This window comes from Candidatus Wallbacteria bacterium, assembly GCA_028687545.1.
Classification (GTDB): domain Bacteria; phylum Muiribacteriota; class JAQTZZ01; order JAQTZZ01; family JAQTZZ01; genus JAQTZZ01.
The window spans coordinates 1-45,821 of the sequence record JAQTZZ010000034.1 but is presented as its reverse complement, the minus strand read 5'-3'; the positions used below and the strand labels follow the sequence as shown (position 1 = coordinate 45,821).

36 protein-coding genes are annotated in these 45,821 nt (G+C 49.3%); 15 read left to right on the top strand and 21 right to left on the bottom strand.

From position 1 onward, the window contains the following. The 9 genes from PHW04_13265 to PHW04_13225 form a co-directional block, all read left to right on the top strand. The coding region (locus tag PHW04_13265) for an Ig-like domain-containing protein (protein MDD2716857.1) at positions 1-11,069 on the top strand (11,069 nt) is incomplete at its 5' end. A 392-nt stretch (positions 11,070-11,461) separates the two neighbouring features. Then, the gene (locus PHW04_13260; GenBank protein ID MDD2716856.1) at positions 11,462-12,997 is read left to right on the top strand and encodes an acyl-CoA carboxylase subunit beta; all 1,536 of its coding nucleotides are present in this window, start codon (positions 11,462-11,464) and stop codon (positions 12,995-12,997) included. After that, on the top strand, positions 12,994-13,323 hold the full coding sequence (locus PHW04_13255) for an OadG family protein (protein MDD2716855.1): 330 nt from the start codon (positions 12,994-12,996) through the stop codon (positions 13,321-13,323). Before PHW04_13260 ends, PHW04_13255 begins: the two co-directional genes overlap by 4 nt. Beyond that, positions 13,320-13,697 (top strand): acetyl-CoA carboxylase biotin carboxyl carrier protein subunit, encoded by a 378-nt coding sequence (locus PHW04_13250; protein ID MDD2716854.1) that lies wholly within the window; start codon positions 13,320-13,322, stop codon positions 13,695-13,697. Before PHW04_13255 ends, PHW04_13250 begins: the two co-directional genes overlap by 4 nt. A gap of 74 nt (positions 13,698-13,771) precedes the next feature. Beyond that, positions 13,772-15,178 (top strand): sodium ion-translocating decarboxylase subunit beta, encoded by a 1,407-nt coding sequence (locus tag PHW04_13245; protein MDD2716853.1) that lies wholly within the window; start codon positions 13,772-13,774, stop codon positions 15,176-15,178. Then, positions 15,175-16,536 carry an FAD-binding oxidoreductase gene (locus tag PHW04_13240; GenBank protein ID MDD2716852.1) on the top strand — a complete coding sequence of 454 codons (1,362 nt, stop codon included), beginning with the start codon at positions 15,175-15,177 and terminating at the stop codon, positions 16,534-16,536. Before PHW04_13245 ends, PHW04_13240 begins: the two co-directional genes overlap by 4 nt. A gap of 129 nt (positions 16,537-16,665) precedes the next feature. Beyond that, the gene (locus PHW04_13235) at positions 16,666-17,490 is read left to right on the top strand and encodes a (Fe-S)-binding protein (protein MDD2716851.1); all 825 of its coding nucleotides are present in this window, start codon (positions 16,666-16,668) and stop codon (positions 17,488-17,490) included. 60 nt (positions 17,491-17,550) lie between these two features. After that, complete coding sequence (locus PHW04_13230; protein ID MDD2716850.1) at positions 17,551-18,186, top strand: hypothetical protein; 636 nt, start codon at positions 17,551-17,553, stop codon at positions 18,184-18,186. Positions 18,187-18,374: 188 nt separating this feature from the next. Beyond that, positions 18,375-18,878: a hypothetical protein gene (locus tag PHW04_13225; GenBank protein MDD2716849.1), complete on the top strand. Its 504-nt coding sequence runs from the start codon at positions 18,375-18,377 to the stop codon at positions 18,876-18,878. Between the two features lie 109 nt (positions 18,879-18,987). On the opposite strand, the gene PHW04_13220 is transcribed toward PHW04_13225, so the two are convergent. The 10 genes from PHW04_13220 to PHW04_13175 form a co-directional block, all read right to left on the bottom strand. Then, positions 18,988-19,287: a hypothetical protein gene (locus PHW04_13220; GenBank protein MDD2716848.1), complete on the bottom strand. Its 300-nt coding sequence runs from the start codon at positions 19,285-19,287 to the stop codon at positions 18,988-18,990. Between the two features lie 35 nt (positions 19,288-19,322). Then, complete coding sequence (locus PHW04_13215) at positions 19,323-20,861, bottom strand: clostripain-related cysteine peptidase (protein ID MDD2716847.1); 1,539 nt, start codon at positions 20,859-20,861, stop codon at positions 19,323-19,325. 184 nt (positions 20,862-21,045) lie between these two features. Then, positions 21,046-21,582: a 2-oxoacid:acceptor oxidoreductase family protein gene (locus PHW04_13210; protein ID MDD2716846.1), complete on the bottom strand. Its 537-nt coding sequence runs from the start codon at positions 21,580-21,582 to the stop codon at positions 21,046-21,048. Further along, positions 21,579-22,334 (bottom strand): thiamine pyrophosphate-dependent enzyme, encoded by a 756-nt coding sequence (locus PHW04_13205; protein ID MDD2716845.1) that lies wholly within the window; start codon positions 22,332-22,334, stop codon positions 21,579-21,581. Before PHW04_13205 ends, PHW04_13210 begins: the two co-directional genes overlap by 4 nt. A gap of 8 nt (positions 22,335-22,342) precedes the next feature. Further along, positions 22,343-23,398 carry a 3-methyl-2-oxobutanoate dehydrogenase subunit VorB gene (locus PHW04_13200; GenBank protein ID MDD2716844.1) on the bottom strand — a complete coding sequence of 352 codons (1,056 nt, stop codon included), beginning with the start codon at positions 23,396-23,398 and terminating at the stop codon, positions 22,343-22,345. Between the two features lie 9 nt (positions 23,399-23,407). After that, the gene (locus tag PHW04_13195; GenBank protein ID MDD2716843.1) at positions 23,408-23,608 is read right to left on the bottom strand and encodes a ferredoxin family protein; all 201 of its coding nucleotides are present in this window, start codon (positions 23,606-23,608) and stop codon (positions 23,408-23,410) included. Next, the gene (locus PHW04_13190; GenBank protein ID MDD2716842.1) at positions 23,609-24,316 is read right to left on the bottom strand and encodes a hypothetical protein; all 708 of its coding nucleotides are present in this window, start codon (positions 24,314-24,316) and stop codon (positions 23,609-23,611) included. Next, positions 24,303-25,376 carry a butyrate kinase gene (gene buk / locus PHW04_13185; GenBank protein MDD2716841.1) on the bottom strand — a complete coding sequence of 358 codons (1,074 nt, stop codon included), beginning with the start codon at positions 25,374-25,376 and terminating at the stop codon, positions 24,303-24,305. The genes PHW04_13190 and buk (PHW04_13185) overlap by 14 nt, the downstream gene beginning before the upstream one ends. Positions 25,377-25,521: 145 nt before the next feature. Then, positions 25,522-26,409: a bifunctional enoyl-CoA hydratase/phosphate acetyltransferase gene (locus PHW04_13180; protein ID MDD2716840.1), complete on the bottom strand. Its 888-nt coding sequence runs from the start codon at positions 26,407-26,409 to the stop codon at positions 25,522-25,524. Between the two features lie 8 nt (positions 26,410-26,417). Then, positions 26,418-27,311, bottom strand: coding sequence for a bifunctional enoyl-CoA hydratase/phosphate acetyltransferase (locus tag PHW04_13175; protein MDD2716839.1), 894 nt, complete (start codon positions 27,309-27,311; stop codon positions 26,418-26,420). Between the two features lie 209 nt (positions 27,312-27,520). Between PHW04_13175 and PHW04_13170 the strand changes: the two genes are divergently transcribed. Beyond that, complete coding sequence (locus PHW04_13170; GenBank protein MDD2716838.1) at positions 27,521-28,750, top strand: CaiB/BaiF CoA-transferase family protein; 1,230 nt, start codon at positions 27,521-27,523, stop codon at positions 28,748-28,750. 57 nt (positions 28,751-28,807) lie between these two features. On the opposite strand, the gene buk (PHW04_13165) is transcribed toward PHW04_13170, so the two are convergent. After that, a complete protein-coding gene (gene buk / locus PHW04_13165) occupies positions 28,808-29,890 on the bottom strand; it encodes a butyrate kinase (GenBank protein ID MDD2716837.1) in 1,083 nt (360 codons plus the stop codon). Positions 29,891-30,253: 363 nt separating this feature from the next. Between buk (PHW04_13165) and PHW04_13160 the strand changes: the two genes are divergently transcribed. Then, positions 30,254-30,937 carry a hypothetical protein gene (locus PHW04_13160; protein MDD2716836.1) on the top strand — a complete coding sequence of 228 codons (684 nt, stop codon included), beginning with the start codon at positions 30,254-30,256 and terminating at the stop codon, positions 30,935-30,937. 87 nt (positions 30,938-31,024) lie between these two features. On the opposite strand, the gene PHW04_13155 is transcribed toward PHW04_13160, so the two are convergent. The 4 genes from PHW04_13155 to PHW04_13140 all read right to left on the bottom strand — a co-directional run bounded on the left by PHW04_13155 (position 31,025) and on the right by PHW04_13140 (position 33,799). Continuing rightward, positions 31,025-31,546, bottom strand: coding sequence for a histidine phosphatase family protein (locus PHW04_13155; protein ID MDD2716835.1), 522 nt, complete (start codon positions 31,544-31,546; stop codon positions 31,025-31,027). Between the two features lie 96 nt (positions 31,547-31,642). After that, the gene (locus PHW04_13150) at positions 31,643-32,836 is read right to left on the bottom strand and encodes an ATP-binding protein (protein MDD2716834.1); all 1,194 of its coding nucleotides are present in this window, start codon (positions 32,834-32,836) and stop codon (positions 31,643-31,645) included. 88 nt (positions 32,837-32,924) lie between these two features. Further along, positions 32,925-33,047 carry a hypothetical protein gene (locus tag PHW04_13145; GenBank protein ID MDD2716833.1) on the bottom strand — a complete coding sequence of 41 codons (123 nt, stop codon included), beginning with the start codon at positions 33,045-33,047 and terminating at the stop codon, positions 32,925-32,927. Next, positions 33,044-33,799: a hypothetical protein gene (locus PHW04_13140; protein MDD2716832.1), complete on the bottom strand. Its 756-nt coding sequence runs from the start codon at positions 33,797-33,799 to the stop codon at positions 33,044-33,046. Before PHW04_13140 ends, PHW04_13145 begins: the two co-directional genes overlap by 4 nt. Before the next feature lie 601 nt (positions 33,800-34,400). Here PHW04_13140 and PHW04_13135 point away from each other — a divergent pair. Then, positions 34,401-34,736 carry a hypothetical protein gene (locus tag PHW04_13135; GenBank protein MDD2716831.1) on the top strand — a complete coding sequence of 112 codons (336 nt, stop codon included), beginning with the start codon at positions 34,401-34,403 and terminating at the stop codon, positions 34,734-34,736. A gap of 38 nt (positions 34,737-34,774) precedes the next feature. Here PHW04_13135 and PHW04_13130 read toward each other — a convergent pair whose 3' ends face one another. Beyond that, positions 34,775-35,257: a hypothetical protein gene (locus tag PHW04_13130; protein MDD2716830.1), complete on the bottom strand. Its 483-nt coding sequence runs from the start codon at positions 35,255-35,257 to the stop codon at positions 34,775-34,777. Between the two features lie 16 nt (positions 35,258-35,273). Then, complete coding sequence (locus PHW04_13125; GenBank protein ID MDD2716829.1) at positions 35,274-35,459, bottom strand: hypothetical protein; 186 nt, start codon at positions 35,457-35,459, stop codon at positions 35,274-35,276. 105 nt (positions 35,460-35,564) lie between these two features. On the opposite strand from PHW04_13125, the gene PHW04_13120 reads away from it, so the two are divergent. Genes PHW04_13120 through PHW04_13110 form a run of 3 tightly spaced genes read left to right on the top strand, consistent with a single transcriptional unit; the run spans position 35,565 to position 40,602 of the window. Continuing rightward, positions 35,565-36,125 (top strand): hypothetical protein, encoded by a 561-nt coding sequence (locus PHW04_13120; protein ID MDD2716828.1) that lies wholly within the window; start codon positions 35,565-35,567, stop codon positions 36,123-36,125. Positions 36,126-36,178: 53 nt separating this feature from the next. Next, complete coding sequence (locus PHW04_13115) at positions 36,179-38,371, top strand: cation:dicarboxylase symporter family transporter (GenBank protein ID MDD2716827.1); 2,193 nt, start codon at positions 36,179-36,181, stop codon at positions 38,369-38,371. After that, on the top strand, positions 38,371-40,602 hold the full coding sequence (locus tag PHW04_13110; protein MDD2716826.1) for a cation:dicarboxylase symporter family transporter: 2,232 nt from the start codon (positions 38,371-38,373) through the stop codon (positions 40,600-40,602). The genes PHW04_13115 and PHW04_13110 overlap by 1 nt, the downstream gene beginning before the upstream one ends. 42 nt (positions 40,603-40,644) lie before the next feature. Here the strand turns inward: PHW04_13110 and PHW04_13105 are convergent, their stop codons facing one another. From PHW04_13105 to PHW04_13090, 4 genes are all read right to left on the bottom strand, one after another. Continuing rightward, on the bottom strand, positions 40,645-43,851 hold the full coding sequence (locus tag PHW04_13105) for an efflux RND transporter permease subunit (protein ID MDD2716825.1): 3,207 nt from the start codon (positions 43,849-43,851) through the stop codon (positions 40,645-40,647). Beyond that, entirely contained in the window at positions 43,848-45,008 is a 1,161-nt protein-coding gene (locus tag PHW04_13100) for an efflux RND transporter periplasmic adaptor subunit (protein MDD2716824.1), read from the bottom strand. The genes PHW04_13105 and PHW04_13100 overlap by 4 nt, the downstream gene beginning before the upstream one ends. A 16-nt stretch (positions 45,009-45,024) precedes the next feature. After that, complete coding sequence (locus PHW04_13095) at positions 45,025-45,327, bottom strand: DUF134 domain-containing protein (GenBank protein ID MDD2716823.1); 303 nt, start codon at positions 45,325-45,327, stop codon at positions 45,025-45,027. An 87-nt stretch (positions 45,328-45,414) separates the two neighbouring features. Then, positions 45,415-45,612, bottom strand: coding sequence for a hypothetical protein (locus PHW04_13090; protein MDD2716822.1), 198 nt, complete (start codon positions 45,610-45,612; stop codon positions 45,415-45,417). Positions 45,613-45,821 lie beyond the last annotated feature (209 nt).

The window sequence follows — 45,821 nt, the reverse complement described above, 5'->3', positions numbered from 1 at the left end:
CTGATCCGGCCCAGGACACCAGCGAACCCATGGTAGTCAATGTTTTTCCGGCAGCAGACACCACTGATGTGGCGGTCAATTCGAAAATCTCGGCTACATTCAGCGAGGCGATGGCAGCTTCCACGATCAATGGAACGACTTTTAGATTGGCCGGACCTGGCACAACTGCGGTCTCAGGTGAAGTGACCTATGACGGCACAACCGCGACTTTCACGCCTGCCGACCTTCTTGCGGTCAGCACGATTTATACGGCAACGATCGGCACTGGTGTCAAGGATCTGGCAGGAAACAGCCTCACCCATGAGGTCAGCTGGAGCTTCAACACCGTAGCCGCCATACCTGTAACCCACGGCCTGACCGTGAACCTGACTCCAGACGGAGCAGTGACAGCTGGCGCGAAATGGAGCGTGGATAACGGGACTACCTGGAAAGACAGCGGAACAAATGTGGCGCTCCAGGCAGGTACAGCTTATGACATCACATTCGAGGCAGTAGTCGGATACACAGTGCCTGAAGCATTCCATGGGACAATGGAAACAGGAGATACTACCGAGACTTTTGCTTATACAGTGTTGAATCACGGCCTGACAGTGAATCTGACGCCTGCGGAAGCGGTGACAGCTGGCGCGAAGTGGAGCGTAGATAATGGGACTACCTGGAAAGACAGCGGAACAAATGTGGCGATCCAGGCTGGTACAGCCTATGACATCACATTCGAGGCAGTGGTTGGTTACACAGTGCCTGAAGCATTCCACGGGACAATGGAAACAGGCGATACAACCGAGACTTTTGCTTATACAGTGTTGAATCATGGCCTGACAGTAAATCTGACTCCGGCAGGAGCAGTCACTGCAGGAGCAAAGTGGAGCATAGATGCAGGTACTACCTGGAGAAACAGCGGCACGAATATAGCGCTCCAGGCAGGTACAGCCTATGACATCACATTCGAGGCAGCAGTCGGATACACAGTGCCTGAAGCATTCCATGGGACAATGGAAACAGGTGATACAACCGAGACTTTTGCTTATACAGTATTGAATCATGGCCTGACTGTGAATCTGACACCAGCAGGTGCTGTCACTGCAGGAGCGAAATGGAGCGTGGATAACGGGACTACCTGGAAAGACAGCGGAACAAATGTGGCGATCCAGGCTGGTACAGCCTATGACATCACTTTCGAGGCAGTGGTTGGTTACACAGTGCCTGAAGCATTTCATGGGACAATGGAAACAGGCGATACAACAGAGACTTTTGCTTATACAATATTGAATCATGGCCTGACAGTGAATCTGATGCCTGCGGAAGCGGTGACAGCTGGCGCGAAGTGGAGCGTAGATAATGCGACTACCTGGAAAGACAGTGGCACGAGCGTGGAAATCCAGGCTGGTGCAGCCTATGACATCACATTCGAGGCAGTGGTTGGGTACACAGTGCCTGAAGCATTCCACGGGACAATGGAAACAGCGGACACGGTGGAGAGCTATGCTTATACAATCCTGAACCATGGCCTGACCGTGAACCTGACGCCTGCCGGAGCAGTGACAGCAGGCGCGAAATGGAGCATAGATAATGGCACAACCTGGAGAAACAGCGGCACGAATATAGCGCTCCAGGCAGGTACAGCTTATGATATCACATTCGAGGCAGTGGTTGGATACACAGTGCCTGAAGCATTCCACGGGACAATGGAAGCAGGCGATACTGCCGAGACCTTTGCTTATACAGTATTGAATCACGGCCTGACCGTAAATCTGACTCCAGCAGGAGCTGTCACTGCAGGAGCAAAATGGAGCGTTGATAATGGAACGACCTGGAAAGACAGCGGAACAAATGTAGCGCTCCAGGCAGGTGCAGCCTATGACATCACATTCGAGGCAGTGGTTGGATACACAGTGCCTGAAGCATTCCACGGGACAATGGAAGCGGCTGACACAGTGGAGAGCTATGCCTACACAATCCTGAATCACGGCCTGACAGTGAATCTGACTCCAGCAGGAGCGGTGACTGCTGGAGCGAAATGGAGCGTGGACAACGGTACTACCTGGAAGGACAGCGGGACAAGCGTGGAGATACAGGTGGGAACAGCCTATGACATCACCTTCGAGACAGCAACCGGATATACAGCGCCAGCGTTATTTCACGGGACAATGGAAGCAGGTGATACTACTGAAAGCTATGCTTATTCAGCAATCTATCACACACTTGCAGTGACGATTACACCTGCAGATGCGGTGTCGGCAGGAGCTAAATGGAGCCTGGACGGAGGCACAAATTGGAGAAACAGCGGGACAACTGCAGAGATTCAGGAAACCAGGACTTTTGAAATCACGTTCAATACTGTAAACGGACTCACTAAACCAGCCAATCTCGCTGGAACAATGGAAACAGCAGACACGGCGGAAACTGGCACATATACGGTAATTTCCGGGGCACTCTGGATCCAGTCCACAGCAAATGCAGCATTTTCGGCCCGATACTGCCATTCCAGCATAGTCTATGAAGGCAAACTGTGGGTGATCGGTGGTAATGACGATGTTAATAAAAAAGATGTCTGGTCTTCCACTGATGGAAAAACATGGACCTGCGTTACTGTAAATGCAGCATTTTCTGCACGGAGAGGACACACGAGTTTAGCCTATGACGGCAAGATGTGGGTGATCGGCGGCGAAGCTGGTGGTTATACAAACGATGTCTGGTCTTCCACTGATGGGGTCACCTGGATTCAAGCCACTGCCACAGCTGGTTTTTCCACTCGAGCGTATCATTCCAGCGTAGTTTTCGACAATAAAATGTGGGTGATTGGAGGCTATAACGGCACAATTAATAAAGATATCTGGAATTCCACTGATGGAATTACCTGGACAAAAGTCACTGACAGTACGGCTTTCTTGGAAAGAGAGTGCCATGCCAGCATAGTCTATGACAGCAAAATGTGGGTGATCGGGGGATATGATGGAAACAGTAAAAACGATGTCTGGTGTTCGGCGGATGGGATTACCTGGACTCAGGTTAAAGCCAACGATGCAAATGGATTTCCAGCCCGGCTTGGACATACAGGTATAGTTCATGACGGAAAGATCTGGGTGCTCAGCGGCAATGCCAGTACATATAGAGACGATGTCTGGTCTTCCACTGATGGGATCACCTGGACACAGGCCACTGCAGCAGCGGAGTTTTCTGCACGCTCATATCATACCAGCGTAGTCTATAACAGCAGGATATGGGTGCTCGGCGGAAATGGAACTGGTTATCTAAATGATGTCTGGCACTCAGCCAACACCGCTGCCTGCACTCCTGTAGACATCGGGTTGTCCACCACAGAAGTTACCATGGAAACCACTATCTACACTCTCCCTGCCACAGGCGAAATCCAATACAATGACGGGACCTTTACTGCCAGGACTCTCAGCTGGGTAAAAACTTCAGGTGACGGCAACCTGATCGGGAATGTCTATTCCAAGGGAACGGCAACAGGTACTGTTGAAATTACTGCGAGTTATACTGAAAACTCTGTGACAGTCAGCCGCAAACTTACGCTACATCTGACAGATTGGATCCAGGCTACAGTAACTGCTGCGTTTTCCGCTCGAACGTCGCATTCAAGCATAGTTTTTGCCGACAAAATGTGGATGATCGGGGGCATTGACGATACCAGCATGCATAACGATGTCTGGTCTTCTAATGACGGGGTCACCTGGAGCCAGATCAAGGGCAATGATGCAAACGGCTTTTCTGCCAGATTCGGACACACAAGTTTAGTTTTCAATAACAAAATGTGGGTGATCGGAGGAAATTCTTCTGCAGGAGGATGCAAAAGAGATGTCTGGTCATCCGTTGACGGTGTCACTTGGACCCAGGCCACTGCAGCAGCGGGTTTTTCCGCTCGATACGGACTGATGAGTGCAGTCTTTGACCACAAGATGTGGGTGATTGGTGGAACCGATTCCTCAACATTGAGAACAAATGATGTCTGGTTTTCCACTGATGGAGCTGTCTGGACCCGGGCTACAGCAGCAGCAGCTTTTTCTGCCCGCGCCTTGGAAACGGTAGTAGTATTTGCAGATAAAATGTGGGTGATCGGCGGGATTGACGACGATGATAATAAAAAAAATGATGTCTGGTTTTCCACTGATGGGAAAACCTGGACCAATGCCACCACGAATGCTGCTTTTACCGCTCGATACAGACACAGAAGTGAAGTGTTTGAGAATAAAATGTGGGTAATTGGAGGGAATCTTGGTTACTCAGACTATCAAAACGATGTCTGGTCATCAGCAGACGGAATCACCTGGGTCCAGGCTGCAGCAGCAGAATTTTCCCCTCGAAACGGACATACAAGCCTGGTTTTTGATAACAAAATATGGGTAATTGGAGGTAGTGACAGTTATTACAAAAACGATGTCTGGTATTCAGCTAAAACCGCAGCCAACACTCCGGTTGACATCGGGCTTTCCACCACTGAAGCCACAACTGAATCCACTACCTACACACTCCCTGCCACTGGGGAAATTGAATACAATGACGGGACTTTTGCCACTGAGAACCTTTCCTGGAACATCACTTCAGGCGGCGGCAGTCTGGATGGGAACACATACACCAAAGGAACGGCATCCGACACTGTGGAGATTACTGGGAGTTATACAGAGAACTCGGTGACAGCAAGCCGCAAGTTTGTGCTGCATCTTGCGGACTGGGTACAGGCCACTGCAACGGCTTTTTCCGCTCGACACGGACACACGAGCGTAGTTTATGGCGGCAAGACATGGGTGATCGGCGGGCAGGGAGTCAGTGGCGTAATGAACGACGTCTGGTCTTCCTTGGATGGGAACACTTGGACACAGGCAGCAGCTGATTTTACAGCTCGAGAGTTTCATACCAGCGTAGTCTTCAACAACAAAATGTGGATAATCGGCGGTGATGCTGGTGGTGATAATAACGATGTCTTGTATTCTACGAACGGAATCGCCTGGACTAATGCCAAATACAATGACGGCAGTGGTTTTTCTGCTCGCCACGGACATACGAGCGTAGTCTTTGACAACAAGATGTGGGTAATCGGTGGTATGCAAAGGTTTTCCTTTTTGAATGACGTCTGGTCTTCCGCGGATGGGATCACCTGGACCAAAGCCACTAGCGCAGCTGGTTTTTCCGGTCGCTGTAAACACACAAGCATAGTCTATGACAATAAAATGTGGGTGGTTGGCGGCACTGACGGGAGCTATATGAATGACGTCTGGTCTTCCACGGATGGAGTTACCTGGACTCAGGTTTCAACAGCAACGCCGATGTTTTCCGGTCGAAATGCTCATACCAGCATAGTCTTTGACAACAAGCTGTGGGTAATCGGAGGCTTTGACGGAGGCTTCAAAAATGACGTCTGGTCTTCCACGAATGGAGCTACCTGGACCCAGGCCACCGGTAATGCTGGTTTTGCGATTCGTGAGTCTCAGACCAGCGTAGTCTTCAACAACAAGATGTGGGTGATTGGAGGATCTGCCTCAGGTGTCAATAAAAATGACGTTTGGTACTCAGTTTCCACAGCAGTCAACACTCCTGTAGACATCGGGCTTTCCACCACTGAGGCCACTACAGAAGCTGCTGTTTACACTCTGCCATCCACGAGTGAAATCCAATACAATGACGGTAGTTGCACAGCCCATGATCTTACCTGGGTCAAGACTTCCGGCATCGGGAGCCTGGACGGGACAACTTATACCAGAGGCGGTGAATCCGGCACAGTGGTCTTGACTGCCAGTTACACGGATAATTCAATCACAGTAACCCGCAAACTCACCCTGCATGTGGCGGATTGGGAGCAAGCTGCTGCGACAGGTCTGACAAGCCGTTATTTGGCTTCCAGCCTTGTTTATAACAGTAAAATTTGGGTGATCGGCGGCCGCGATTCAGGCAACCGGGATGATGTCTTGTCTTCGGCTGATAACGGGAAAACCTGGAGCCAGGTCAAGGCGAATGACGGAAACGGTTTTTCCCGCCGCTTAGGGCACACGAGCCTGGTGTTTGCTGACAGAATGTGGGTGATAGGCGGTTATGACGAAACGGCAAACAATAAAAATGATATCTGGTGGTCCACCGACGGAGCTACCTGGAACGATGTTACTGTAACGCAGGCATTCCCGGCTCGTTACGGTCATACAAGCGTTGTTTTTGACGGCAAAATGTGGGTGATGGGAGGTACCGGAGGCGGGGGAGCGAAAAATGACATCTGGTATTCCAGCGATGGAGCGGTCTGGACTCAGGCCGCTGCTGCCGGGTTTTCCAAACGTTACTACCACACAAGCGTAATCTATGACAACAAGATGTGGGTGATCGGCGGCACTTCGGATGAGATGACAGGCGTTTTTAATGATGTCTGGTATTCCGGCGATGGAGCTGCCTGGACCCAGGTTACAGTGACACAGGCATTTCCGATCCGTTTCGGTCATACGAGTATAGTCTTTGGCAACAAATTGTGGGTGATCGGAGGTCAAGACAACATGTCCGCAACCAGAAATGACGTCTGGTCATCTGCAGATGGGGCAGTCTGGACCCAGGTCAAAGCCAATGATGCCAATTACTTTTCCAAGCGTTGGGGGCACACGAGTGTGGTATTCGACAATAAAATCTGGGTGATTGCAGCCTACAATATAACTGATCTGGTCTGGCATTCGGTTGCTACGGCAGCAAATACCCCGGTCAATCTAGCTCTTTCCACTACAGAAGCCACTATGGAAACAACGACATACACTCTCCCTACCACAGGTGAAATTGAATACAATGGCGGTATTTTTGCAGCGCAGAATCTTTACTGGAACATCATTTCAGGAGGTGGGAGCAGAAACGGGAATGTTTATTCAAGAGATGCAACTGCAGGTACTGTCGAACTGACTGCGAGCTATGCGATAAATTCCGTGACAGTAAGCCGCAAGTTGATCATTCATAAAGTTAACCCGATCCTTACGGTAAATTTGACCCCTGCTGAAGCAGTGGCTGCCGGAGCCAAGTGGAGCATCAATACAGGAGCAGATTGGAGGAACAATGGAACTACTGCCGAACTCCAGGCAGGTATGACTTTTGAGATCACTTTCAGCACAGTGGAAGGATATGCCAAGCCGGCCTCTATTGCCGGAACAATGGAAACCACGGATTTAACGAAAAATGCGGTTTATACTGTGATTGGGGCTGCCTGGACCCAGGCTGCATCAGATGCGGCGTTTGCCGGGAGACATTACCAAACCAGCGTAAACTTTGACAACAAGCTGTGGGTGATAGGCGGCATGATCGGTGCTGCAGCCAATGATGTCTATTCTTCCACAGATGGAAATACCTGGACCCAGGTTACTGCTGCAGCCGGTTTTTCCGCTCGATTTGGACACTCAAGCGTAGTCTTTAACAACAAGATGTGGGTGATAGGCGGCTATGACTTTACATATAGAAACGACGTCTGGTGGTCTGACGATGGCAACACCTGGCATTGTGCCAGAGCAAGCAGCCCATCAAATGGTTTTGACAGGCGAATTTATCATACCAGCGTAGTTTTTGACGACAAAATGTGGGTAATCGGCGGCTTTGACTATAATGGAAATAAAAGAAACGACGTCTGGTCTTCAGCTGATGGAATCACCTGGACCTGCGTTAAAGCAAACGCAGCGTTTACCGCTCGCTACGATCATACGAGTGTAGTCTATGACAACAGGATGTGGGTGATCGGCGGCAATGACGGTGGTTTTAAAAATGACGTCTGGTCATCCACTGATGGGATCACCTGGACCCAAGCTACTGTCGCAGCCGTTTTTTCCAATCGAGTCGAACATACGAGTGTAGTCTATGACAACAGGATGTGGGTGAGCGGCGGCAATGGCGGTGGTTTTAAAAATGACGTCTGGTCATCAACGGATGGGATCACCTGGACCCAAACTACTACTGCAGCCGTTTTTTCCGCTCGATGCTATCACAAGAGCATAGTCTTTGACGATAAAATGTGGGTGATCGGCGGCTATGACGGCTCCAAGTATCTGAACGACGTCTGGCATTCTGCAGCTACCGCAGTTAACACTCCAGTCGACATCGGGCTTTCCACTACGGAAGTCACCATGGAAACCACTATCTACACTCTCCCGGCCACAGGTGAAGTCCAATACAATGACGGGACATTTACTCCCAAGGACCTCGTTTGGAACGTCAATCCGGGTGACGGGAGCATAGCCGGGAATGTTTATACAAGGGGCACGGCAGCAGGAACTGTCGAACTTACGGCCAGTTATTCGGAAAATTCAGCGACAACAAGCCGCAAATTTGTGCTTCATCTTGTCAACCACAATCTCAAAGTGACTATAACTCCGGCTGAAGCAGTAACCGCCGGAGCCAAGTGGAGTATCGACGGTGGAAGCAATTGGATAACCAGTGAGATCAATACCTCTGTGCAGGTTGGCAGGACTTTTGAGATCACGTTCAGCACTATGGAAGGATATACCAAGCCGGCTGATATTGATGGAACGATGGAAACCACAGATTTAACGAAAAATGCGGTTTATACAGTGAGTGTGGCTACCTGGACGCAGGCGTCTGCCTCAGCATGGGGAGGAAGGGAAAATCACACCAGTCTGGTTTATAACGGCAAGCTGTGGGTAATCGGCGGCTATGCCGGCAGTGATAAAAACGATGTCTGGTCTTCAGCGAATGGTACTACTTGGACCCAGGCCACTGCAGCAGCCGGTTTTTCCGTACGACACGGACATACCAGTGTAGTCTTTGATAACAAGATCTGGGTAATCGGCGGCCTGAGCGGTGGCAGTGTCTATCTGAATGACATCTGGTCTTCAGGGGATGGGATAACCTGGTCTAAAGAAGTTGCTGCAGCTGGTTTTTCCGCTCGATACAGTCATACGAGCGTAGTCTTCAACAACAAGCTGTGGGTAATCGGCGGCAGTACCGGGGTACCTAAAAACGACGTCTGGTCTTCAGGGGATGGGATAACCTGGTCTAAGGAAGTTGCTGCAGCTGGTTTTAGCGCTCGATTCTGGCACACGAGTGTAGTCTATGACAACAAGCTGTGGGTAATCGGCGGCAGTATCGGGGTATCTAAAAACGACGTGTGGTCTTCAACTGATGGAATCAATTGGACCTGTGTTAAAGCAAACGCAGCGTTTTCCACTCGATACAGTCACACGAGTATAGTCTATGACAACAAGCTGTGGATAATCGGCGGCTATGACGGCAGTTGTAAAAATGACGTCTGGTCTTCCACTGATGGAATCACCTGGACTCAGGTTTCAACATCAACGCCGATGTTTACCACTCGATACAGTCACACGAGTGTAGTCTATGACAACAAGCTGTGGGTAATCGGCGGCTATGACGGAGGCTACAAAAACGACGTCTGGCATTCAGTTTCCACAGCCAATTCCTCAGCCAGCAACACTCCAGTTGACATCGGGCTTTCCACCGCAGAAGTCACCTCGGAAACAGCTACCTGCACCTTGCCTGTTACAGGTGAAGTCCAATACAATGACGGGACTTATGCAACGCAGAACCTTTCCTGGAGCGTTACTTCAGGTGGCGGCAGTATAAACGGGTATGTTTACACAAGAGGGGCAACTTCAGGCACTGTTGAACTGACTGCCGGTTATACTGAAAACTCAGTGACTGCCAGCCGCAAGCTGGTGCTTCATGTTGTATTTAAACCCACCCTGTCAGTGACTCTGACTCCTGCTGAGGCAGTGACTGCAGGAGCCCAGTGGAGACTCTCCGGCGGCAGCTGGAAAAACAGCGGAGCAACGCTGGAAGTCCAGGAAGGAACCAATTTTACGGTCGAATGCAAGGCGATCACGAACTGGAACACTCCAACAGCAGAAGCCCATCTGATGGGAACCGCAGATACCAGTGAAACAATGACTTATTCTCCTGTTTACGGGGCATTTTGCTCAGAAGCCACTGACAGTGCAGAGTGCTCCGGCAGATATGGGCAAACAAGCTTGATTTACAACAACAAGATGTGGGTGATCGGGGGATTTGGCGGCAGCTGGAATAATGATGTCTGGTCTTCCTCAGACGGTGTGCACTGGACTCAGGCTACAGCCAGTGCGGGCTGGACTGCAAGAATTCGCCACACCAGCCTGGTTTTTAACAACAAGATGTGGGTGATCGGGGGAGCCAGGATGAGTACCGGCAGCGATAAAAACGACGTCTGGTATTCCACCGACGGTGCTGACTGGACTTCTGCCACCTCCAATGCAGGCTGGAGTGCAAGATTTGGACATACCAGCCTGGTTTATGACAACAAGATGTGGGTGATCGGAGGAGGTGACAACAGCGGCAACTATAATAATGATGTCTGGTGCTCCTCGGATGAAGTGAACTGGACCCAGGTCAAAGCCAATGACGGGAATGGATTTTCCCCACGACGTAATCACACTAGTGTGGTATTTGACAATAAAATGTGGGTGATAGGCGGGCTTGATCAGACCCCGTCATATAAAAACGACGTCTGGTATTCAGTTGACGGTGTGAGCTGGACCCAGGCTCCAGGCAGTGCCGGCTGGTCTGCAAGATATTGGCACACCAGCCTGGTCTTTGATAATAAGCTATGGGTGAGGGGCGGATGCAATGGCAGTGGTTTAAACGATATCTGGTATTCATCAGACGGTGTGAGCTGGACCCAGGCTACAGCCAGTGACGGCTGGGCAGCAAGATACGGACACACCAACCTGGTTTACAACAACAGGATCTGGGTGATCGACGGATATGGAGCCAAGTATTACAACGACGCCTGGTATTCCTATGATACAGCCCTCAATACTCCAGTAGACATCGGGCTTTCCACCACTGAAGCTACCACTGAAGCCACTGTTTACCAACTGCCTTCCACAGGCGAAGTCCAGTACAATGACGGAAGTTTTGCGCCGGGTAACTTGACCTGGACGGTGGGAGGTATACCTGGGGTCTATTCTATCAACTCTCCATTTGGAAACGAGGGAGGTACAGTTGAGGGCACCGCAAGGTATACGGAAAACACTGTGACTGTGAGCAGAGTAGTGAAAGTGCATTTTCTTGCTCAACCTGAAAATCAATAAACTGGGACCTAATTTTGCGAATTAAATTGGATAAACGAAATAGGTTGACCACCTCTGTTTACAGCAGATCCGGCAGAATATTTATGGCATAAAGCGGAACATTGGTCAGCCAGTCTTCTTTCCTGTAATCCGACATGGATGTGCGGATCGCGTGCTTGGGTGAATATTTTTTAGAACTATTGCATCAAACATCACAATAGTCAAACGACTTTATGTTGTTCGACCACAGAATATCGAATAACTTCGTGTGATAGAGGTCGAATTGAAGAATAAATTGACAGGACCAAATTTCTCCAAATGCAAGTTGTGATTAGAATTGCATCTAATCTTGTTTTCCGCTAAAATTTTATTGATTCCGCTAATGCATAATCGCAGTTTTATGGGGTAACAACTTGGATAAAATCACTGAACTGAGAGAGAAAAAAGCGGCCATCCAGAAGCAGGAAGCTGCCAATGCGGGCAAGCAGCACGAAAAGGGCAAGCTCACTGCCAGGGAGCGGCTGGAGCTTCTCTTCGACAAGCAGACCTTTATCGAAAACTACCAGTTCGCTCATCACCGCTGCACTCAGTTCGACCTCGGCAACAAGGAGATCCCTGCAGACGGAGTGATTACAGGATCAGGGTCTGTTGGAGGCAAGCTGGTCTTCGCCTTTTCCCAGGATTTCACCTCATCCGGCGGCTCTGTGGGAGAAATGCATGCAGACAAGATCTGCAAGGCCATGGAAGCGTCCCTCAAGTATGGAGCCCCTTTCATCGGCATCAATGATTCGGGTGGCGCCAGGATTCAGGAAGGGGTGATGTCCTTATCAGGATACGGCAGGATTTTCTACCTGAACACACAGCTCTCGGGCGTAGTGCCACAGATTTCCATTATCGCAGGACCCTGCGCAGGCGGAGCAGTCTATTCGCCGGCTCTTTCTGATTTCATCATCATGGTTAAGAACAGTGCCAAGATGTTCATTACAGGCCCGAATGTAATCAAAGCTGTCACAGGGCAGGATGTCAGCCCTGAAGACCTCGGCGGATATGCAGCCCACATGGCTCATTCAGGAGTCGCTCACTTCGCGGCGGAAGACGACCAGGATGCGATGGAAACAGCTAAACGTCTGCTTACCTATTTTCCTTCCAATAATCTTGAGGAACCGCCGCTTTTGAAAGAGGATTTCGAGCTGGACGAACTGCCTGCTCTGGACGGGATAGTACCTGAAAACCCAAAAGAATCTTATGACATGTTGCAGCTGATCAGCCGCCTGACCGATCAGGACAGCTTCCTGGAAGTGCAGAGCGGTTTCGCCAAGAACATGCTGATCGGATTCGCGAGAATCGCGGGACGGTCGGTAGGCATTGTCGCCAATCAGCCCCTGTTCCTGGCTGGAGTGCTCGATATCAACGCGTCAGACAAAGCCGCCCGCTTCATCAATTTCTGCAATGCCTTCAACATTCCCTTGATAAATCTGGTGGATGTTCCGGGATTCCTGCCAGGGATCGAGCAGGAATATGGAGGCATCATCCGGCACGGCGCAAAAATGCTATACTCCTATTCCCATGCCACTGTGCCCAAGATCACACTGATTATCCGCAAGGCATATGGTGGAGCCTATCTCGCCATGTGCAGCCGCGACCTTGGAGCAGACGCAGTCTTCGCCTGGCCTACTGCCGAGATCGCAGTGATGGGTGCGGAAGGAGCCGCCAATATCGTGTTTTCCCGCGAGATCAGGGAAGCGAAAAAACCTGAGGAATGCCGCAACCAGAAGATCGAGGAATACCGCAAGGCTTTCGCCAATCCCTATATCGCGGCAGGCTACAATTTTGTGGATGACGTGATCTTTCCCCGCGATACCAGAAAGTTACTGGCTTTGACACTTGAAAACATTTCCAGTAAGCGCGTTTCACATCCCTACAAGAAAAACGGGGTGATGCCCGTATGATGACCAATCTGCTTTTCGGGCTGGAACTGACACTGCTGGGAATGGGTGTGGTTTTCGTGGCACTCTGTCTGCTCGCTTTCGTGATCCACCTTTTTTCCTATCTCCAGAAACCCGGACAGCTTTTTCCAGGCTCAGGACCATCGACAGAAGAAGAGAGGCGGTTGATCGCAGTGATCGCTGCAGCGGCTACTGCAGTTCTGGACGAGAGCTTTGAACTGAAAAAAATAGTGCTGGTCAAGGAGAGGAGACAGTTCAACACGTTGTGGTCATTCGAGGGAAAAGTGGAACTCATGAATCAGAATATTTCGAAAGGACGCGATAAATGAAGAGACTAAGGATCACTGTTGAAGGCAAGACATATGAAGTGGAAGTGGAAATCCTGGAGGATAAGGGGAAAAATGCCGTTGTGAAGAGAGTGGTTGAGGAATCCTCGCAGAATCTGGCCAGATCATTTGAAAAATCGCAGAAAATAGTGGCTGACGCATTGGAAACTTCCATCAAGAGCCCGCTCGCAGGCACTATCATCGAGGTCAAAGTCACGGAAGGGCAGAGCATCACTGAAAACCAGCTGGCTGTTGTGATCGAGGCCATGAAAATGAATACGAATCTCTATTCGCACAAAGCCGGGCGCGTGAAGAAGGTGCTCTGTGAAAAAGGCCAGAAAGTGGAATTCGGCCAGTCTCTCGTGGAACTGGAATAATGGAAATTCTTAGATATCTGGGTGAGATCATCAGGCAGACCGGATTTTTCCATTCTACCCCGGACCAGCTTCTGATGCTTGGAGTAGGGATTCTGCTGATCTATCTCGCTGTAGCCCGCGATTTTGAGCCTCTGCTTCTGATGCCGATCGGATTCGGCGCCCTGATTGCCAATATACCGAATAACAATCTCATGTATGACGGATATTTCTATCGATCGGACCTGAAAAATTCCGCAGCCTTTGTAAGCAGACTGAACAGTCAGAACGATCCGTTTTCCATTTATCTGAAGGAACATCTTTCTGCAGACATGCAGAAAAAACTTACTGATTATACGGTTGGAAAACTGGATTCAAAGTTCGAGTCTGATCTGCTGACTGAGCTCAATAATCTCATGAACGGCCAGTCCTTTTTTAATGAGGATGTATTTAAGAATTACAGAATTTCTTCTGAAACCCTGAAGCTGGCGCGTACGAATCTGACTGAAGAAAAACGCTTCCGTCTGAACAGGCTCCTGATTGAAGAAGTCTATTCTGATGAAATCTATCCCGGCCCTGGCGAGACTTATGGTCTTTTCTATTACATTTACCACGGTGTAAAACTGGAGATTTTCCCGCCTCTGATATTTCTCGGGATCGGCGCAATGACTGATTTCGGCCCGTTGATTGCAAATCCCAAGACATTCCTGCTGGGTGCCGCAGCTCAGCTCGGCATTTTCATCACACTGATCGGCGCGATGTTCCTGGGATTCACGCCACAGGAAGCAGCTTCCATCGGCATCATCGGAGGAGCCGACGGACCGACCGCAATTTATACTACAGCCAAGCTCGCTCCTCACCTGCTCGGCCCGATCGCAGTGGCAGCATATTCATATATGGCGCTGGTACCGTTGATCCAGCCGCCGATCATGAGGCTTCTGACCACCAGGCGCGAGCGGATGATAGTGATGACTCCGCTGCGAGAAGTGTCGCGGCGTGAGCGGATCCTGTTCCCGATAGTGGTCTGCATTACCTGTCTTTATATTGTTCCTGCAGTTTCCGCTCTGGTAGCCATGCTGATGTTAGGAAACCTGATGCGCGAAGTCGGTTGCGTGGAGCGACTGGCTGACACGGCCAGAAATCAGCTGATGAATGTCGTGACGATTTTTCTGGGTACTGCAGTCGGTACCACGATGCGGGCTGAAACTTTCCTCAACCTCGCCACCATCAAAATCCTCATACTGGGTGCAATAGCCTTCAGTTTCGCGACAGCCGGAGGGGTGCTGCTCGGGAAATTCATGAATCTGGTCAGTAAGGACAGGATCAATCCCCTGATCGGCGCAGCAGGGGTCTCCGCAGTTCCCATGGCTGCGCGGGTAGCCCAGAAAGTGGGACAGAGTGAAAATCCCCAGAATTTCCTCCTGATGCACGCGATGGGTCCGAATGTGGCCGGCGTGATCGGCACAGCTGTGGCAGCCGGTGTGTTGCTGGCATTACTGGGATGAAGCTCTTTGAAGATTTTTCACGATTGAAGATCGATTTTTCGAGCTTGGATTCAGACAGGCTTCTTTACAGCTACGACGCTTCCCCACATGAATCTAAACCGCTGGCAGTCTGCTGGCCGGAATCGTCTTCCGATCTTTCAAAGATCGTTAAATACTGCTCAAAACAGAGCCTGCCGGTTTATCCGAGGGGAGCAGGGACTGCCATGACCGGCTCGCCGCTCGCCGTTAAACCTGGGATCGTTGTATCATTCGAAAAGATGCGGAAAATTCTGGAATTTTCCCCTGAAAACATGATGGTCACAGTTCAACCCGGCGTGATTACAGGTGAACTCAAGAAATTCTGCCTTGAATCTGGATTTTATTACCCGCCTGATCCGGCTTCAGCCTCAGTCTGCACCATCGGGGGCAATCTTTCCACCAATGCAGGCGGTATCAGATCCCTGAAATACGGTACAACCAGGAGTTATCTGCTCGGCCTGAAATACATCAATCATCAAGGCAGGGAAATTATACTTGGCACGAAAAACCTGCGCTACGCGCTCGGATATCCGCTGCATCAGCTGTTCTGCGGAGCCGAGGGGACGCTCGGGCTGATTTCAGAAATCACTCTCAGGGTGATTCCAGCGCCTTTGGCATTCAGGACCGCTTATCTTGGATTCAGGGATTTGAAGCTGCTTACTGAATTCGGCTTCAAGTTCTTACCAGGCCGGGGAATCACTCCTGCCATCCTGGAATTTATGGACCAGACATGCCAGAAAGCTGTTGAGTTGCGGGAAAAAGCGAACTGGAAGAGAGACAATCCATATGCTGTGCTGATTCAACTGGACGGCAGAAGCGTGGAAAAAATCGACGGAGCCTGGAATATGGTGAGAAAATTTGCAGGAAAAAATCGCCTGGATTTTACGGAAAGCACAGACAATGGAAACGAGTTCCTGCGCTGGCGCAAGGGGCTGATGTCTGCCTTCGCCAATCTCAGACCAGGCGTACTTGGCGGAGACCTGGTCGTACCCAGAGCCCGTCTTCAGGATTTTGTCTCGAAAGTGGAAAAGCTGCATTCCAGATTCAAGGTGCAGTTCGTTCTTTTCGGGCACATCGGGGACGGCAACCTTCATCCCAATGTTCTGTTCTCTCCTGACGATAAGTCGGAAGTCACAGAAACAAAGCTCCTTTTTGCAAAACTGCATGCAATCGCTCTGGATCTTGGCGGAGCTGTTTCGGGCGAACATGGAATCGGCATCGAACGGCGGGGTTTTCTGAAGAAAAACCTGGGGAAAGATGCTGTCAACTTGATGAAGGAAGTGAAAGCAATATTTGACCCGCAGGGGATATTCAATCCGGGGAAGATTATAAGTGAATAGTGAATAGTGAATAGTGAATGGGGAATGGGAAGTGGGAGATAGGAATGGCATTATCTTTTCTGACCAATCACTTTTCACCATTCACCGATCACTTTCAAGACAATCGGCTGGTAAGCAATGGGGAAAGAAATGAAAATAAATCCTTCTAACTGCCTGAAATGTAATCTTTGTGCTGAAAACTGCCCGGTTTACAAGCTTTTTCCTATAGAGCGCCATTCTCCCCGGGGGATGCTGAAGCTGATAGAAAACGGTTTCAATCCCCAGCTCTGCACATTATGTGGGAAATGCGAAAAAACCTGCCCGCCCGGGATTCAGATCAGGAAAAAACTTCTGGAAAAACTGCCTGTATTTTCGAAGAAGTCAAGGTTTTTCAGCTCTGCGTTATCTAAGCCTTTTGATCCGCATGAATGCGGATCCGAGACGCTTTTATTTCTCGGCTGCAGGATCTCGGATCTGCCTGAGAAACGGAAAAAAAAGCTGTTCAACGCTTTGGCAGACTTACATTATCAGATCGATGAACTGAACTGTTGCGGCTGGCCGCACTTCCTGACCGGGCAGGACCCGGTGGAGAAAATTGAAGAGCTGCGAAACTATTTCTCGGCATTCAAGATGATTGTATTCGCCTGTCCTCATTGCTATGGATTCTGGAAAATGCTGCGACATGAACTGGACTTTGAAGTCAGGTACTATCTCGAAGTCATGAATTTTCAGACAAAAGAAAATGTGTTCTTCTCCTGCCTGGCACAGGGGCTGGGATTTTCGAATAAATTTACCGGAGCTGCCGGAGTGCAATGCTGCGGTTCTGGTGGAGGAATTCTGGAACTTTCCAGTTCGTCAGAATTGAAGAGTATCAGAAAAAGCTTCAGGCGTGCCATAGGATCGACCAGGGAGCGCTATTTTGATTGCGGGTATTGCCTGGAAGCTGCCGGGAGCGGAAAATTTATCTGGGAATGACCGGACCGTGGACAGGGAAAGAAGATTCGGGTAAAATAAATTGGTGATGGAGAATTTTCTTTGGACAGGCAGATGTCGACCATAGCGCCCAGGCTGGTGATAGCTGGAATCACCAATCTGAAAGACGCTGAAACCTGCGTTTCGATTGGGGTGGATGCGATCAGCCTGATCTTTTATGATGATCCAAGGCAGCTGACCCTGGAAAAAGCCGCGGAGATCTGCAATGCACTTCCGCCTTTAATTACGCTCATCGGTGAATTCAACGACCTGCCGCTCGAGCGCCTGAAAACCATCCAGCGTATCTGCAGGCTCTCAGCGGTACGGATGCTGGGTTCCGAGAACAGTGACTATGTCCGCAGAGTGAACGCCAGAATGATCAGGGTAATCCGTCTGAAACCGGCAGGATCACCTGAATCTGAATCCTGTGTCACTGTAGCAGCCGATGTTTTTCCTGATTTCAACTTCTATTATAGAATGAAAAACGACGGTAAACGCTTCCACCTCTGGAAAGAAGCGGCTTCCGCATTATCCAAGTATCCGAGGAGCATGGTGTCTGGGAAAATCGATCAGGCGAACCTGGCCGAAGTGCTTAAGCTTTCCCCATACGCAGTTCGGATCAACAGCGGGGCTGAGCTTTTCATAGGTAAAAAGGATCCCAGAATCATCGAACAGATAGTTAAAAAAGTCAGAAGCTGATCAGTATTTCAATTCTGTCAGAAATTCGACGGTTATGTCAGAATTCGGACAGCAGCAGCCCGCTAAATTTTAATAGATTTTCAGTTTGGTTTCTGCAAAACAATCAACCAGGCTGTTTCTCTCTTTTCCATCCTGTTTGGCACGGGATTTGCGATTATCCGTTCTATCGATAATCCAAGGAGGGTCTTATGAAAACAAGTCGAATTGTACTGGCTGCTGCGCTGGTGCTGGTATCAGCGCTTGCCATTTCCGCTGCTGTTAAAGGGGAAGGCGATTCGGTTCTGAATTCCAAGTCCGGAAACAATGATGAGAAAGGTAAGCTGCAGCAGATGTTTTCCTTTGACAAGCTGGACACAAATCACGATGGTGTTCTCTCCAGGGAAGAATTTCAAGCCTGCCAGCCTGTGGTCCGCAAGATGGGAGAAGCATTGTCCAGGATCCGCCAGATTGTGAATGGTGGAGACAACAAGGCTATCGGGAAATTGAAGGAGTATGCGCTGAAGACATACGATCTCAATCACAACGGGAAACTGGATCCTGAGGAAAAGGATGTTATGAAAAAGGACAGAGAGGAACTGGTAAAAAAATACGATAGCAATAACGACGGCAAACTTCAGCCTGAAGAGCGCAAGGAATTGATGAAGGAAGTCAGGGAGAAGCTCGGAATCACTGCAAACGATAAAAACGACTAATAGAATCATCAAGAGTTTGTGGCTCGAGGCTCGGGGTTCGAGGTGTGGGGTTAGGAAGGGAGTCGGAATTCCGCCCTCGGACCTCGTCCCACGAACCTCGAACCTTTACTTATTTATTTGTCAAGATCCCGTGAATCATGCATTCAACCTGAAAAATCTCTCCTGTTCCAACGACACGATAAGTTCCGCAACTCGGGCAGCAGAGAATTTTACCGTCTTCGAGCGAGCGGATAGTCACAATTTCCAGAGATGACAATGAAGCATCCGATTGTAGGGACGAACGGCTGTTCGCCCTTACAAAGAGGTGTTTCTCCAGGGTTTGGTTCAGTTCAACCAGATTCCGGCGGCAGCATCTTTCTGCCAGGTTGCTTTTCAGTTCCGGCAACCGCCAGACAAGAAGAAGTATCACCCCTGACAAAATAAGCAGTGAAAAGGTTTTTCTGCCTATAAAAATTTTTCAAGCTCCGACATTCTGGTTCTCAGCAGAAGCTTATTGAAATCACTGTTGGAGGCATTGTCGGAATCAAGGTTGTTGAGAGTTCTGCAAAGTCGCCGGGAGAGGGGTTGAAAAAGATTCCGCTCCTGCTGATTCAAGCTGTCCAGGAAAAGCAGGTAAATGTTCAGCTTGGCATATGACTGCATCCTGACAATCCAGGAGGTGATCATGCTGAATACCTCTTCTTCATTTTTATTGAATTTGTCCAGGATTTCGCGGGCTTCCCTGGTATGGGAAGACAGCGGGAGATATTCCTGGGCGGTTTTCTTCAACTGCGATAAAAGATTCCGGTAATAGCTGTCGAAATTGCTTTTTTCCAGAAGAACTGCCAGCCAGTGTGTATCCCGGCCGAACATGGTCTGCTCATATGCCAGATCCGGAACCATCAATGAGACATAGATCGAGAGGCCATGGGCATTCTTGACCCTGTCGCCGGAATGATTTTCGCTGATCACGCAGTTCAGGAGCTCTTCCCTCATTTTTCCGGATCTATCCGGACATCTGGCAAGCAGATCAGAGAGATCTACGAAATCCATCAGGTTGAATTTCTGCACTTCATCCTGGGCTGAAATGAATCTTTTGAAATCAGGTTCGGATTTTAAAAGAGTCAATGAAAAAGCGTCTAAATCGCGGATCAAAGGCTCGATTTTAGCACAATCCACAGCCGCCATGGTAACATCGTTTGCCAGCACCTGAAACTGAGAGTCGCTTTGATAAAAATTCACGAATTGCTCGGTGAGTCTGGCCAGCAGATCTTCTGTCCTGATGGCAGGTTTGCTTTCCAGAATGTCGAAAATCTTGGAATACGGCAAGCCAGGGCCAGGGATGTTTTCTTCTGATGCGAACATGTATCTGGTCACATGGCTCAATTCATAAGCTGTTTCAATGTTGCTCATCAGGCAGGCGTCGAAGCCAACAACATCGAATCCACCGGTTTTTTCCAGGACTTTCCTCAGTTCCGGTACGGTCAGGGTTTCAACAGTTTCTGTAATCTGCCTGGCCGAGCTTTTGAGTGGTTTGAAATTCACGCCTAAAATACCGTCACCATGGCTCCAGATGATCAGCATGTTCCTGCGGGCTGGATAATTCTTCAATCCCCAGGCCAGAAAATTCGAGAGCACTTCAGGAGCTGCAGGGTTGGAGGAGTTGCCAAGGTTCTGAAGCAGAATCATTTTGTCTTTTTCAATATAATAGCGCCGGCTGCCATTGAAAATGTCTGATTCTGAATTTTCTCCAGTACGATCAGAGAGAGCTGTATTCCTGCAATTCCCTACTTGCACCACAAAATTCACAGACTGGTTGGAACCAAGCGATTTCAGCTCAGACAGATCGTCTAAAGCGCCTTTCTGCAGATCCTGTTCCACTGCCATATAGATGAAGATAGACCATTCTTTGGGTCTTGAAGGTTCAATTGCATTGGAAAAAGCCAGGTTGGAAACAAGCAGTAACAATAGTAAAAAGGCTTTCAGGATAATTTGGTAGTTCATTTTAGCAACAACTCAGGTTCGTGGTTCGAGGTTCGGGGTCCGGGACTCGGGGACGAGTTTCGTTGTCCGTGGTTCGGGGTTCGGAGTGGAGCCGAAGATCCGTTTCCATACCTCTTACCCCGTACCTCGCACCCCGTACCTCGCACCCCGTACCTCGCACCCCGTACCTCGTACCTGTAATTTGTTATTTTGCCGCTTCTTCTCCAGCGTTGAGCGCTTTGATGTTCAACTGCAGAAGATCAGCCTTCTTCCCTGAAAGCTCTTTTTCAAGGGCTTCGATCACTGTCTCTTTCTTAACGATCGGTACTTTCTTGAGCAGTCCGCCGAGAGCTACAACATTGGCGAGTTTCACATTGCCGAGGCTGCTGGCGATTCCGGTGACTTCGAGATAAAACGCATTGATATCGCTGCGTTTGTGAGGGATCTCAATCAGGGTTTTATTGATCAGCAGCACTCCGTCCTTTTTCATCGCTGCCTCGAATTTTTCAAGAGACGGTCTGTTCAAAGCCACCAGTACGTTCGGATTGTTGACTACCGGGGTACCGATCCGCTTGTCTGAAACCACCACTGAGCAGTTGGCAGTGCCGCCGCGCATTTCAGGTCCATAGGACGGAATCCAGGAAACTTCCTTGCCTTCCAGCATTCCGGCATAGGCGATCATTTTGCCGAGGAACAGCACTCCCTGCCCGCCGAATCCAGCACAGATGATTTCGTACGTCATGCTTTCACCTCCCCGGGTTTGGCGTCCCTGAATACGCCCAGCGGATATTCCGGAATCATGTTGTCTTCCAGCCATTTCATCGCTTCATCAGGACTCTGACCCCAGTTAGTCGGGCAGGGGGAGAGAATTTCCACGAACGAGAATCCCTCACCCTTTTCCTGCAGTTCCAGGGCCTTCCTGATGGCCTTTTTGGTTTTATTGAGGTTGGCTACATTGTTCAGGGCCGTGCGCTCGATATAGCGAGGAGCCTTCAGCGTGGCCAGCATTTCGCACACGTGTATCGGATAGCCAGCGAATTTCGGGTCCCTGCCGTAGGGCGAAGTGGAGCTCTTCTGGCCTACCAGGGTTGTTGGAGCCATCTGCCCGCCTGTCATGCCGTAGATCGCGTTGTTGATGAAGACCACAGTGAAGTTCTCACCCCTGGCAGCTGCGTGGATGATTTCAGCCGTGCCGGAGGATGCCAGGTCTCCATCGCCCTGGTATGAAACCACAATCGAGCCAGGGTTTGCACGCTTGAGCCCTGTAGCAACAGCAGGCGCCCGTCCGTGGGAAGCCTGCACATTGTCGGTCTGGAAATACCAGTAGAGGAAGACTGAGCACCCTACCGGGGAAATCATCACGGTTTTTTCCAGGAGGGAGAGCTCTTCTAGCGACTCTGCCACCATTCTATGCGCTATGCCATGCCCGCAGCCCGGGCAGTAATGGAAAATCCTGTCGTTCAAGCCCCTTGTTTTCTGAAATATCTTTTCCATTTTTCCCCCTATTTATAATATTTTTTTACTTCAGCCACTATCTCGGCGGGAGTGGGGACCATCCCCCCGAAGCGGCCGTAAAAGTAAACAGGTTTCTTGCCGTTCACCGACAGCAGCACGTCTTCCACCATCTGGCCTGTGGACATTTCGCAGGTCAGGAAAAACTTCGCCTGATCCGCCCGTTTCCGGATGATGTCCTTGGGATAGGGCCAGAGCGTGATCGGCCTGATCATGCCTGCCTTGATCTTCTCTTCGCGCAGGGCTTCCACTACGTTCCGCACCACGCGGGAGACTATTCCATAGGCCACCAGCACTACCTCCGCGTCATCCATCATGAATTCCTCGTAGCGGACTTCAGTTTTTTCGATCAGATCATATTTCCTGTAAAGTTTTTGGATGTATTTCTCCATGTCCTCTGCGGCGAGGTAGATCGAGGTCACCACATGTCCGGGCCGGCCTTTAGCTCCAGTAAGAGCCCAGGCTGAATGATCGACTGTCTGAGGATAGCTTTCCTTGAATTCGACTGGTTCCATCATCTGACCCAGATTGCCTTCAGCCACCACCATCACAGGATTCCTGTATTTATCCGCAAGGTTGAAACCTTCGACAGTCAGATCCGCCATTTCCTGGACAGAAGACGGGGCCAGCACGATCAGATGGTAACTGCCGTGTCCACCTCCTTTCACAGCCTGGAAATAGTCGGCCTGCTCAGGGTTGATGTTCCCAAGCCCTGGTCCGCCGCGCATGATATTCACCAGCAGGCAGGGCAACTCAGCTCCCGCCAGGTAGGAAATCCCTTCCATCATCAGGCTTACGCCTGGAGAGGATGAAGACGTCATGGCGCGTTTGCCGGTGGAAGCAGCACCATAAACCATATTTATCGCAGAGACTTCAGTCTCGGCCTGGATATATGCGCCTCCCTCGATCTTGGGGAGACGGCGCGACATGTATTCCGGGATCTCGCTCTGCGGAGTGATCGGATAGCCGAAGTACAGTTTGCAGCCGGCCCTGACCGCGGCTTCGGCGATGGCCTCGTTTCCTTTCATCAGCACTTTCTTGCTCATCAAACCCCCTTATTTGAATATTTCGATTGCCACATCAGGACAGGTCATGGCGCAGGCACGGCAGGCGATGCAGCCGTCGCCGGCATAAACCGCAGGATGGTAGCCTTTTGCATTGAGCTGGGTTCCGATTTTAATTACTTTTTTAGGGCAGAGACGGACGCAGAGTGCGCACCCCTTGCAGATTTCTTCCTTGATCACGATCTTTGGCATTTAATCCCCCTTTCCTGAGATAAGAATTCCCCCTTCTTCCCATGGCTGTTTCATCTGTTTGCCGATAACCATTACCGGCACATCGAATTCCCGGTCCAGACCGGAGTAAAGATAACTGTCCATCACGGACAGGTAAAGCAGCGGATATCTGTCGATTTTTCTGACTTGAGCAAATCCTTCCCTGATGATGTCGGGGGTTGTCTCGTCCAGCAGGTGGGGATTGGCGATCATTCCTGTGATTGGAAGGCGCGCGCGAACCGCGATCTGTTCCGCCATCTCCAGGGTGTCTTCGTTTTTTTCGTTGAAAGGCCGGTAAGGATTCACCACCAGCCAGTGATTGTATGACTGTCCGATGAATTCCTGGTGAAACCTGGAAAGCACCGTGGCGCCGAGCTCTGATCCGCCCAGATCAAAAACAACTGTACTGTCTTCCTGGGCGAAGCTGTCTGCGATTTCCGGTGAAAGAGAAGGCAGGTCTGCATTTTCCATGCCTTCCTGACTGGAGATGACCCGGATACCTTTTTTCTTTAATTCATAGGCCTTCTGCCTGGAGCGAAAAAAGAGGTTCACAATGTCCAGGTCGACGAGAAAGACTTTTTCCACACCTGCTTCCCGCAGCTTCAGGGCCAGGTTGATGGCGATCTCGGTCTTTCCGGTGCCAAAGGCTCCGCTGATCACGGTCAGCCTTTTGCCGTCAGTTATATCCATTGGCGGTTTCCTCGCCCGACAGTACGCGCAGTCCGCCGTCCCTCAAGGCTTCCATCTCATCTTCGCCAGGATAGACGAATACCCTGCCGAGGAACGATACCCTGTCGGTGATCCACTTGATGTACCGTTTGTCATAGGCCAGGCCGCCTGTGAGCACGATGCCGTCAATTTTTCCGCAGAGCACTGTGGAGAGAGCACCGATCTCCTTGGCCACCTGATAAGCCATTGCTTCGTAAATCAAAGCGGCTTTTTTATCGCCCTTATCCACCATTTTCTCCACTTCTCTGGCATCAGCAGTGTTCAGGTAAGCCATCAGGCCACCTTTGCCCTTGATCTTTTTCTGAATCTCGGGCTCAGTGTATTTGCCTGAAAAACACATTTTCACAAGAGATGAAACAGGCAGGTCGCCTGTGCGCTCAGGTGAGAAAGGACCGTCGCCGTTCAAGCCGTTGTTGACATCGATCACCCTTCCCTTTTTATGGGCACCGATGGTAATTCCTCCACCCATGTGAGCCACGATCAGGGTGATGTCCTCATACTTTTTGCCAAGTTCCCTGGCTGCTCTTCTGGCAGTGGCTTTCTGATTGAGGGCATGGAAGATGGAAATGCGGTCGATTTCCGGGAGTCCTGAGAGCCTGGCGATGTCGTCCATTTCGTCCACCACTACCGGGTCGACAATATAGGATGGCTTTTTGATCTTGGCTGCCAGGTCACGGGCGATGATGGCGCCCAGGTTGGAGGCATGTTCACCGCGCTCGGCTTTTTTCAGGTCAGAGATCATCTTTTCGTTGACCTCGAATACTCCGCCTCTGATGGGTTTCAGAAGTCCACCTCTGGCTACTACAGCATCCAGAGATGACAGTTCAATACCTTTCTGTCTGAGCTGGGATTCGATGATTTTGGAGCGGAATTCATACTGGTCGATGATTTTCTGATACTTTTCAATTTCATTGTGATCGTGCCTGATCGTTTCGGAAAAAAGTTCCTTGTCTCCTTCGTAGACAGCGGTCTTGGTGGAAGTGGAACCTGGATTGATCACCAGGAGCCGGTACTGCTTCATTTTTCCTCCGAATTGCAGAAAATCGAAAACCTCGGATCATACTGCCCATTTCCCCGGAGGCTACAGCGAGATTACAGATTCCATACTATATTCGTACGGGCGTTGCATGCAACGCCCCTACAATCTATTTCATCCTTACATTTCATCAGCACATTACCGCCTTGGCCAGACAGATGGAATTGAACTTGGTGGCATCATCGTCGGCCCGCGAGAGAAGGATGACCGGTGCCGCGGCCCCGGCGATGATTCCTCCTACTGCTGCATGCGCGAAATAGATCAGCGATTTCCCGAGAATGTTGCCTGCGTCAATCTGTGGAACGAGCAGGATGTCTGCGAGCCCTGCTACAGGTCCGCTGATCTTCTTGTGCTTAGCTGCTTCCATAGATACAGCATTGTCAAGAGCTAGCGGCCCGTCGATGATGCAGCGCTTGATCTGGCCGCGCTCAGCCATCTTGGCAAGCTGTGCGGCGTCGAGTGTGGCCCGCATGTCGGGATTCACAGTTTCCACAGCGCACAATGGGGCCACTTTCGGACAAGGGATTCCCAGACGACAGGCAATGTCCACTGCATTTTCGATGATCTTGACCTTCTGGGCCAGGTCGGGGTAAAGATTCATCCCTCCGTCTGTTACAAAAAACATCCGCATCCTGATTTCCGCAGCCAGGATATGACTCAACAGCCCTCCGCTGCGCAACCCCTGCTCTTTATCCAGCACTGCCTTCAGCAGGGTGGAGGTGCTGATCATGCCCTTCATCAGGGCTTTGGCGCGATTCTGCCTGACCAGGTTGACTGAGACTGCGGCTGCCTCAGAATCATTTTTCGCCTCAATAATTTCAAAATCCGTCAAAGGAATCGAGAGAGTCTTGAGTTCAGCTTCGATCTTCTGGCGGTTGCCTACGAGCAGCCCCTCGATCAGGCCTTCGTCTTTGGCTTTTTTCAAGGCCGAAAGCACGACAGAGTCATCTGCGCAGGCTACAGCCACCCCGATTTTTCCGCTGCTTCTCGCTTTATCGATGATTTCCTTCCAAGTCATGCTTCCGCCTAGGAAACTGCCACTGCCAGGGCAATGGAATGGAATTTGGTTTCATCTGAGTCGGCGCGGGATGTCAATACTATTGGAACCTTTGCGCCTGTGATGATTGCTGCGAGATGGGCTGAGGTCAGGAATCCCATGGCTTTATACAGGATGTTTCCGGACTCGATATCCGGAACCAGGAGTATGTCGGCGTGTCCCGCAACTTCACTGACTATCTTCTTATGCTTGGCAGCCTCCACTGAGACTGCATTGTCCATGGCCAGAGGGCCGTCCACAAGGCAGCCTTTGATCTGTCCGCGCTGCGCCATTTTGGAAAGAATCGCGGCGTCGATAGTGGCCTGCATGTCCGGATTGACAGTCTCGATTGCGCAGAGAGGAGCAACCTTGGGTGTCTGAATTCCAAGCTTATGGGCAAGTTCAACCGCATTTTCAATGATCATTTTTTTCTGGGAGAGGTCAGGTTTGATGTTCATGCCTGCATCAGTAATCACAATGAGCCTTTCCTGGTTTTCAGGCTCCATGAGTACTATGTGGCTTAGCAAGTCGCCTTTTCTCAAACCCCATTCTTTATTGAGTACAGCTTTGAGCATGGTTGATGTGGCCATCAGTCCCTTCATCAGAAGATGAGCTTCTCCCTGCGAAACCTTTTTCACGCAGATTTCAGCGGCTTCAGCTTCTGTCTCACAATCGATGATCTCGGCGTTGAGATTATTGAGTCCGAGTTTTTTGATCAAAGCCTCGATTTCAGTTTTATGGCCGACCAGGATTGGAGTGACAATGCCTTCGCCGACGGCTCTATTCAGAGAAAGAAGTACGTCTTCATCGTGGGCGCAGGCAGCGGCAATCTTTTTCTTGGTACCTTTTTTGGCTGCATCGACAACTTGCTGCATTTTAGTCATCATGAGATTTCCCCCTTTAGAAAAATAGTAAACTTTCTGTCCTTCTCATTTTCCTTGATCCCCAAACCAAGGAATATGTCTCATCTACTCCCGGGCAGATGAGAAAAAGATTTGGACATTCCTATTTTATCTCAATATACTTTTAATTAGCAAGTCGATTTAAACAGGGAACTGATTCAGATGACGACTTGCCGGGAAAAGGAGATTTTATGACTGCTGAAAACAAGCCTCCCAGGATTGACTGGCTTTCCGGTATCAGAGTGCTGCTGATCGCCCATTACATTCCGGGGCCGTTAGCTGCCTTTCTGCTCAAAGCTCTCGGTGCGGAGATCATCAAGATTGAACCTCCTCAGTTCGATTACATGAGAAAGCTTCCTCCTTTCATTTCCGGAAAAAAAGGCAGGATAAGTGCATACTTTCACGCCATCAATCAGGGATTCCAGAGTATAGTGGTTGACTTCAAGAAAAAAGGGGGTGTTGATGTACTGAGCGACTTGATCAGAAAGTGCGACATTCTGATTGACGGCAACAGAGCAGACTTTCTCACCGACATCCTGGGTGGAAAAATTTCCGAACTCAACAGCGAAATAGTGCATCTCCCGATAACCGCATTCGGATTGCATGGTCCCCTGAAAAAAATGGCAGGCCATGACAACAACATTCTTTCCATGAGCGGTGTTCTGAGTTATACGCCGATCACTGATGAAAAAACTGCAAGTGTTTTCTCTGTTCAGATAGCTGACATCACTGCCGGATATCTTGCGGCATTGATGGCTGTTGCATCCGCTCTGGGGAAGAAAAATGCGAAAAGCAGTTTTCGTGCTGACACTGTGGATGTGTCAATGCTCCATGCAGCGTTTTTTCTGAACCAGATTTATCTGTCAGCACTGAATGCGACTGGAAGGTCCCCGCTTCCCGGGAAAGAACTTCTGAACGGAGGTCTTCCGAATTACAGGATGTATTTGACCAGGGACTGCAAAAGTGTCTTTTTCGGGCCGATTGAACCGAACCTTTTCAAGAATTTCTGCGTCAGGTCTGGAAGAGAAGACCTGATTGCTTTAGATGGAAAAGATGCGGAAAAGTTGACGGCAGAATTGAAGAAGCTGATAGGGTCCAAAGCGCTTTTTGAGTGGGAACAATTGCTTTCTGGTTGCGACTGCTGCTTTACTGCTGTTTCCAGTCTCGAGGAGGCGGCGGGCAATGAGCAGATCAATCACCTCGGACTGGTCAGGGAAGTGAAAGACGAGGAATATGGAGTTTTAAAGCTTTCAGGTTTCCCCGCAGGCTTTACTGACCAAAGTCTGCAGCCTGAAATGGCGGAAAGCGCTCCAGAGCCTGGTCAGCATACGCGTGAAATTTTAAAAAATACTCTCGGATATCAGGATGAACTGGTTGCCCGGCTGGTGGAGGAAAAAGCTGTGTCTGTTTATGTCCCGTGAGCCTCTAACAAAATGTCCTTGCGTAAGTAACCGAGAAATGGTCATTTTGTATGAGGCTCAACGAATAGAGTCGGCTTTGCAGGCGAAATTTTTGGCCTTTTCCTCGCCGCGCAATACTCGCAGCGTCCCTAGAGCCAGTGCTTCCATCTCGTCCTCCCCAGGGTAGACCCTGACAGGCCCGAGGAACTCGATCCTTTCTCTCAGAATTTTCACGAGCGATTCATTATAAGCAATCCCGCCGCTGACAGCGATTGCATCAATTTTTCCTTTCAGAACCACCGCCATTTTGCCGGTTTCCTTGGCTACCTGGTAGATCATGGAGTCCAAGACAGACCTGGCTTTCTGGTCGCCGGAATCTGCCAGTTTCAAAGCTTCCTTGACATCGTTAATACCTAGATAGGCTGTCATGCCGCCTTCCCTGACAATCAGATTCTTCATCTTCTGCAGGCTGTATTTGCCTGAAAAGCAAAGTTTGACAAGAGGGCTTACAGGCAGCGTGCCTGTTCGTTCAGGTGAAAATGGTCCATCCTCATTGGCGTTATTGGCATCGATCTGGCGGCCTTTTTCATGGGCAGAAACTGAGATCCCGCCACCAAGATGGATGATGATCAGATTCAATTCTTCGTATTTTTTTCCAAGGTCCCTGGCGGTCCTTCTCGCCACAGCCCTCATGTTCAGCGCATGAGAGAGGCTGATGCGGGGAAGTTCAGGCATGCCGGAAAATCTCGACAGCTCATGCCATTCGTCCACTGAGACCGGGTCCACAATATAGGATTTGAGGTTTGCTTCCTTGCCGAGATCAGCGGCGATCAACGCCGCAAGGAGTGATGGGTGCTCAGTGACATAGAGATTGCGGGTGGCAAAGAGCAGGTTCTCGTCTACTATGTAGGTTCCGCCCTCAGATGGCGGCAGCGGTCCGCCGCGGGCGGCGATGCCTGCGAAATCAGACATTTTCAGGTTGTGTTTGGAGAGAAAATCATGGATGATTTTTTTCCTGAAATCCTGCTGCGAGAATATGTCAGGAAAGGCCTTGAGCTGTTCAGAGGAATGCCGGAGAGTTTCGTCGAACAAAAGTTTATCGTCTTCAAAGACGGCTACTTTTGTGGAAGTGGAACCGGGATTGATTACAAGGATTTTCATCGTTCCCCCAAATCAAGCTGAAAAATCCCCACTATTTTACTCCAAGGATACTGGTAATGCAAAAGGATGGAAATGCTTACTGCAAAGCATTTTCATCAGTTCCGAATTTGTTTGGCTGACTGGTTTTCAGGGCTTGAATTCGTTTCTGTTGGATTTTGAAGATTTTCGACATGTCCGGATTATATCATGACTGGAGAAAATTTCCGAATTACACGCTGTAGTTCCAGTCGATTTCATCTTACTTCCTTTCTGATTTCTCGATTCAACGTTCTGTAACAATTTTTTTGCCAAAAATTTTCTCTGAAAAAAGAAAGATCAGTTTATCATTATTATTGTAATTAAAAACCTGTGAAGGAGGCTGCATTGAAGAGACTGGCTGTTTTCATTTCCCTGGTTTTGATCTGGAGTTTCGCCTGGGCTGCTGCCAAAAAAGCGGATGAATCATCAAAAATCCCCAAAAAGCTTCAAAAGAGCATGGATGCCTATTTCAAGACAGGCAGTGAAAAGGATAAGGCAAAGATCGTCCAGTGGTTCGTGGACAACACATCCAATGAACAGAAAGTCAAAGCTGCGGCAAAATATCTCGACCTGAAAGTTGCTGACGGGCTGAAAAACGGCGGTCCCAATCGTTTCCTGCCTTTCGGCGGCCTGGTCGGCGGCCTGATCGGCGGGATATTCTATGGTGTGAACAGTTTCCTGTACAACTTCGGCACAGGCCTGAATAATTTCGCATACTATCACGGCCTGCCCCAGCTGCCTGTACCGGGAAATTATTATTCTGCCTGGGACGGCTGGTCATGGGGTTACAACTATGCTCCTGGCAATTACTGCAGTTTCACAGATTATTACAACACGCTCTATAAAAGCGAGGACGATGACTCGTTCTTTACCGATGAAGATGGAAACAATCCTTTTGACGATCCATTTTTCCAGGACAATCACAACCAGAACAATCAAAACAATAACGGGCCTGCGCCCTTTGACCCTTACTCAGATCCTTATGAAAACGACCCTTTCAGCGATCCGTTTTTTCATCAGTTTGACTGAGGTTTGAACTTTATGATGGGGGAACTGAGCCCCGGCTTGCGGCTCATCCCCCGTTCCTGGAATGCATGCAGGCTTAAGAAATTGGTTCTATGCATTTCTTACCAGCAGGACTGAAGCGAATCTGCAGTCATCATATTCAAAGTGTATACCTTCGCAGTAACTGCAGGGTCCGCCCCACTCGCTGTGATCTGCATCAGGTAAACACGCCACAGCCATGATCTGCACGATTCCGCCATGAGTTACAATCAGCAGGTTCTGTCCGTCTGCGAGCGAATCTGCCTGCTCCCTGACAAGTTCGGCCAGCTGTATCCCGAATTCATACACAGCACCCTTTTTCCGGAAAGCTTCTGAATATTCCAGGAAAGATGAATCCCAGTACACTTCATCCTCAACCCCGGGTTTGAGCTTGCTCAGCAGTTCCAGGGTAAGGTCAGGCTCATATCCCATGGCCTGAGCAGTTTCAATCGCTCTGGTAACTGTGCTTGTGATGACCCTGTCAAACCTGACAGTATTCCTGCCTGCTGCTTCGGCCAGTTTTTTGCCTTCTTCAGAAATGCTTTTCTGCCCTGAGTCCCTCATCGTATGCCTGATGATCTCGATGATCTTCAATGCTTAACCCTCTTCTGAAAATTGCTAATAAAATAGTAAGCCGCAGTAACAATTCGGTCAAATTATTTCCCACAGGATCATCCAGATATTCCGAAATCAGGATTTCTCAGTGACAGACTTGAACAAGCTGGACTTTGTCAATTTTCTCCAGGAAATCACTGCTGCGCAGGGATGGCTTAGGTTCTTATCTCCTCCATAAACGAGGTTTGAGTTCTCCCTGGAAAGGCCTGAATACTTTTTGAATTTTTCCAGGTTCCTGAAAAAGTCTCTGTTCACTGTTGCCCCTGATTTTATCTCAATCGCATGAATCTCAGGCCCTTTTTCCACTACCAGATCGATTTCGTTTCCAGTACTGTCCTGCCAGAAGTATGCGTCCAGCTTTTTTCCATTGTGAACAGCTGATTTCAGAAATTCGGAAATGATGAAATTCTCGAACAGGTTTCCTCGCAGATAGAAATGTCCAAGCTGACCCTCTGAGGAGAGACCCAGCAGAGAACAGGCAAGGCCTGTATCGTAAAAATAGAGCTTCGGTGATTTCACGATCCTCTTGTTGAGGTTTTTATACCACGGCTTCAGAAGATACACAATGAAGCTCGCTTCAAGAATCGAAAGCCATGACCGTGCAGTCTTCGCGTTGATGCCGGTTTCGTTGCCGATAGATGCCAGATTTAGGAGCTGACCCGTCCTGCCTGCGCACAATTTGAGGAATTTTGTAAATGTGGCGAGATCGCCGATGTTTTTCAGGGACCGCACGTCACGCTCCACATAGGTTTCCAGATAATCCGGATAGTAATCCGGCGGTGCTATTTTCCGGTCATGCAGGGCCGGGGACATGCCTGAAAACAGAAGGTTGTCCAGGCTTGTTTTTTCGAGCTCAACCATCCTGCCCAGCTCCTCCAGGTTGAACGGCAGGAGGTGCTGGATGGAAACGCGGCCCGCAAGAGATTGTGTGATGCCAGCCATCAGGAGAAAATTCTGAGAGCCTGTGAGCACGAATCTGCCCATTGTTCCTGAGCTGTCGACTATTTCCTGTAGATATGAGAAAAGTTCTGGAGCTTTCTGTGCTTCGTCGATAATGATCCCTGTTCTGGAATGGGGCTCTAGAAAGCCGCGGGGATCTTCCAGTGCCATGGCCCGCTCGTCCAGGTTTTCCATGCTGGAGTAAGCATAATCAGGGAAAGCGGATTTTACCAGCGTTGTTTTCCCGGATTGTCTTGGTCCGGTAATGGTGATCACGGGGAATTTTTCTGCCATCTTGAGGAGATGATTTTTCAATGTGCGCTGTATCAAGCGGAACCTCCGGAATTGTTATGTTTCAGATTGTAATATAAATCGGGAAATATTGCAAATAGGGAATCTGATTCCCGATTTGCAAAGATTACCTAATAAGATAGAGCAGTGTCAGCCTCACAGATGCCGCGATTTTTTCCACTATGGTGCGAGACTCCATGATCTCTTTAGAGTTAGAATTTTCGAGAGAGTCTGGATGCAGTTTAATCATTTCAAACTCCCCTCATTTTCCCCAGGCTTCCTGACTATAATATTATACCTGGCTTTCGGGGGAAGATTCTTCCGCTTGTCTGCGTATTTTCCCGGATTCCATCTTGGAGTTATCGCCTGTTGGCTAAATCTCACAAAAAGTTCTGCCTTGAAAGGAATTCCGGGATCCCGTTTCACCCGGAAATGCACTTGATCGTATTTACCACCCAGCTCGCCTGGTATAGTGTTTGCCGCAGGTTCTACCAGCTCCAGTCTGCCGATACCGGCATTGTTAAGGGGCTTCCCGCTTGGGTCTAAGCCCGAGTCAGTCGAATTTTCACAAGTTGTTCCAAACATGACCTGCGCTTCACAGGAATTGTCATCATAAAACCCAACAAATTCAAAATCAGCTGCAGCAGCCACAGCAGGAGTAACCGGGGGTTTATTGAAACTGATCGAGATAATATCATTATTGTCGATCAATCCATTTCCGTTGATGTCTATTGATTGCCGGGCATCGATAATGGCCATAGGCGGCAGGTATGAAACTATGAGATTATCCCTGTTGGATGGATCGAGCGGATCATCTAGCTTCATCTTTCGATCCGGACCGGCGGAGATTACTACCCCATCCGAAGGGATGATTGTATAAGTGATTCCCCAGGGATCTTTAGCTAATTCAGGCAGATATTTTGGAACAAGCTGTTCAAGGTTCTCGCATCTGTGTCCTTCGTTTTTCTGATAAAGAATGACAGCATCCCGGATTTTGTTCATGTATGATTGAGCTATTATCACTCGGTTTGGGTGTTGAAATGACGGGTTTTCAGAACTAAGGAGAAATAAGATTACTGCAAGTACAAGGCATATCAGAAAGCAGCCGAATCTGTTGCTGTTCATCAGACCTCTTTGATGGTTTACAGAATAATAAGCTGCAGAGGCAATTCGGTCAAATCTACTCCCCTCCCGATTGTCTGGATGTTCCGAAATCAGATAACTCCACAGCCTGCGATTATTTTTCGTGGTCCTTTTGCTTACTTTTCGCTTTGTGTTATTCTGAATATGAGAATTTACCAGCAGTGTGATGGCGAATCCGGATTTCTTATTAAAAAGGACAGGCAGAATGGATCAGACTGTTTTTGGGGTTGCAGCAATTGTCGGTGCCATTTGGGGCATAGTTACCATTCTGTATCAAATTAACAATAAAAGAAAAGCAGCGAAATCAGTGATAGTCACCAGAACTCAGTTTTCTGGAATTCAAAAACCGGACATTATCTCACGTCTGGCTGGCTTTGGAAAACACTTGTATGAATTCAAATTCAAAATTGAGATGGCTACTGCAATTATTTTTATCCCAATTGGGTTCTGGGTCTGCCCTATGGCGCAAGTCATACTTACTGTCACAATCTTCTGCATAGCTGTCCTATTCCTCATCCATTGCCTGCTGGAAGCCCGAAGGATTAATTCCAAAGCCAAACGCAGGAGTGCAGTGTTCGTGTTTCTGCTGATCATCGTCCTTACTTATTTTTCCAATTATCTTGCCTTCAGGCATTCGAACATCCAGACCTGGAAGAAAAATGAGCAGCAGTATGTGATTTTTCCAAAAGAGCAGATAGCTATATATTACTTGTTCCGGCCTGCTTCATATCTGGATGGAATTCTGACAGGCATGGGTGCTCATATCGGTCCGCATGCCGAGAATACTGTGAATTGAAGCATTGTTTCTTGTTTTAATTTTTTTTTTAAAACCTGTCAGTTGGCCTTATCGATCGGGATATACCAGGGAAGAAAGATTGCCATGGAAATCCACCAGGTTATGACAGAAATTGTGATCAGGCAGCATATATTGTAGAAAATCAGCGGATTTTCAGCTTTATTTTCAATCCTGGAAGTCATATTCGGAAACTTCCCGGCAATCCATTCTGCCATGGGTTTATACGGTTCGAGTCTGGTTCCTGCTGCTATTGCCAGGCAGCTTGCCCCCGAGATTAAAAAGAGCACAATCATCCAGCCGCCAAGGAAAATCCCGAATTTATAAAGAATCTGAGAAGGTAATGGAACTAAGTTACACCACATGCCAACGAGATCAGTTTTATGAATAGTCAGACATTCCTGAATCCAGTAAAGAATGAGTGTGAGGGAAAGCGTGATACAAAGCAGCGTCAGCCTGACAGATGCTGCGATTTTTTCAAGTGAATTCTGATTTTGAGATTCCATAGTCACCAAAGCAGCCAAGTTTAATCTTACGCGATCAGCGCAAGCTGCGTTTTTTTAAGACTGGCTTTGCTGTTTTCAGCTTTGATTTGACTTGATTCAGAGTCAGTGTGGGCTTTTTGGCTTCTTTCTTTTTGGCATCTCTCAAGTCCATCAGATCTTCTGCAACCAGATTTTTCAAGTTTTTGTAAGCTCTCGGCTTGATTCTGATCAGGTATACCATGATTCTGATTATTGCAAAAATGCTGGAGTTTTGCAAATTTTGGAGAGATCTGTAAACAGAGGCCGCCATTTTCATTTCACCAAGGAATTCTGCTATCATCATTATATGGATATTAAAATCCCGGATTTCGTGTCAACTTATGCCGAAGCTGAAGAGATCATCAAAGCGCAGCAACATTTCAGGATCGGGCTCTGCAGCTGCAGAAAGGGAAGAGGTAAGTGCGGCCATTCCAGGCCTGACGTCTGTCTCAGCTTTTCAGAGCAGATCGATTTCCCGGAAGGCGAAAGCAGGGCTGTAAAACTTGCGGATGCGCTGGAACTGGTGTCTTATGCCAGAGAGAAACACCTCGTGGCCAGGCCCTGCTGGAGTTTAGATGTAGAAGGCAAAATGGCAGGCATCTGCTTCTGCTGCCCTGACTGCTGCCGCTTTTTCACCTTGAATGATAAGCCGTGCCAGAAGGGCGCTTTCATTGAATCCACTGAAATCGACAATTGCCTGCATTGCGGGCAGTGCGTGGAGATCTGTTATTTCGGAGCCAGGAAACTGGATCATGGCCGCCTGGCAATCGACAGGGAATGCTGCTTTGGCTGCGGACTCTGCGCCGCCCCCTGTCCGGTCGGGTGCATTACCATGGCTAAGAGAACTCAAGCACCAGAGATCCTGTAAAAAAATGCAAGACTCTGATTGAAGTATCAGCAGTTTTCCATTAAAATTTGCAGATGTTCAGAAACTTTCTGCTGGTTTTTATTTTTTACGCTTTTCTTTTAGCAGCAGCGGATTTCGTCAATCCCGACATTCAAGGGATCATAGACCGCGGTAAAATCGTGATCGCACTTTATAAAATAGATGTGCCGCCTTTTTTTTATACTGACAGGTCCGGGAATCTTCAGGGAATCGACATTGAAATAGCCAGGAATATTGCCGACAAACTGGGTGTGAAACTGGAATTGAATCGCGAGTCACCCTCTTTCGATTCAGTGGTGGATAAAGTGATTTCCGGTGAGGCTGATCTCGCTGTCTCCGAATTGTCGATCACTCTGGAACGGGCAAAAAAAGTTTATTACACACAGCCGTATTTCTCTCTGCATATGGCGCTGCTGATCAATCATCTGAAAATGGCTGAATTGAAGCCCGGCCAGACCCTGCAGGATTTGTTGAACACACCGCAGACCAGGATCGGGATTTTAGGAAACTCTTCATACGAAGAATTTTCCAGGGAACAATTCCCCAATGCGAAAATCATCAGCTTTCAGGAATGGGAAGGCGCAGTTGCAGCGGCAGGCAAAGGGGAGATTGATGTGGCTTTTTATGATGAGACAGTGATAGAGCGCAGCATCCGCGAAAATCCAGCACTATCCCTCAGGTTCGGTTCTCTGATCCTGAAAGATAAACTGGATCTGATCGCAATCGCCGTTTCTCTGCGGACACCGCTGCTCTTGGAATGGGTCAGGCATTTTCTGGAAATGAATCCAGTCAAGCAGGACCTGAGGTCGCATTTCGACGATTATATTCAGGTGATGAAAATAACTGAAACCGGTGTGGTGAGCCAGGCTGTCGACCAGAATGAGCCAAGGGAAAGCGACAGGTCATACCTGATCATTCTGATCCTGCTGGCCTGTATTGCCTCGGCGCTAGCCTGCTACAAACACAGCCGCTGCGGATATGCCTTCTGTCTTAGATGGCTGTTGAGCCCCTGGACTGTTCTCTCAGCCATGATACTCGGGGCTTTCTTTGGATATTATTTCAAAGAGAGCACAGGAAAAATAGCATTTATCGGCGGGCTGTACCTGACGCTTTTGAAGATGTGCGCCCTGCCGATCATGATCACTGCGATCATGTCCAGCCTGGGGCAGTTGTTCAAGTCAAGCGATGCCATCACACAGCTGCGTAAATTACTGCTTCTGATGCTGATGTTCCTGTTCCTTGCCAGCTTCTGCGGCCTGTTCGGAGGAGCAGCCGGGAAACCAGGGACCATGCTCAGTGAAAAGGATCGGATAATTCTCGGGCATAAGCTGCATAAAGGGGAGCTGGAGAAGGGAAACCAGCCTGATCAAAATGGAGAAAAATACGGTTTTGTCAAACGCCTGCTGCCGGAAAATATCTTTGCCGCACTAAGCAATGGAGACGTTTTGAGCGTGCTGGTATTTTCGATCCTGTTTGGAGTGTCACTCGCCTTTGTGAATGAAAAAGCCAGCGACCATATATTCAAGGCTATGGAAACAGTCTTTCATGCGTTTTTAAAGATTATCGAATGGTCGATGTATGTATTGCCTCCTGCCCTGTTCTGCCTGATGGCGGAACAGGTCTCAAACACCGGGCTGAGCATCATGCTTGCCATGGGCCGTTTTGTCGCGATTTATTACCTGATCTGCATCATTTTCATCCTGGGGATGGGATGGATATTGTCCAGAACTCTGAAAGCGCCTTTTTATCAGCCTTTCATCACTCTCAAAGAATCGCTGCTGGTGGCCTTCGGCACTTTCAGCAGTTATGCGGCGATGCCTTTTGCCATCAACAGCCTGATTTCCAAATTCAATTTGCAGAGCAAGACCACCAATCTGGTGATGCCATTGGGAATCACCATCTGCAGGCCGGGCACGATCATCAATCTTGCTCTGAGCACTGTCTTTATCTCACAGCTGTTCGGAGTCCCGATTTTTGAACATTATCGCTGGCTGCTGATTTTTTTCGGTGCAGTTCTGGCAGGTCTTTCCGCAGCAGGAGCTCCAAGTGCCATTGAAATTTCCGCCCTGGCCGTTATTTTCACGCCTCTCGGCCTCCCGCTGTCTGTTGCCCTGATCCTGCTGCTGGCCGTTGACCCGATCACTGACCCGATCCGCACTGTGCTGAATGTGATTACCAATTGCAGCATTACAAGCCTGGTAGCGGAACAGGTGGAGGTGAAAACCTGATGAAATGGTTTTTGAGACTGATTTTGCTGTCTTTTCTCTGCTTTCAGTGCCAGGCTGACGCTCAAACCGATCTCTCAGGGATCCTGGAGCGGAAAATGCTGGTGGTTTCAATGTGCAGGCTGGAAACTCCGCCTTTTTACTATCTCGACGACAAAGGTGAATATAAAGGAATAGACATTGACCTTGCCAGTGAAATCGCCCTGGCACTTGGAGTGAAACTGCAGATCGATCATTCTGCAGAGAGTTTTGACGACGTTGTCAGCCGGGTGGCAGAGCACAAAGCTGATCTTGGAATTTCAAATCTCAGCATCACCCTGGAACGGGCGAAGAAGGTCGCTTTCACCCAGCCTTATTTTATATTGCAGATGGCGGTTTTACTGGATCAGCGGAAGATCGCAGAGCAGAAACCAGGTCAGACAGTGGACACATTGCTGAACAACCCGGATGTTAAAATCGGGTTCCTTGAAAATTCTTCTTACCAGGAATTTGTAAAAAAAGAATTCCCCAATGCTTCAATCGCCGGCTTTAAAAATTGGGACTCGGTATTGAGCGCCGCCAGAAGCGGGGAACTGACCGCCGCATTTTACGATGAACTGGCAATTGAAAATTCCATCAGGGAAGATCCGTCGCTTTCCCTGGCATTCAAAAAAGTGGCTTTCCCGAAACGGCTCGACAGAATTGCCATGGTTGTACCACAGGATTGCAGCAAACTGCTGGAATGGATCAATCTCTTCCTGCTGGATTTCAATCTGTTTCTCAACCGGGATCTGCAATTTCAGCTGGATCGTTATTCTACTGATGCAAAGGACAAGATAGCAGGGAGAAAAAGCCGGATCCAGTCGGCTTCAGGGGTTCTGATCAAACCGGCTTCAACGGATTCAAAACTGAGTCACAACAGACTGCTGGCAGCCATGCTGCTTTTCATTATCGTTTTAGTGGGTTATTACCTTCAGAGTAAGGGCAGGAAAATCACTCCCTTGCAGCAATTTGGTTGGTTGCTCAGCCCATGGACTGTCTTTCTGGGCTTGACTCTTGGAATACTTTTCGGTATTTTCCTGCCCCATCGCCTGGGAAAATTCGAAATGCTGGGAGACCTGTATCTTACACTGCTGCAGATGTGCGCGCTGCCCATCATGTTGACTGCGATCATGGCCAGCCTGGGCAAGCTTTTCCGTTCAGACCAGGCCGGCAGATACGTCAAGCTGTTGCTGATCCTGATGCTTACAGTGATCGTGACTGCCACTCTCTCAGGAATTTTCTGCGGGGTAGTCGGAAAAGTGGGGTCCTCACTCAGCCGCATTTCCAGAGACCTTCTGGGAAGCGAACTGCACAAGACTGAACTGTCTGAAGCAATCAACGGGAATTCGATCACCAAACCTTCCGAAATTCTGCTGCGCCTGATACCTGCCAATATTTTTACGGCCTTAAGCCAGGGAGATTTTCTGGGAGTGCTCTTTTTCTCAGTCATCTTCGGGCTGTCCCTTGGCCTGATCCGCAACGAGACCAGCAATCAGATCATCAATTTTCTGGATACTCTTTTCAACGCATTTCTCCAGATCATCAACTGGTCCATGTATCTTCTGCCGCCAATGCTGTTCTGCCTGATGGCAAAGCAGATCTCCAACATCGGTCCCGGAATCCTGATGGCAATGACCAGATTTATCGTGATTTATCACGTAATCAGCCTGATTTTTATCTTTGTTTCAGCGATCGCACTTGCCGGATCATGCAGAATATCGATAGTAAAGGTTTTTCTCGCCCTGAAAGAATCCCTGGTGGTGGCTTTTGGCACATTCAACAGTTATGCAGCCATGCCTTTATCCATTGAAGGAATGGACCGGAACCTCGGGATCGATCTGCAGACTTCGAAGCTCGTGATGCCTCTTGGAATTACGATTTCCCGCCCCTCGACCTTCATCCTCTTTTCCCTGGGAACTGTCTTTGTGGCCCAGCTTTACGGCGTCTCGCTCTGGAACAACAATGCCTGGGCTTTCGTAATCCTGGGAGTGGTGCTTTCCGGTCTCGCAGGCACAGGCGCGTCCAGTGTCAGCGAGATACCGATGTTGAGCCTGGTGCTGGCGCCTCTCGGCCTGCCTTCATCGGTAGCCATCGTTTTTCTGATGGCAGTGCAGCCGATCATCGAGCCGGTCGCAACAGTGCTTGATGTGCTGGCGAGCTGCAGCATCACCGGCGTCATCTCCGCCAGGTTGAAAGCGAAGAGTTCACCCTGATCAGGTCCAGGTGTTTTTTCGACACAAAGCATCCGGAGCACTTCACTGGTTCGTTGCGTGTTTGAAAAGAGTAAAATATACTGCAGGTACAATCACCAGTGTGAACAATGTTGATGCAAAGAGCCCGAAGATCAGAGCCCAGGCCAGGCCGGAAAAGATCGGGTCAAGCGTGATCGGCCAGGCTCCGAGTATCGCTGCTCCTGCTGTGAGCAGTATAGGCCTGAAGCGCACTGCTCCGCTCTGCAGCAGGGCTTCCTTGAGAGGTATTCCGGCTTTCAGCGACCCTTCGATGAATTCGATCAGAACCACCGCGTTACGCACCACAATCCCGCCCAGCGCGATCATTCCGATCATGGCTGTGGCTGTGAAAAATACCGGATTCTGATAGCCTCCGATCACATTTCCGGTCAGAAGATTCAGAATGTAGAATCCGGGCATTACGCCAATCATGGTGAGTGGAATTGCCAGCATGATCACAAGCGGCAGCTTGGCTGAGCCTGTTTCCAGCACCAGCAGGAAATAGATGGCGATCAGAGCCACCAAAAAGGCTATGCCCAGATCGCGGAAGGCATCGACAGTGATTTTCCACTCGCCCTCGCCGCGCCAGCCGAGACTGATCCCGCTGGGAGGAGGATTGGCGCGGAAATATCCATACAGCGATATGATCGCTTCCACAGGAGCGCGTCCGGCCATTTCTCCTATTATGAAGACAACCCGCTTCAGGTCCTTATGATAGATGGGGATATCTGCTTTTCTGCGCTCGAATTTTCCCAGCTCTCCCATCGATACAGGCTGGCCGGTGCCTCTGACACGGATGTCGGAAAAAAGCTCTTCTCTTGATCGTCGCGATTCAGGCAGAACACAGCGGATCGGCAGGTAATTTTCGTCTCTGCCGTTGTGGATGCCTGCTGGAGTCAGCCCTGACAAAGCCAGACGCAGAGTAGAGTTGACCTCTTCCGCAGAAACTCCGTGCAGCGCCGACTTTTCACGGTCGAGCGTAAATCTCAGTTCTTCAGCAGGAGCTTTGGCATATGTGTCCACCTCTGTCAGAAACGGTTCGGACAGGAAGCGCTTGCGTACTGTTTCGGAATATTCCACCAGCTTCGAGTAAGGCACATCCGCATCGCCGAACACTTCGGCCACGATGGTGGAAAGGACAGGCGGCCCTGGAGGGATTTCTGCAATCTTCAGATTGACTCCTGTTTCAGATGCCAGTTTCTCCAGATCGTGACGCAGCCGCAGCACAATCTCGTGGCTCTGCTGCTTGCGCAATTCTTTGGGAGCGAGATTGACGCGGATTTCAGCCAGGTTGGAAGCCTGCCGCAGATAATAATGCCGCACCATGCCGTTGAAATCCATCGGCGAGGGAGTGCCTGTATAAGTGGTGAATGCTGTGATTTCGCTGATACCTGAAAGATATTGTTCGAATCGCCGCAAGGCTCCGTCTGTGCCTTCGAGGCTTGTGCCTTCAGGCGCATCCAGCACCAGCTGGAATTCGCTTTTATTGTCGAATGGCAGCATCTTGAGCGGAATCACCCGGAAGAAGGCCATCAGCAGCGAGAGGAAAAACAGCACAAATGTCGCTGCGAATAAAGCATGCCTTGAACGCTTCGATTCCAGAAACGGCTGCAGAATTCTCCGGTACAGCCGGTCCACTGCAGGGTTGACTCCCTTTTCCTCGCCCGCGCCTGCCGGCTTTCCCGCATAATAATTCTTGAGCAGATGATAGGCTGCCCAGGGTGTAAAAGTCAGTGAGGAAACGAGTGAGAAAAACATGGTCAGCGGCACGTTTACAGCCATTGGCCGCATGTATGGCCCCATCATTCCGGTGATGAAGAATAAAGGGAGGAATGAAAACATCACAGCCAGAGTGGCGATCAGCACAGGCGGCAGCACTTCCCGGACTGCATCCAGAGTGGCGTCTTGGGGGTCTTTCTTGCGCATTGCGATATGGCGCTGGATATTGTCCACATTCGTGATCGGATCGTCTACCACAAGGCCCAGTGAGAGGATCAGGGCAAAGAGCGTGACCCGGTTGATGGTATAGCCGAAGAGAAAGTTCACAAACAGTGAAAGCGAGAATGTGATGGGAACCGACAGAGCTACGATGATAGCTTCCCGCCAGCCCATGCTGATGAAAATCACTGCCACCACTCCGATCATGGAAAAAAACAGACCTGAGAACAACTCATTAACTTTGTTGTTGGCTGTTTCACCGTAATTCCTGGTAACCAGGAATTTCATGTCGGATGGCAGCTTCTGCTGCAGTTCCTCCATTTTATGTTCCACATTACGCGCTACTGCGACTGCGTTTGTTCCTTTCTTTTTGGAAACAGCCACAGTCACTGCAGGATAGCTCTGTCCTTTCAAGGCCAGATTGTTATGCAACAGGTAAGCGGCCTGCCCGAATCCGATGCGCGTATACGAAGATACCTCTTCCGGACCGTCCAGAATTTCAGCTACCTCGGAAAGCCGCACAGATTTCTGCTGATAAACTCCGATCACAAAGTCTCTGAGTTCCGAGACGCCGGCAAAGAAGGGTCCTGCCTTCACGGAACAGGATTTATTACTGCTGGTAAATGACCCTGCGGTAATCGAAGAGTCAGCTGCATGCAGAGCTTGATAGACCTGGAGCGGCGTGATGCTTTTAGCTGCCATGGCTTCGAAATCCAGCTCCACCCTGATTTCCCGCTTCCTGCCTCCATATACTTCCACTCTGGAAGTGTCAGGAACTCCAGAAAGCTCCTTTGAAACGGTCTCAGCCGCCCGTCTGAGCTCAAAGTCAGAATAGTTTTTGGAAAAGAGGGTAAAATTGATGATCGGCACGTCATCGATCTCGATGGGTTTGATTACCCAGCCTGTGATACCTGGTGTGACCTCATCGATATGGGATTGAATCCGGTTGTAAAGCTTGATCAGCGACCGCTCCCTGTCTTCTCCCACATAAAAACGGACTGTTACAACCGCCATATCCCTGTATGACACTGAATATACATTTTCCACACCATCAATCTGCCAGAGCAGCTTTTCCAGCTTATTGCCTACCAGTTTCTCGACTTCTTCTGCAGAGGCTCCAGGGTATTGCACGAAGACATCAGCGAAAGGCACAACAATCTGAGGATCTTCCTCTCTGGGAGTGGACAGGATTGAGAAAAATCCGGCCAGCAGTGAAACAGCAATAAAGATTACAGAGATGTTTTTACGGAGAAACTGGAAAACGATTCTGGTGATTAAGCCTTGCTCATTCATTGCCTGCTCTCCTCAACGGCAAGTTCTTCGTCCCCTGACAAGCCTGAGAGGATTTCCACCCTGCCGTTTTCCCTGTATTCACCGGTTTTGACATACTTTCTGATGAAACTGCCGCCTGCATGAACCAGGACTGAGTCGAGCTGACCGAAACTTTTAACCGAAGCTTCAGGCGCAGTGACTATTTCTATCTGTCCAGCCGGGATCAGAACTTTGCCATACATGCCGATGAAAAGCCCTTTAATCGGTTCCAGGCTGACGCGGACCGTGAAGGTCCTGGTACCAGGATCGACCTGGGGTACGATTTCACTGACTAAGCCGGGATATGAATTTGCTCCAATCTCTACATAGAGTTTCTGTCCAAGTGATACGGAATCTTTTAATGACTCCCTGACATCAGCTTCCAGCAACAAAGTGCCGGTATCGTTTAGGGAAAGCACAGGTTTTCCAGGCACTGCCAGATCTCCGGGCTCCGAATATTTCCGCGTAATTACACCGGAAAATGGCGCTGTGAGTGTGTTGTACGATAAAGTGATCCCCGTTTCCTGCACCGACTTGTCGGCCCGCTCGATCCCGGACTGAGCGATGCGTACACCTTCCTCAGCTGAACTTGCCATGGCCTGAGCCTGCTTGAAGCGGGTTTCAGCGTCCTCAAGCTGCGCCTTGGCAGTGGCGTTCTGGGCATATAATTCCTTGATCCGCTTGAAGTTGGCGTCAGCCTGGGTCAGGGCGGCGCGGGCAGAGATCAGCTGCTGGTCAGCCTGGATTTTCATAGACTCAGCCTGCTGCCTGGCTTTTTTGATATCTTCCAACTTGGCAGTCATCTGTTCGGATGAAATCCTGACAAGTTCCTGGCCGGCTTCTACCGTATCACCTGGTTTAACAAGAAGTTCCCGGATCGTTCCCATCACCTGTGGTGAGAGTTCGGCTTTGACCCGGGTTGTGATAATCCCAGGCTCTTCATAATGTCGCTCGATCATGATTCTTGTGGCAGAAGCCAGTGTAAAGTTACCCTCAGGCTGAACAGATTCTTCCATGCGGCCGGGATTGATCTTGCCGAAAACGAAACAGCCGCCCTGATAGGCCAGCATCAGGATGATGATCAGGATCGGGATACTGATTTTCAGAAAATGCGGTGATTTGTACTTATTGAGATTCATCTTACACTCCTTAAAATTACTCCGGTTTAGTGATTTGAACAGCCCCCCCCTCTATCTTGAGGGCTTTGGCATTCACCAGTACATCCGCAATCTTTGAATGTGCCGAATTAATTATATTTCCTGCCGTCTGCCTGGAAACACCCATCTTTTCCGCAGCGTCATTATGGTGCATTCCGCAGAAGTCGATCAGTCTGACTGCTTCGAATTCATCGATGGTCAATACCACTTCCTGCAGATCCTGCAGCGGAATCCCGCGAGGTTTGAAATAAATCGCAGTTGGATTCTCTTCCACTTTCCTGCATTTTACCGGACGGGACATGATTAAACCTCGAATGTTATTAGCGTATGCTAATAATAAATCATGAATGCAGGCTTGTCAATAATACTTTTGACCGGATTGCTTCTGTTACATTTCACTGCCGGGAAGGTATTTGCGGGCAAGAAAACACACATCTAGAAACTTTGCCGCTATCTTCAACAGAAACAGGATCAGGAAAAGCCCGCCTGAAGCCAGGATTATTGGCAGAGAAATCCTCAGACCTTCTACGATGAAGAAGATCGGGGTGATAAAAGCATACGCCACAGTCCTTAGACGGTTTTTCACGAACATTAAATATTATTCTTTGTGCATTGAAATATCATAGGCATAATTTGATATTTCAATATAAATGTATATAATTCTGATATGGTGCGTCCTGACAAACTGCGTCAGTCCGCCGGTGAAAGTCCGGACCGGGAAAGCGCCGGAGCGCCCGGGAGCTGGTTCCAGATCGAGGAGGAGACTCCGAGGTCCGAGCGGAACGACAAAAGCCT

Excerpts from the sequence above, each read along its gene's own strand:
- PHW04_13255 (MDD2716855.1), top strand. The coding sequence starts at position 12,994 with ATGATGACCAATCTGCTTTTCGGGCTGGAACTGACACTGCTGGGAATG.
- PHW04_13250 (MDD2716854.1), top strand. The coding sequence starts at position 13,320 with ATGAAGAGACTAAGGATCACTGTTGAAGGCAAGACATATGAAGTGGAA.
- PHW04_13245 (MDD2716853.1), top strand. The coding sequence starts at position 13,772 with ATGCTTGGAGTAGGGATTCTGCTGATCTATCTCGCTGTAGCCCGCGAT.
- PHW04_13240 (MDD2716852.1), top strand. The coding sequence starts at position 15,175 with ATGAAGCTCTTTGAAGATTTTTCACGATTGAAGATCGATTTTTCGAGC.
- PHW04_13235 (MDD2716851.1), top strand. The coding sequence starts at position 16,666 with ATGAAAATAAATCCTTCTAACTGCCTGAAATGTAATCTTTGTGCTGAA.
- PHW04_13225 (MDD2716849.1), top strand. The coding sequence starts at position 18,375 with ATGAAAACAAGTCGAATTGTACTGGCTGCTGCGCTGGTGCTGGTATCA.
- PHW04_13215 (MDD2716847.1), bottom strand. The coding sequence starts at position 20,861 with ATGAACTACCAAATTATCCTGAAAGCCTTTTTACTATTGTTACTGCTT.
- PHW04_13210 (MDD2716846.1), bottom strand. The coding sequence starts at position 21,582 with ATGACGTACGAAATCATCTGTGCTGGATTCGGCGGGCAGGGAGTGCTG.
- PHW04_13205 (MDD2716845.1), bottom strand. The coding sequence starts at position 22,334 with ATGGAAAAGATATTTCAGAAAACAAGGGGCTTGAACGACAGGATTTTC.
- PHW04_13200 (MDD2716844.1), bottom strand. The coding sequence starts at position 23,398 with ATGAGCAAGAAAGTGCTGATGAAAGGAAACGAGGCCATCGCCGAAGCC.
- PHW04_13195 (MDD2716843.1), bottom strand. The coding sequence starts at position 23,608 with ATGCCAAAGATCGTGATCAAGGAAGAAATCTGCAAGGGGTGCGCACTC.
- PHW04_13190 (MDD2716842.1), bottom strand. The coding sequence starts at position 24,316 with ATGGATATAACTGACGGCAAAAGGCTGACCGTGATCAGCGGAGCCTTT.
- buk (MDD2716841.1), bottom strand. The coding sequence starts at position 25,376 with ATGAAGCAGTACCGGCTCCTGGTGATCAATCCAGGTTCCACTTCCACC.
- PHW04_13180 (MDD2716840.1), bottom strand. The coding sequence starts at position 26,409 with ATGACTTGGAAGGAAATCATCGATAAAGCGAGAAGCAGCGGAAAAATC.
- PHW04_13175 (MDD2716839.1), bottom strand. The coding sequence starts at position 27,311 with ATGACTAAAATGCAGCAAGTTGTCGATGCAGCCAAAAAAGGTACCAAG.
- PHW04_13170 (MDD2716838.1), top strand. The coding sequence starts at position 27,521 with ATGACTGCTGAAAACAAGCCTCCCAGGATTGACTGGCTTTCCGGTATC.
- buk (MDD2716837.1), bottom strand. The coding sequence starts at position 29,890 with ATGAAAATCCTTGTAATCAATCCCGGTTCCACTTCCACAAAAGTAGCC.
- PHW04_13145 (MDD2716833.1), bottom strand. The coding sequence starts at position 33,047 with ATGATTAAACTGCATCCAGACTCTCTCGAAAATTCTAACTCTAAAGAG.
- PHW04_13140 (MDD2716832.1), bottom strand. The coding sequence starts at position 33,799 with ATGAACAAAATCCGGGATGCTGTCATTCTTTATCAGAAAAACGAAGGA.
- PHW04_13135 (MDD2716831.1), top strand. The coding sequence starts at position 34,401 with ATGGCGCAAGTCATACTTACTGTCACAATCTTCTGCATAGCTGTCCTA.
- PHW04_13125 (MDD2716829.1), bottom strand. The coding sequence starts at position 35,459 with ATGGTATACCTGATCAGAATCAAGCCGAGAGCTTACAAAAACTTGAAA.
- PHW04_13120 (MDD2716828.1), top strand. The coding sequence starts at position 35,565 with ATGGATATTAAAATCCCGGATTTCGTGTCAACTTATGCCGAAGCTGAA.
- PHW04_13115 (MDD2716827.1), top strand. The coding sequence starts at position 36,179 with ATGTTCAGAAACTTTCTGCTGGTTTTTATTTTTTACGCTTTTCTTTTA.
- PHW04_13110 (MDD2716826.1), top strand. The coding sequence starts at position 38,371 with ATGAAATGGTTTTTGAGACTGATTTTGCTGTCTTTTCTCTGCTTTCAG.
- PHW04_13105 (MDD2716825.1), bottom strand. The coding sequence starts at position 43,851 with ATGAATGAGCAAGGCTTAATCACCAGAATCGTTTTCCAGTTTCTCCGT.
- PHW04_13100 (MDD2716824.1), bottom strand. The coding sequence starts at position 45,008 with ATGAATCTCAATAAGTACAAATCACCGCATTTTCTGAAAATCAGTATC.
- PHW04_13095 (MDD2716823.1), bottom strand. The coding sequence starts at position 45,327 with ATGTCCCGTCCGGTAAAATGCAGGAAAGTGGAAGAGAATCCAACTGCG.